This window comes from Gordonia sp. HS-NH1, from assembly GCF_001418765.1.
In the GTDB taxonomy this organism is placed as follows: Bacteria; Actinomycetota; Actinomycetes; order Mycobacteriales; family Mycobacteriaceae; genus Gordonia.
Map to the genome: position 1 here is coordinate 1 of NZ_LIYC01000035.1, position 50449 is coordinate 50449.

Below are 50449 nucleotides of genomic sequence, written 5' to 3' on the forward strand. Positions count from 1 at the left end.
ATTTTGCAACAGCCCGATATATGTCGACGGCCTGGGTCCTGAGGGCGGTTGTCAGGGGCGGATTTCAGGCGCTGCCGCGCACGCTCAGATGACCAGGCCGAGGGCGAGCACCACGATCAGTCCGGACACCGAGAGGACCGTCTCCATCATCGACCAGGTCTTGAAGGTCTGTCCGACGGTCATCCCGAAGTACTCCTTCACCAGCCAGAAACCGGCGTCGTTGACGTGGGACAGGAACACCGAACCGGCGCCGATCGCCAGTACGACCAGTGAGAGCTCTCCCGAACCCATCCCATCGACCAGCCCCAGGATCAACGACGACGCGGTGATGGTCGCAACGGTCGCCGACCCGGTTGCCAGGCGGATCAGTGCCGCGAGGGTCCACGCGAGCAGGAGCACCGAGACGTTCGCGCCGGTCGCCCAGTCCGCCAGCAGTGTGCCGATCCCCGTGTCGACGAGAACCTCTTTGAAGCCGCCGCCCGCGGAGACGATGAGCAGGATTCCCGCGATGGCGGGCAGGGCCGCGCCCGTGCACTTCGAGATCGTCTCGCGGTCCATGCCGGAACCCCGTCCGAGAGTGAACATCGCGACGATGACGGCGATCAGAAGCGCGATGAGCGGCGTGCCGAGGATGTCGAGGACCTTGCGCACGGGCTGATCCTCGTCGGCGATGAATATCTCGGCCAATGCTTTGCCCAGCATCAGCACGACGGGCAGCAGGACGCTGAACATGGTGATCGCGAACGAGGGGCGCTTCGTCGTCGGACCGTCGGCCGGATCGACGTCGAAGGTCGTCGGTGCCTCGACCGTCACCCACCGGCCCGCGAGCACCCCGAACAGGGGCCCGGAGACGATGATGGTCGGAATGGCCACCAGCACACCGAGTCCGAGTGTCGTGCCCAGGTCCGCACCGAGGGCGTCGATCGCCACGAGCGGGCCCGGGTGCGGCGGGACGAAGCCGTGCATCGCCGAGAGACCGGCCAGCGCGGGTATGCCGATCGGGATCAGACCGAGACCCGAGCGCCGGGCCACCAGGTAGATCACCGGCATCAACAGCACGAGACCGATCTCGAAGAACATCGGCAGCCCGATGATGGCGCCGACGAGGGCCATCGCCCACGGCAGCATCCGGGGTGACGCATGACCGACGATCGTGTCGACGATCTCGTCGGCACCGCCCGAATCCGCGAGGAGTTTGGCGAACATGGCGCCGAGTGCGATCAGGATGCCGACACCTGCTGCGGTGGTGCCGAATCCGGCGGTGAACGACTCGAGGACGGTCGGGATGGACTCACCCGCGACGATGCCGACGGTCGCGCCGCCGCCAACCAGCGCGAGGAAGGGGTGGACCTTCGCGATCGTGATCGCGACGACGATGACGGCGATACCGGCCAGCGCCGCGACGATGAGTTGCCAGCCGGGGGCAACGGGTTCGGGTAGATCCGCGCCGGCGGCCAGGATCGTGGTGGTCGGCAACATCGTCAGTTCTCCTCGCCGTCAGGGTGCGGGTCGTTCGAGTTGGGATCGTCCGGGAGGGACGCGACCAGCTCGTCGACGATGGCGTCGACGCTCTGGTCCACGTCGACGGTCAGGCCGCGTTCGTCTCCGGTCAGCTGTTCCAGGGTCTCGAACTGCGACGCGAGGAGCGCCGGCGGCATGAAGTGCCCCGGCCGCGATGCCTGGCGTCGAGCGATGACGTCGACCGAGCCGGCCAGATGCGCGAACAGTGTCGTCGGCGCGTGCTCACGAAGACGGTCACGGTAGTGCCGTTTGAGGGCTGAACAGCTCATGACCCCGCCGTCGCCGTGCTCGGCAAGCCACTCGCCGATCGATTCGAGCCAGGGTCGACGATCGTCGTCGTCGAGCGGCTGTCCCGCCGACATCTTGGCGATGTTCGCTGCGGGGTGGAAGTCGTCGGCGTCGGCGAACGGCACTCTCAGGCGCTGTGCCAGCGCGGCTCCGACCGTCGACTTCCCGGACCCCGACACCCCCATGACGACTACGGGCGATCGCATGTTCACTCCTCACGACACTGTGCTGCTGATCACGTAGGCTGCCTCAATGATCATACTTTTGCAAGCCCGGTCGTCATTAAGTACGCAGATTCAGCAAGACCTCGACGAATGAGAAGATGAAACAGTGAGTCAGGGCACACGGAACGCGGGCGAGCGGCACGATGGGATCCTCGCCGCCATCGGTAGACGCATCGTCTCGGGAGCACAGCCGGCCGGGAGCGTACTGACCCTCGAGTCCATCAGCGCCGAACACGGCGTCTCCCGGACGGTGTCACGCGAGGTGATCCGGGTTCTCGAGTCGATGGGGCTCGTCGAGTCCAGACGTCGCGTCGGCATCACCATCCAGCCGCGGGCCCGCTGGAGCGTGTTCGACCCCCGGCTGATCCGGTGGCGCCTCGACGGCGCCGACCGCGCCGAGTTCCTGGCGACTCTGTCAGAGTTGCGGCGAGGCTTCGAACCGGTGGCGGCGGCACTGGCGGCCGAGCGGGCCGACGAACATCATTGCCGCATTCTCGCGGCGGCGGTGTCGGACATGTCGGTACACGGACGCGATGGTGACCTGGAGTCGTACCTGTTGGCCGACAAAGTCTTCCACCGAACACTGCTCGAGGCGAGCGGCAACGAGATGTTCCGCTCACTCACCGGTGTGGTGAACGAGATCCTGGCCGGACGCACCCATCACGGGATGATGCCGGCGACCCCCAACCCGGCCGCCATCGCGCTGCACGACGACGTGGCCAGAGCAATACGCCTCCGCGACCCGGAGGTCGCGGAGGCGTCGATGCGAGCGATCATCACCGAGGCGGCGGCGGCCGTCTCCGAGGAGCCCCCCTGGCCGCCTGAGGTGCGAGCGTAGCGAGCCACCCCTGTGCTGCCTGAGGTGCGAGCGTAGCGAGCCACGAAGGCCACCCGGCTGAGCTCCTCTAGACGAGCAGTTCGGCGATCTGGATCGTGTTGAGGGCGGCACCCTTTCGGAGGTTGTCCCCTGAGACGAACAGCGCGAGGCCGCGCCCCTCGGGAACGCCCGGGTCCTGCCGGATCCGGCCGACCAGCGAGGCATCCCGGCCCGCGGCCGCGAGCGGCGTCGGCACGTCGGTGAGCTCCACACCGGCTGCCGCAGAGAGGATCTCCTGCGCCCGGGCCACCGACAGCGGGTTCGCGAACTCGGCGTTGATCGACAGGGAGTGACCCGTGAAGACCGGCACGCGCACGCAGGTTCCGCTGACGAGCAACTCGGGGAGACCGAGGATCTTGCGCGACTCGTTGCGCAGCTTCTGATCCTCGTCGGTCTCGCCCGACCCGTCGTCGACGAGCGACCCGGCGAGCGCGATGACGTTGAACGCGATCGGGGCGACGTACTTGTTCGGAGCGGGGAAGTCCACTGCCGAACCGTCGTGGACGAGCTTCTCGGCATCGTCGGCGACCGCCCGCACCTGGCCGGCGAGTTCCTCCACGCCCGCGAGCCCGCTGCCCGAGACCGCCTGGTAGCTGGAGACGATGAGGCGCTGCAGGCCGGCCTCGTCGTGCAGCGGCTTGAGCACCGGCATGGCGGCCATGGTGGTGCAGTTCGGGTTGGCGATGATGCCCTTCGGCGGGTTCTTCGCGAGCTCGCCGTTGACCTCCGAGACCACCAGTGGCACATCGGGGTCCTTACGCCACGCCGAGGAGTTGTCGATGACGGTCACGCCCGCCTCGGCGAACCGGGGTGCCTGCTCGCGCGACATCGTGGCGCCCGCCGAGAAGAGGGCGATGTCGAGCCCTGACGGGTCCGCCGTCGAGGCGTCCTCGACAACGATCTCGCCGTCGCCCCAGGGCAGCTTCTTGCCCGCCGAGCGCGACGATGCGAAGAACCGCACCTCGTCGGCGGGGAAGTTGCGCTCCGCCAACAGGGTTCGCATGACGGCGCCGACCTGACCGGTCGCACCCACGACTCCGATACGTACACCCATCCTCATCGCCCCGTTCCGGCGTAGACGACGGCTTCTTCTTCGCCGCCGAGATCGAAGGCGGCGTGCAGAGCGCGCACCGCGTCGTCGAGTTCGGTGTCGCGGCACAGCACCGAGATGCGGATCTCCGAGGTGGAGATCAGCTCGATGTTGACGCCGGCCTCGCTCAGGGCCTCACAGAACGTGGCCGTGACGCCGGGGTGCGACTTCATGCCCGCGCCGACGAGCGACACCTTGCCGATGTGATCGTCGTAGAGCAGGTCGGTGAAGCCGATCTCCTCCTGGAGCTTGGTGAGCTTCTCCACCCCGAGCGGTCCGAGCTCACGCGGGAGGGTGAAGGTGATGTCGGTCTTGCCGGTGTCGATCTTCGAGACGTTCTGGAGCACCATGTCGATGTTGATCTCGGCGTCGGCGACGGCGCGGAACACCCGCGCCGCGTAACCGGGCTTGTCGTCGAGTCCGACAACGGTGATCTTGGCCTCGCTGCGGTCATGTGCGACGCCGGTGAGAATGGCTTCTTCCACGGGGATGTCCTCCATCGATCCGGTCACCACGGTGCCGGGTTTGGTCGAGTACGACGAGCGCACGTGAACGGGAACGTTGTAGCGGCGGGCGTATTCGACGCAGCGCAGCATCAGCACCTTGGCGCCGCAGGCGGCCAGTTCGAGCATCTCCTCGAAACTGACGGTGTCGAGGCGCCGGGCGTCGGGCACGATCCGCGGGTCCGCCGAGTAGACGCCGTCGACGTCGGTGTAGATCTCGCAGACGTCGGCCTCGAGGGCCGCCGCCAGCGCGACCGCGGTGGTGTCGGAGCCACCACGGCCCAGCGTCGTGACGTCCTTGGTGTCCTGCGAGACGCCCTGGAAGCCGGCGACCAGCACGATCTTGCCCTCGTCGAGGGCGCTGCGGACGCGTCCGGGCGTGACGTCGATGATCTTGGCCTTGCCGTGGCTGCTCGTCGTGATGACGCCGGCCTGGGAACCGGTGAACGACTGCGCCTGCGCGCCCATCGAGCTGATCGCCATGGCCACCAGTGAGTTCGAGATGCGCTCACCGGAGGTCAGCAGCATGTCCATCTCACGGGCCGGTGGCGCCGGATTGACCTGCTGGGCGAGGTCGAGCAGTTCGTCGGTGGTGTCGCCCATCGCCGACACGACCACGACGACGTCGTTGCCCTGCTTCTTGGTCTCGACGATGCGCTCGGCGACGCGACGGATGCGTTCGGCCGTTGCGACCGAGGATCCGCCGTACTTCTGCACCACGAGGGCCACGTCGAGTTACCTCCCGCCGGCCAGAGTGCCGGTCGATAGACGTCAACTTGCCGGGACAACCTTACCGGGGAGTCTGAGGATGCCCTGACCTGGTCTCTGTCTGCCCCGTCCGGGCCGCGGCGATCCGATCCGCTCTAGGATCTCTCGCGTGGCCTCCCCTACCGACGTCGGCGATACCGGAGGCGGCGCCGATGGTCGGACCGGACGCCGCACCGACGACGACGTGGCGACAGCCGGAGGCGTGTCCGCCGGGACGGGTCGTCGGCTGAGGGCGGCGACCACCGCGTTCTTCGGTCCGCTGAGCTCGTCGCCCGCCGGACTCCGTCGGTACCGCTGGTGGCTCGACGCACTCGTCGTCTTCCTCGTCATCCGGGCCGTCGGCATCCTGGTCCTGGCCCGGTTCGCCGACCTCCGGGGCACCACGCTGGGCGATTCCCTGGCGGTGTGGGACGGACAGTGGATGATCGCGATCGCGACCCACGGCTACGACGGCGTGCCCTACGCCCTGACGGACGCGCGGGGTCTGCACACGGCCGACACCGCGTACGCGTTCTTTCCCGGCTACCCGTATCTGGTCGGTCTGATCGCGAAGTTGCCGGGCCTGAGCCCCTTCGGTGCCGCGGTCACGGTGAACCTGGTCCTCGGGTGCGTGGCCGCGGTCGGCGCGGCACGGCTGGGCATGGTGTGCGCGCGGCTCATGGCGCGCCGGTCACCGATCGGCCCGGCGCCCGAGCGCGGAACCGGTTTGTTCCTGGTGGCGCTCTTCGCGGCGACGCCGATGTCGATCGTGCTGAACATGGCCTACACCGAGGCCCTGTTCTGTGCGCTCGCGGTGTGGGCGCTGGTCGGGGTGCTGGAGAAACGCTGGCTCCTCGCCGGCACCGTGGCGGCGATCTGCGGGCTGTGCCGTCCGACGGCAGCGGTCCTGATCGGGGTCGTGATGCTCGCGGCCGTGGTGTTCCTGTGGCAGGCACGCGGGACCGCCGTGCCGAGAGAGGTGCGGGTCCGCGCGATCGTCGCCATCGCGATCAGCCCACTCGGCTACCTCGCCTACCTGAGTGTGGTGTGGGCGCACACCGGATCACCGACCGGGTGGTTCCGGATCCAGACCGACGGTTGGGACACCCAATTCGACTGGGGCGCGGCCGCGTTCCACTTCGTCAACGAGATGCTCGTGCATTCGGCGGAGATCGCACCGGTGGCCACATCGTGGATCGTCCTGAGCACGCTGGTGATGCTGGGCGTCGCGGTGTGGTCTCGGATGCCGTGGCCGGTCCTGCTGTACGGTTCGCTGCTCGTCGCGCAGATCGTGCTGTCGAGCGGGCTGATGATGAGCCGGCCGCGACTGCTCCTACCCGCGTTCGTCTTGCTGATCCCACTGGCGATGGCGCTCGCCCGGATGCGACCGGTTGCCGCGGGCCTAGTCGTCGTGCCCATCGTGGTGGGTAGCTCGTGGTTCGGCGCGCACATGCTGACGGTCTTCCCGCATGCCATGTGACCCCTCAGCTCCCTGACGTGCGAGGAGCGCGCCCCCAGCTCCCTGAGGTGCGAAGCGCGCCCCCCTGCTCCCTGAGGTGCGAAGCGCGCCCCCCTGCTCCCTGAGGTGCGAAGCGCGCCCCCCTGCGCCCTGAGGTGCGAGGAGCGATAGCGACGAGCCTCGAAGGGCCTGGTGAGATGCCTCGCTTCGCGCGCACCCCAGGGGCGGTTGATTCACACCGCCGACGCCGCGAATCCCAGACAGAGATAATCGATTCCGGCGTCGAGCCGCGCGCGGGGATCGAGGAGCCGGCCGGCGTCGCGCCGGCCGGCCAGACGAGCGAGGTGCGACGGGACCTCGACCTCGGACTCGCCCGAGATCACCTCCGCGAGCCCGGCGGACGGCAGCAGCGAATCGTCTTGGAGCAGTTGATCGCTCACCGCGACGAGTGCGACACCGTGGACGAAACTCCAGACGGACAGCGCCATGTCGGTGGCTCGTTCGATGCCGACACCGAGTTCCAGGAACCCGGCCGCGAGCCAGTCGAGGCACGCCAGTGAATCCTCGCCGTAGCTGTGCCGTGGCGACGAGTAGGCCAGGACGACCCATGGGTGCCGGGTGTAGAGCTCCCAGTCGACGTCGACGGCGACCTGCACCCGTGCGCGCCATCCGGGCTGGGTGTCCACGGGATACGGGAACCGGCGTCCCACCTCGGTCGACATCGCCTGCAACAGGGCGTCCTTGTCCGCGACGTGGCGATACAGCGACATCGCCCCGACCCCCAGTTTCTCGGCGACCCGCCGCATCGACAGCGAGCCGATTCCGTCGTCGTCGGCGACGGCGATCGCGGCGTCCACGATCGTCGCGGTCGACAGTTTCGAGGTGTCGGACGTCACTGCGCGGTTCCTCCTGCTCAGAGCGGGAATAAAGCGATTGCGTACAGCGTACCCATCCCCGTACGCTGATCCGCGTACACCGTACGCGTAGGTAGCAGTCGTCTACCGCGAAGGAGGCAATGATGTCCGCCCAGCTCGACCCGTCGACCCGGCTCCACCCGACCACCCCGGGTGCCGCCGACCGACGAACGTGGCTGGGACTGGCCGTGCTGACCCTCCCGGTGTTCCTGGTCTCGATGGACGTCTCGGTGCTGTACCTCGCGATCCCGTCGATCACCGACGCGCTCGCGCCGTCCGCGGCCCAGCAGTTGTGGATTCTCGACATCTACGGGTTCCTCATCGCCGGACTGCTCATCACTATGGGCAATGTCGGTGACCGGATCGGTCGTCGTCGCATCCTGCTCGCCGGCGCCGGCCTGTTCGGCGTCGCCTCGGTCATCGCCGCCTTCGCACCCACGGCCGGGATCCTGATCGCGGCGCGTGCCCTGATGGGCATCGGCGGGGCGACCCTGCTGCCGTCGAGCCTGTCGCTCATCGCCAACATGTTCTCCGACGCCCGTCAGCGCGGTCGCGCGATCGGCGTGTGGACCTCGGCGTTCGCCGGCGGCAGCGCGGTCGGCCCGGTCATCGGAGGCGTTCTGCTGCACGACTTCTGGTGGGGCGTCGTCTTCCTCATCAACGTGCCGGTGCTCGTCCTGCTGTTCGTCTTCGGGCCGCGCCTGATCCCCGAGTACCGGGCCGCGACCAACGATCCCTTCGACGTCGTCGGCGTCGTGCTCTCGATGGCCGGAATCCTCCCGCTCGTCTACGCGATCAAGACGGTGGCGAGCGACGGTGCCACGACAGCCGTGATCCTCGCCGGGGTGGTGGGCGCCGCGCTGCTCATCACGTTCCTGCTCCACCAGCGGCGAATCGCGTCACCGCTGCTCGATCTCACCTTGTTCCGGAACGCGCAGTTCAGCAGCGCGGTCGCCGTCGCACTCATCGGGATGATGGCACTCGGCGGCATGTCGTACCTGACCGGCGTGTACCTCCAGTCGGTCATGGGCCACGACGTCCTGGCCGCGGCGATCGCCGGCCTCCCGATGGCCGTCGCGGTGGCGGTGTTCTCCATCGGCGCGACCAAGGTCGCCTCGTTCCTGGGCACCCGGCTGGCCTTCGTCGGTTCCGTCGGCCTCGCCGCCGCCGGCAACCTCGGCATGCTGACCCTCGGCACCTCGTCGCCGGTCTGGGTGTACGTGCTGTGCACGACGATCGCGGGCGTCGGCTACGGCATCCAGTTCAGCCTCGTGTCGGTCGTGGTCGTCGGCTCGGTGCCACCGGAACGGTCGGGTGCCGCGTCCGGCATCTCGGAGACGAGCTTCGAGCTCGGTACCGCGATGGGGCTGGCCCTGCTCGGATCGCTGGCCACCCTCGTCTTCCGGGACGGCGACCAGGGCTGGGCGTTCGGCGACACCCTCGGCGAGACGCTGCACCGCTCGACCGACATGGGCCCCGCCGGTGAGGCTCTTGCCGCCGCCGCGAAACAGTCGTTCGTCGACGGTATGCACGCCGCGTCGCTCGCGAGCGGTCTCGCACTCCTCGTCCTGGGCGTCATCCTGCTCATCGTCATGCGCGACGAGCCCGCCGATCCGCAGGCCGAGGTCGCCGACGTCCGGCTCCCCGACTCCGAGCTCTCGACGTCGGCACGCGCCGAGTAGGACCACGCGACACCGCTACCCTCGGGCGGATGCACGAACTGATCTCGGGGCGCTGGAGTGCCCGCGGCTACGACCCGTCCGCGACCGTCTCCGTCGAGGACATCACCACGATCGTCGACGCCGGACGCTGGGCGCCCACCTGGGGCCGGGTACAACCGGTGCGATTCATCGTGGGCCTGCGCGACGACCTGACCTTCGCAGCCCTCTGCGGCGTCCTGACCCGGGGGAACTCGGGGTGGGCGCCGCGCTCGGCGGCGCTCGTCCTGGTCTGCACCACCGATGATCCCGACGACGCGAAGGCCCACACCTACGGGGCGGTCGACTGCGGGCTCGCGGTGGCGCAGATGATCCTGCAGGCCGAGGCCCTCGGATTCAACGCGCACCCGATGGCCGGTTTCGACCCCGTGGCCGCCCGCGACAGCTTCGGCATCCCGGCGGACAAGCGGCCGCTGGTGTTGCTCGGCATCGGCGTACTCGCCGCCGACCCGACGTCGCTTCCCGAGGAGATCCGTGCCCGCGACGAGAAGCCCAGGTCACGGCTGCCGCTCGGCGAGGTGGCCTTCGCCGGCCACTGGGGACGTGCAGCGTTTTCCGAACCCCCGAAGGCTTGACCGGGGAATGTGACGAACGAGGCATATGAGGCAGAAGTTACTTGTGGTACTTCTTCTCCATGACTGTCTCACCTCCACGACGAGGATTCTTCCGTCGGCTGGGATCGCACGTCGCTCCCGTCGCCGCCGTCACGGCGCTGTCGGCCGCGGCAGCACTGTCCCTGCCGGCCACCGCCCACGCCGACGAGCCGTTCAGCCTCGAGTTCAACGGCGCGGCCGGCACGTTGCCGTCGGCACTGCAACACGAGACCGGCGCAGGCGGCTGGGGCAACAACGAGGTGCAGAACTACACCGCCGACCGTCTCAACTCGCGCCTGGACGGCAACGGCAACCTGCTCATCGAGGCTCGACGCGCCGCGACGGGCGGCTGGACATCGGCCCGGCTGACCACCAAGGACAGCTTCGAATTCACCTACGGGACGATCTCCGCGCGCATCTCCCTACCGCAAGGCCGCGGGCTGCACCCGGCGTTCTGGTTGCTGGGGAGCGACATCGACTCCGTCGGTTATCCGGCGGCCGGCGAAGTCGACATCGCGGAGACGATCAACACCTCCGACTGGGTGCACGTGGGCGTACACGGGCCGACGGCCCTCGGAACCGCCACCGGGTCCCTCGACATCTCGCTGACCGATCTCCTCCCCGGACTCCCGCTGCCGGGCCCCCTCGCCGGCCGCTGGGAGCGGGGCCACGATCTCACCGGCGTCGACCCCGGCGACTTCCACGAGTACGCGGTGACCAAGACGTCGTCGCAGATCCGCTTCACCATCGACGGCAACGCGGTCTACACGATCAACCGGTCCTCGCTCACCGGCGATGAACGATGGGTCTTCGACAAGCCGATGTACGCACTGCTCAACGTCGCCGTCGGTGGCCTCTGGCCCGGCCCGCCGTCGTCGACGACCCCGAGCCCGGCGACGATGACCGTCGACTGGCTGCGCTACACCCCGTGAGCCGCCGGCGCGCCTGATCCGAAGGGACCGCAGACCCACCGCTCCCTGAGGAGCGCCCGGAGCTTGCGGAGGGCGCGTCACGAAGGGTCCGGCCGCTGCCTCATCACGACTCCGCCCCGAGCCAACCGGCTCGGGGCGGAGTGGTGTGTGGGGTTGTGGGACAGTCGTTTACGCTCGTCGTCGGGAGCCGACGCCCGCATCGTCTTGTCCTTGGTCTCGACGATCATGATCGTGCACACCACGCTGAGTGCCGACAGACCGGCGAGCAGGACACCGACCCAGATCGCACCGGGACCGGCGATCAGCGGGGCGGCGATCAGCGGCGGGATCGCCCCGCCGAGGATGCCGGCCAGGTTGTAGCCCATCCCCGCACCGGTGTAGCGATACCGGGCCTCGAACAGCTCGGGCAGGAGCGCACCGGCGGGTCCGTAGGCGATGCCGAAGATGAGCAGCGTGCCGAGGAGCCCGACGACGAATGCGAGACCGCCGCCGATCTCGAGGATCGGGAACAGCACCAGCGACCACGGGATCGCGACGGCGCACGAGGTGAGGATGACGCGTCGACGACCGACCCGGTCCGACCACACCGCCGACGCCGCGGTCGACAGTCCGAACACCACGGCCGCACCCATGCCCGCGGTCAGCACGAAGGTCCGGGACAGCTCCAGCGACTTCGTGCCGTAGTTCGTGAGGAACGCCGTGCCCATGTAGAACAGCGAGAACAGGCTCGCCAGCGCGCCGCCGGCGACGAGGATCTCGCGCCACTGGTGGCGGAAGGCATCGAGGAACGGCAGGGCGGGGCCGTCGGCCGCGGCGTCGCCGGTCGCCTTGCGCTGCTGAGCCTCCCGGAACACCGGGGTCTCCGCGACCGCGAGTCGGACCCACAGCCCGACCGCGACCAGCGCGAAGGACAGGATGAACGGGATACGCCAGCCGTAATCGAGGAAGGCCGAACTGGTCTCGCCGAGGGTCAGGCTCGCGATGAGGAACGTGAGGCTCGACAGGAAGAAGGCGAAGGCGGGGCCGAGTTGCGGGAACATCGCGTAGAGCCCGCGCTTGCCGGGCGGGGCGTACTCGGCGGTGAGGAGTGTCGCGCCCGCCCACTCGCCGCCGACGGCGAAGCCCTGCAGGAACCGCAGGAACACCAGCGCGATCGGTGCGGCGATGCCGATACCGGATTCGGCGAAGCCGAAGACGCCGGTCTCGTACCCGGGCAGGAGCCCGATCGCGACCGTCGCCAGCCCCATGATCAACAGGGTCCAGACCAGGGTGCGCTTGCGGCCGATCCGGTCGCCGAAATGCCCGAAGAGCATCGCGCCGACCGGCCGTGCGAAGAAGGCCACGGCGAAGGTCGCGAAGGAGGCGATCGTCCCGGTGACCTCGTCGGCGGATGGGAAGAACACCGTCGGGAAGACCAGGGCGGCGGCGGTGCCGTAGATGAAGAAGTCGTAGAACTCGATCGTCGTACCGATGGAACTCGCGGCGGCCACTCGTCGAAGGCTCGTACGCTTGCCCTCTGGCGGATCGGTCACCGGGGGCTCGGCGGGGATGGTCGTCACTGGCGTTCGTCCCTTTCTGCTGACGGCCGCGTCGGGGTGGGCGGCACGTATCCCGGACGGCGAGACCTCCGGGTCGCCCCTGTCGGCCGCCTGGATGAATTGGGTCACTCCGGCTACCGACTGAGAGGCATGTCATAGTCTGGGACGTGGTCGGACGAGGCGGCACCCTCCGAAGAGGGGGAGCCGTTTTCCGTCTTCACCTGCAGCTTTGGCCGCTTCGTCGCCGGGGAGTACAGTCAAGCGCATGCAGCGCGCACTCCTCCTCGGTTGCCGCGGCGGGGTCTGAACCGACCGGCCCTCCGTCGCGGGGCCCGATCACGCGCCGGTCACTTTCCTTCCACACACGGAGAATGACCACCGATGGCACCAGCAGACACCTTCACATCCGGCGCGAGCCGAATCGTCGAGCCCGCGGGCCCGATTCCCGCCGGACAGCCCGTATGGAACCCGCAGCGCAGTTCGGCGATGCCGGTTCACCGTTACCGCCAGTTCGCCGACGAGGTCGAGACGATCTCGGTTCCCGACCGCACCTGGCCCGACAAGGTGATCACCACCGCCCCGATGTGGTGCGCGGTCGACCTGCGAGACGGTAACCAGGCACTGATCGACCCGATGAGCCCGGCTCGCAAGCGCCGCATGTTCGACCTCCTGGTCCGGATGGGCTACAAGGAGATCGAGGTCGGCTTCCCGTCGGCCAGTCAGACCGACTACGACTTCGTCCGCGAGATCATCGAGGACGGCGCCATCCCCGACGACGTGACGATCCAGGTGCTGACCCAGTGCCGCGACGAGCTGATCGAGCGCACCTTCGACGCCTGCCGCGGCGCGGCCAACGTCATCGTGCACTTCTACAACTCGACATCGGTCCTGCAGCGTCGGGTCGTGTTCCGCGCGGACAAGGCGGCCATCACCAAGATCGCCACCGACGCCGCGCACAAGGTCCTCGAGGTCCAGCAGAACTACCCCGACACCAACTGGCGTTACGAGTACTCCCCGGAGTCCTACACGGGCACCGAGCTGAGCTTCGCCAAGGAGGTGTGCGACGCGGTCACCGAGATCATCGCTCCCACACCCGAACGGCCCATGATCCTCAACCTGCCGGCCACCGTCGAGATGGCCACCCCGAACGTCTACGCCGACTCGATCGAGTGGATGCACCGCAACCTGGCCCGCCGCGATTCGGTCATCCTGAGCCTGCATCCCCACAACGATCGCGGAACCGCCGTCGCGGCAGCCGAACTCGGTTATCAGGCGGGCGCCGACCGGATCGAGGGGTGCCTGTTCGGCAACGGCGAGCGCACCGGCAACGTCTGTCTGGTGACCCTGGGCATGAACATGTTCAGCCGCGGCGTCGACCCCCAGATCAGCTTCTCCGACATCGACGAGATCCGGCGCACGGTCGAGTACTGCAACCAGCTCAACGTGCCCGAGCGTCACCCCTACGGCGGCGACCTGGTCTACACGGCGTTCTCGGGCAGCCATCAGGACGCCATCAACAAGGGCCTCGACCAGATGAAGGTCGACGCGGACAGCGCCGATGCCGACGTCGACGACATCACTTGGGCCGTACCGTATCTGCCGATCGATCCCAAGGACGTGGGCCGCAGCTACGAAGCGGTCATCCGGGTGAACAGCCAGTCCGGCAAGGGCGGCGTGGCCTACATCATGAAGGCCGACCACGGCATGAACCTGCCGCGTCGTCTGCAGATCGAGTTCAGTCGCGAGATCCAGAAGATCACCGACGGCGAGGGCGGCGAGGTCAATCCGAAGGAGATGTGGGATGTCTTCGCGGAGAACTACCTGCACCCGATCTGGCCGCTGGAGCGGATTCGCCAGAAGGTCGATGCCGCCGAGGTCGACGGCGGCGACGACCACATCACCGCGGTGGTGAAGGTCGAGGGCACCGAGCGGGAGATCTCCGGTTCGGGCAACGGTCCGCTGGCGGCGTTCGTCGACGCGCTGAGCAACGTCGGTTACGAGGTCCGGGTCCTCGACTACAGCGAGCACGCACTGACCGCGGGCGGCGACGCCAGCGCCGCGGCGTACGTGGAGACCGAGGTCAACGGCGAGACGGTGTGGGGTGTCGGGATCGCCTCGTCGATCACCACCGCAAGCCTGCGCGCGGTCGTGTCGGCGGTCAACCGCGCGTACCGGGTCACCTCGACGCCGGTTGCCGAGGACGAGGCCGCCCCGCGGACCTGGGCTCCGTGAAACGGACCTGACCCGCAACGTCCGAAGCGGCGCCGGGACCGTCCGAGTACCGGACGGTCCCGGCGCCGTTTCCACGTCGGCGTCGACGCCGCGCACGCACCGACCAATGTCGTCACCGATTCCACAGACATGCGAGGAACCTTGCCCGCCAGACGACAGCGACGATTGAGCACCGACCGCGCTCGCGGGCAAGAGATCTCGGGTTCTCATCGAGCAGATCCGGTCGATCATCGCCGACGAGACGTCGTACGCCGACAAGCTGGTGGCCGGCCTGATCGAGCTCGTGGACCGCGGCCGTCGCGATCCGATTCTGCGATCCCTCATCTCCAGCAACACGTGTTGCTGGGGGCGGCCGGATAGTCGGCCGATGCCGCCCATCCCTCGCGGGTGCTGCGCCGACCTTCGGCGCAGCACCCGCGCGTTTCGTGCCTACTGCCTTATTTTACTGTAAATTAAACACTGCGGTGCGCTCGCGCCGCCGATGCGGAGCCACGTCCTGCGTCGATGAGAACCACCTGGACGGTGCGCATGTCAGAACCATCCGTCGGTCGCGGCGACACGATGCCGACGTCATGACTCTCGAATCTCCCACGCGCAAGAGCTTGCGCGTCTCCGACAAGGAGTCGAAGTCCGTCCGGACACGCACCCGAATCCTCGACGCCGCCGCCCGCGTACTCAGCACGAAGGGTTACGCCGGCACCCGCCTGTCCGACGTCGCGAAGGCCGCCGACCTGCGCGCCCCGGCGATCTACTACTACTTCGATTCACGGGAGACCCTGATCGAAGAGGTGATGTGGTCCGGCGTGGCCGACATGCGCCACCGCCTCGAACACGCACTCGACGAGATCTCCCCCGACCTGACGTCCATGGACCGGATCATGCTCGCCGTCGACGTGCACCTGCGGCACGAACTCGAGGTGTCGGATTACACCACGGCATCCATCCGCAATGCCGGTCAGATCCCCGAACGCATCCGCACACGCCGGATCGAAGAGGAGAAACAGTACGGCGAGATCTGGCGACGACTCGTCCAGGCCGCCGCCGACGATGGCGAGATCCGCACCGACCTCGACCTGTTCATCGCGCGGATGATGGTCCTCGGGGCTCTCAACTGGGCTGCGGAATGGTGGACCCCGCGTCGCGGGAGCATCGACAAGGTGGTGGCGACCGCTCAGGCCGCGATCCGGCAGGGCCTGGCTCCACGCGGTCGTGAATGACCCGGTCACGGCCGCCGAATGCCACGATCGTGCGTGGCCTTGGGCACACGTGGCCGTGCCGGTGCTCGCGCGTGTGCAATACAGATTAAAATCCGCAGAATGGCGCCACGTAATCCACGCTCATCGGCAGCGACCAAGAACGGCACGATCCGGGCGGGCGGCGGTGCGCCGAAGTCGGAACGCACCCGCGAGCGCATCCTCGACGCCGCGGCGCAGGTCCTGAGCCGCAAGGGGTACGCCGGACTCCGCCTGACCGATGTCGCCGAGGTCGCCGAACTCCAGGCACCGGCCATCTACTACTACTTCGACTCGCGTGACGCACTCGTCGAAGAAGTGATGTGGTTCGGTCTTGCCGACATGCGTCAGCACCTCGTCGCGGCTCTCGACGCCCTCCCGGACGGCACCGACCCGCTGGAGAAGATCCTCGTCGCCGTCGAGGCACACCTGCGGCACGAGCTCGAGATCTCCGCCTACACCACCGCATCCATCCGCAACGCGGGGCAGCTGCCCGACAAGATCAGCAAGCGCGCATCGGCCGAGGAGGCGAAGTACGGCAAGGTGTGGAAGTCGCTGATCGTCACCGCTCACGAAGAGGGCGCCATCAGGCAGGATCTCGACCTCTACATGATGCAGATGCTCGTTCTCGGATCGCTGAACTGGGCGGCGGAATGGTGGACACCCCGGCGCGGCAACATCGACAAGATCGTCGCCAACGCCCAGGCCTTCGTGCGGGACGCGATCGCGCCCCAGAAGTAGCCCGGACAGCGGTACTACAAACGGAGGCTCTACAGAGCTGCTGCCTTCGCCTTCGTCCTCTTCTTCTCCGCGAACTCGAGCGCGTCGGCCCAACCGGCGCCCTTCCCGATCATCACCCGGTACTTCATGATGACCGCCTGACCGTTGACGGCCAGTGCACCGATCAGACGATCACCCCGTCGATAGAGCGCCACCCATCGATCGACGCTGTTCCCGCCCGTGGGGTCCCCGTCGACGACCACAACCTCGTCCGCATCGGGCGAGCCGACGAACTGGATCCGCACGTCATACCAGTCCGACCAGAAATACGGCACTGTCCCATAGGGTTTCGCGTTCGCAGGGTCGAGCGCATTGCGCGCCGCGGCTGCACCCTGCTCGGCCGCGGCGGTCCAGTTCTCCATGCGTTGCCGCTCGCCGAGTACCGGGTTGAACCAGTTGGCGACGTCGCCGGCGGCGTAGACGCCGGGAACCCCGGTCCACAAGGTCTCGCCACAGACGACACCGTTGTCGAGTTCGACGCCGCTGCCCTCCAGCCACGCGACTGCCGGGACGACCCCGATCCCGACGACGACGAGATCTGCCTCGACCACCGTCCCGTCGGCCAGGACGACTCGTTCAACCCGTCCGTCACCCTCGACGGCCGCCACGCCGGTGCCGCACCGCAGTGCCGTCCCGTTGCGTTCGTGCAGAGACGCGATGGCCTGGCCCATGGCCTCGCCGGTCGCTCGCACCAACGGTGTGGGCAACGCTTCGACAACGGTCACTTCGACGCCGCGCTTCTGAGCTCCCGAGGCCACCTCGGAACCGATGAAGCCGGCCCCGATCACCACGGTGCGGGCACCCCCGCTCAGTGCATCGCGTACGGCGATCGCGTCGTCGAGAGTCCGCAGGGCGTGAACCCCGGCGATCTCCTCGGTGCCCGGAATCGTCCGTGGCGTCGATCCGGTGGCGATGATCAGGGCGTCGTAGGGAACCCGGTCGTCGCCGACGATCACCTCACGACTCTCGATGTCGAGTCCGGTTGCCGGACTCCCGAGTCGGAGCGTCACACCCAGTTCGTCACGAAGCAGTTCTTCGGTCCGGAAGTAGGGCGCCTCGACGGCATCGTCACCGGGTTCGAGAAACGCCTTGGACAGCGGCGGGCGATCGTAGGGCAGGTGGTCCTCCGCCCCGATCAACGTGATCGAACCCGTGAAACCGGCTTTACGTGCGGCTTCGACGGCCCGCAACCCGGCGAGGGAGGCGCCGACGACGACAATTCTTCCAATGGCCATGAGGGACTCAGGATTCCGTTCTGTGGGTCGCGGTCAGTCGTTCACGATGCGCAGCGCCTCGGTCGGGCAGCCGGCGACGGCTTCCTCGACGGCCTGCAGTTCATCGGGGTCGATGTCCTCCTTGAGCAGAACGAGTTCGCCGCTGTCGTTCACCTCGAAGAAGTCCGGAGCGAGGGACTCACAGATCCCGAGGCCGGTGCATTTTCCGAAATCGACGGTGACCTTCATGCCGTCACCCACCTTTCATGTCCGGGACCGTTGCTGGTCCGAGTGTTTGTGTCATGCCCGCGGAAAAGCGGACGCGATCTCGTCGACGACGAGTTGCGCGGTCTCGGCACACGCCGTGGTACCGCCGTTGGCGTACTCCTTCACCGCATCCCCGACATTCCACAATCCGGTGACTTCGGTGGTGTGGGGCAGGTCGAACCCGGCGACGGCACGCTGCGGGGGCCAGCCGTCGCGGGTGATCGTCGTGCTCAGAACGCGGGCCTTCTCGTCGAAGCCGTCGATGTTGTCGCGCAGCTCCTGGAAGAGCAGCGCCGTCTCGGCGGCCTCGTCGAAATCGCCGATCGCCGGTTCCGGTACGGACGTGCCGACGTACAGGTGCCAACCGGGTGGTGCCATCTCCGGGCAGGTCCCGGTGAAGTTCGCGAGATAGGCCAGACGGGAGGTCTGGGCGAAGCTGAGCATGCCCGGCGCCTCGATCAGCGGCTCCTCGCTCGCGAAGTTCACCGCGATCATGGCGCACGGACGATTTCGCTGCTCGACGAGAGCCACGTACTCGTCGTCGAAGGCGTCGCGTCCGGCCAGATCCAGTGTCGCGAACGGGCCGATGTCGCTCACCACGATCGGCGCGGTGACGGTCTGCCGGTTGCCCGCGCGGGTGAGGGTCACCCCCGTGACCGCGCCGCCCTCGACATGAATCTGCTCCACCTCACTCGACAACCACAGATCCCCACCGTGTCCGACGAATGCCTCGGCGAGCGCATTCCACAGGCCGACGGTCCCGTCCGGGTGGAAGCCGAATCGCTTGAAGGCGCTCTTGCGAGTGAAGTAGGTGAGGAACACGCGCGCCGGCAGCTCTTCCGAGCCGACCGCGAACACCGACGCACACATGTTACGGAAGATGCCGTGTACCCCTTCGTTTTTGGTGTACTTGCGCACCCAGTCCGCGGTGGACAGTTCATCTTCGGGCAGTCCCGAATCGTTGCGTGCGGCACCGATGCCCTTGACGAGTTTTGCACCCTGGCGGGTGAGTTTTCCGAGCAGGAAGCCCCAGCCGCCACCCGTGACGTCGACGTCCTTGCCGCCGATGCGGTAGAGGATCGGCGGCGACGGCTCCCGGATCTCGAACTTGGCGCCCACCTCTTCGCACGTCTGCTGGGTGATGCCACCCACTTCGATGACGATGGCGCCGTCGTTCACCTTGAAACCGTCGATCTCGGTGGTGGAGGCGCGCCCGCCCACCTTGTCGAGTCGCTCGACGACGAGGGTCCGATATCCCCTGTGTGCCAGGCGAGCCGCGGTGAACAGACCGCCGGCACCCGCGCCGATGACGATCGCGTCGTAGTCGTGAGTGGTTGTCATTCTGCCTCCGTGATGCGTTGGTGCCGTGGTGGTGTGGGGTGTGGTGCCTGATTCGCCAGCGACCTCAGTACGAGCGCGGCAGGCCGAGCGAGGTCTGGGCGACGAAGTTGAGGACCATCTCCCGGCTGACCGGCGCCGTGCGCATCAAACGCGTGACGAACCACAGGTCCGACAGGCCGTACTCCTCGGAGAGCCCGTTGCCGCCGTGGGTCTGGATGGCCTGGTCGAGCGCCCGCAGAGCGGCCTCGGACGCCGCGAATTTCGCGATGTTGGCGGCCTCGCCGACGGCGTCGGATTCCTGATCGGCGAGTTCGGCCGCATGCTTGGTCGCCAAGCGTGAGACCTCCACGTCGATATGGGACTCGGCCAGTGGGTGGGCGACGCCCTGGTGGCCACCGATGGGTGCCGACCACACGGTGCGCGTGCGCGCGTAGTCGGTGGCGCGGTCCACTGCGTAGCGGCCGATGCCGCCGCAGATGGCGCCGACCAGAATCCGCTCCGGGTTGAGTCCGCTGAAGACCTGCCGCATGCCGCTACCCGCCGTGCCGACCAGGGCTTCGGGTCCGACGCGCACCTCGTCGAGGAACACCATGAACTGCTTGTCGGGCGAGACGATCGACGTCGGGATCTGTGTGAAGGTGAGTCCGGGTGTGTCCGTGGGGATCACGAAGATCGACAACGCCTTGCGGTCGGCTGTCGTGTGGTCGGCGTCCCGCGCGATCAGCAACACGGCGTCACTCTGGTCGATGGCCGAGATGTAGTACTTCTGCCCCGAGATGACCCAGCCGTCGCCATCGCGGCGCGCGGTGGTCTTGATGTCGTGGCTGTTCGACCCGGCATCGGGTTCGGTCAGGCCGAAGGCCATCTTGCGGGAACCGTCGGCGAGGGCCGGGAGCCACTCCCGTTTCATCTCCTCGCTGCCGTGGTCGGCGAGGATGCTGCCACAGATCGCCGGCGAGATGACCCAGATGAGCAGCGGCATCCCGTGGGCGGAGAGCTCCTCGACGACGACGACCGCCTCGGCCATCCCTCCCCCACCGCCGCCGTACTCCTCGGGCAGATGAACACCGAGCAGCCCTGCGTCGCCGAGGTCTCCCCAGAGTTCTTCGATGTGCCCATTGCTGCGAGCTCGGTCGAGGAAGTACTGCCCGCCATAGCGTTTCGCGATCCCGCGGACGCTTTCGCGAACCGCGCGGTGCTCGTCGGAGTCGATGATCAGTCCGGACACGTGTTACCTGCCTTCGAAGGTGGGTCGGGTCCCGGCGCGGAAGGCCGCAACCGCATTCTGTGCGTCATGCGTGGCACCGGTGACGGCGAGTGCGTCGGTCTCCACGCGGAGTTGCTCGGAGAGGGTGGAGTCCCACGAATCGCGGAGCAGCGCACGCTGACGCCCGAACGCCCGGGTGGGGCCGGCGGCGAGCCGGGTGGCTGTCGCGAGCGCCCGTTGACGTACTTCTGCGTCCGGCACCACCTCGGAGACCAGTCCCCAGCTCTCCGCGCGAGCCGCGTCGACCCGCAGGTTCTCCAGGTACATGCGACGAGCGCGCGCCTCGCCGACCAGCCGCGGCAGGTGCCACGTGCCGCCTCCGTCGCCGGACAGTCCGATCCCACTGAAGGCGGTCGTGAACACCGATCCTTGGGCGGCGATCACGATGTCAGCGATGTAGACGAAGCCCAGGCCGCCGCCGGCGACGGCACCATGAGCGGCCGTGACGATCGGGGCGTCGATGCGGTCGAGGATGCGGAACGCCTCGTGGAACGGCTCGGTCATCCGGGCGGTCAGTGCGCCGAGCGCCACCGGCGGCGCGGAGTCGAAGTACGCGATGTCGCCGCCGACGGTCAGGGCGGGCCCGTTTCCGGCGATGAGCACGGCACGGACCCGGGCGTCGGCGGCGATTGCCCGTGCCACCGCCAAGATCTCCTCGGCCAGCCGCAGGTCGATGGCGTTGCGGGCGTCGGGCCGGTCGAGGATGACCTGTGCCACCCCGTCTGCCACCGAGTAGTCGATCGTTTCGAGATCACCGATCGCGGGCCCCGGATACGGTGGCGTCGCGACGCATGATCCGTCGAGCGCCGCCTGCCAGGCTGCGGAATCGGTCAGCTGGTCGAGGCGGGAGATCCGCTCACCGGCGAAGGTGACCGTGTGGATGAACTGCGCATCGACGGTGCGCCCGGTCGCCCGGGCGGTTCCCCGATAACGCCCGTGGACCTGGACCCGGTCGTTGTCGAGCGGGTGAAAGGCGTCCGGTTCCGCGTGAACACGAAAGGCCGAACCGAGCCGCCACCAGAAGTCACGTTGCATCGACTCCGCGCCGACATACTCGCCACCGAGACCCAACGGCATTCCGGGTGTGACCCTGCCGACGAAGGCGGGATCGAGGAGTTCGCCGACGCGGGACGAATCACCCTCCGCCAGAGCGGCGTACAGGGACCTCATGATCCCCGTGCGCGCATCCGCCAGCCCTGAATCCATGGTTTTAATTTAACATAAAATCGAAGCCGCGCAAGATGTCGGCACGTGCTTCACCCGCGCTCCCGGCCGACGATGGAGACGAACGAGACGCACGCTCCGGGCCGGCCGCCGAGGTTGTGGGTGAGGGCGGTGTGCGGGTCGGTCAACTGTCGATCCCCGGCCTCACCGCGCAACTGGAGCCAGGCTTCGAAGAGCATGCGGAGACCGCTGGCACCGACCGGATGACCGAACGACTTGAGCCCGCCGTCGATGTTGACCGGCAGGGTGCCGTCCGCGTCGAACCCCCCGGCCAGCACGTCTTTCCAGGCCTGTCCGGGCGAGGAGAATCCGAGGTCCTCCATCAGGACGATCTCGGTGGGCGTGAAACAGTCGTGCACCTCGGCCAGGGACACGGCGGCGCGCGGGTCGGAGATGCCGGCCTGTGCGTAGGCCTCGCGTGCGGATCGGACGACCTCGGGGAAACTGGTGAAGTCGTATCCGGGGTCCATGGCACCACGGCCGGGGCCTGCCGCCAGCGCCAGCGCCTTCACGAAGACCGGCCGGTCGGTGTATTCGTAGGCGTCCTCGGCCCGGACGATGACGGCGCACGCCGCGCCGTCGGACACACCCGAGCAGTCGAAGACACCCAGCCGCCCCGCGACCTTGGGCGCTTTCGCGATCTTCTCCTTCGACACCTCGGACCGGAACTGTGCGCGCGGGTTCTGGGCACCGTTGACGTGGTTCTTCCAGGCGACGTGCGTCATCGAATCCCGCATGAGACCGGGTTCGACGCCGTACTTGGCGCAATAGGCCGGATCGAGCATGGAGAACGCGGCGGGTGCGGTCACCGACAGCTCCGGCGCGGTGCCGTCGCCGGGCGGGTCCCCTCGCAGGAGGCCGGAGAACCCCGAGTCCTTGAGTTTCTCCACACCTACGGCCATCACCCGGTCGTACGCTCCGGACGCAACCGCGTAACACGCATTGCGGAACGCCTCCGACCCTGACGCACAGTAGTTCTCGACGCGGGTCACGGGCTTGTGGTCGGTGCCGAGAGCACGGCTCAGGGCCAGACCCGACTGCCCCGAGCCCAGGGTGCCCAGCCAGTAGGCGTCGATGTCGGCGATGGCGAGCGACGTGCCGGTGAGTGCCTGTTGCGTCGCGTCGACCAGCATGTCCTCGGTCGAGGTCTCCCACAACTCACCGAAGCGGGTGCAACCCATCGCCACGATCGCGACCTTGTCCGAGATCCCATGCGATGCCATCAGTGGTCCTCCCCCCGGGGTGTGGTGCTCTGGGCCGGCCGGATCTGCCGGGCCTTCCAGAAGTAGTTGTGCACACCGCCGGCGCTGTTCAGACGCCGGAAGGTGAGCTCGACGGGCGCGCCGACCTCGAGGAGATCCGGCTGCGCATCGGCGACCTCGAACGTCGTCCGGCCGCCCCCGGTGAAGTCCGCTCCGCGTCCGGCCTCGAAGTCCACCACCGCGTCGACGACCGGCGGCGAGGGCGAGTAGGCCAGATGGTCCACGGTGTAGGTGGCGATCCGGCCGGTGAGACCGGCAACGGACACCGGACTCGATTCACCGACGGACCCGCACTCCCGGCACACGGAACCGGGCGGGAGATGCAGGAATCCGCAGGCGTCACAGCGCGACCCGGTGAGACCGAACTTCCAGTCGCGGGACCGCGCCGACGGCGGGGCGGCCGCCCGGTCGGGTTCCGGGCGTCGCGGTGGTTCGAACTCCAGGAGTCCTCGCCAGGAGAGGTACCTCGGATAGGGCACCACCTGCCGGTCGGCGAGTTGCTCGACGAGCGGGATCGCCTGGCGACGGGAGGGCAGGGCGCCGGTCGTGCGAACCAGCAGGGCATCGACCCCGTCGGCCGCGGCCAGCAGCAGGATGCTCTCCCCCGGGCCGGCGACATCGAGGACAGCGCCCAGCGCGATCAGTGGGTCGGCCGCACCGGTGAAGCCGACCGGCGAACCCCCGGTGGAGACGGCCCCCTTGACCAGGGTGGCCGCCCGCTTGGTCACGGCCGTGTTCCCGCTGACCACGACGACGTGATCGGCCTGCGCCAGGCCGGCGTCGTCGAGTGTTCGCGCCGCGACCTCGCGGATCATCCGTGCGTAGTGTTCGAAGCCGAAGCGCTCCTCCCAGGTCGACCCCCACGGGGCGGTCGGCGGGCGCCAGCGATCGAGCACCTCCTCGGTCACCGAGGCCTCTGCGAGAACCTCGGCGAGGGCTGGCCTGCGCTCCGTCGGCAGACCCACGAGAATCGCCGCCGCCGCGTCCGCGCCGCCGCGTTCGTCGGCCGAACCCGGTTGTCCGGTGCGGACATCCGCCGCGGTGAGCAGACCGCCGGAACGCAACGCCGATCGCACCGCGGCCATGGTCGATCGGGTGGTGCCGATGGCATCGTGGGCCGCACTCCTCCGGTCGAGTCCGAGCGCCGTGTGGACGATGGTCGCGTTGGTCTTGTCCAGATAGGCGGGGGTGCTCGTGACGAACACCGTCGAGGGCACCTGACGCAGGTCGCCGATGAGTGCCCGGCGACCCGCGGCCACCGCCATGGTGACAGCGTCCTCGTCGAACGAGGCGACGACACGGGCCGCGCGGCCGCTGCCGGCCGGGTCCACCCGCCAGGTCGGGATGTACGTGGCATATCCGAGGATCGAGTGGTTCATGCCCCCGTGGTTCTTGTCTGGTTCGCTCATGAGTGGACTCCCCGGAATGCCGCCGCGATACCCTGGCCGCCGCCGATACACATCGTCTCGACCGCGACGGAACCCTCACGTCGGTTCAGTTCGTGCAGAAGGGTGGTCAGGATCCGGACGCCCGTCGCGCCGATCGGGTGGCCGAGCGAGATTCCCGAACCGTTCACGTTGAGCCGGTCCTCGACCTCGTCGAGCCCGACACCCCAGCCTTTCAGCACCGCGAGCACCTGAACGGCGAAGGCCTCGTTGATCTCGAGGAGGTCGAGGTCGTCGAACGTGAGTCCGGTGCGCTCGAAGAGCCGGCGCACGGCGGCGACCGGCCCGATCCCCATCATCGACGGCTCACACCCGGCGGCCGCCCAGCCCTCGAACCATCCCGCCGGTGTCAGCCCGAGTTCGTCCAGTTTGTCCTCGGCGACGACGAGACAGGCTGCGGCCGCGTCGTTCTGCTGTGCCGCGTTGCCCGCTGTCACTGTTCCGTCGGGCATGATCGGTCGCAGCCGTGCGAGGCTCTCGGCAGTCGAATCACCGCGAATCCCTTCGTCGACGGCGAACTCGAGGGGGTCCCCTCGGCGCTGCGGGACCTCGACCGGGACCACCTCGTCGTCGAAGCGGCCGGACTCCCAGGCGGCCGCCGCACGACGCTGGCTGCGGAGTGCGAACGCATCCGACTCCTCGCGGCCGATACCGTAGTGCTTTGCCAGGTTCTCGGCGGTCTCGATCATCCCGCTGATCGCGCCGAATCGCCATTCCGGTTGGGCCCGTTCGCGACCCCGGTCCAGACGGTCGTAGAGAACCTGGTTCCCGGTGCGCGAACCCCAACGTGCGGTCGTCGTGTAGTGCTCGATGTTGCTCATCGATTCGACGCCGCCGGCCACCACCACATCGGCGGCCCCGGTCTGGACCATCATCGACGCCGTGATCACCCCCTGCAGTCCGCCACCACAACGCCGATCGATCTGGAATCCGGGCACCTCGACCGGTAGCCCGGCATGCAATGCCGCCCAGCGTCCGATGCACGGCGCCTCGGAATTGGCGTACGACTGCGCAATACACACGTCGTCGATGCGGGCCGGGTCGATCGACGCGCGCTCGACCAGCGCTTTCAGGACCCCCGCGGCGAGGTCGTGCGCGTGCACCGGCCGTAGCGTCCCCCCGAAAGTGCCGACGCCCGTGCGTACCGGCGCGACGATGGCCACGCGTCTCATGCGATCTCCTCAGTGTGTGGCACGTCGGGGCACGGAGCAGCCTTCACGTGCCGTCCGACGGGGGAATGTGGTTGCGGGTGCGGTCCTCGAAGAGGACCGCACCGTCTAACTGCGGTCTCGCCAGCGATCCGAGGACGGATCGAGCAGAGTGGTCAGGTGACCGTCGTCGAGCCAGATGATGGTCTCGATCTCGAGCGCGTCGAGATAGCGCACCCGGCCCGTGCGTAGATCCTCGAGTCGCAACCGCTGCGAATTGCCCTGCGAGTCGATGTTGACCGAGACCTCGGCGAACTCACTGCCCACCACCGGTCCGATCCCCGGGATGTCGTGTGGCCCGCGGTCATTCATCTCCATGGACATGGAAACCTCCTCAGTGGGAAAGGCGGCCGGATCGCCGAACATCGGTCAGATCAGAAAGGCCAGGGTGGGGATGGGCTTGTCGTTGTCCACCAGGACGACCTTCTTGTAGGCCAACCGGATCTCGCCGTCGACCCGACGCAACCGGTAGGTGGTGCGGCCACCCCACAGCTGATTTTCTCGTTGCCGTGACTCGTAGGCGATGAAATTGGCGCCTATCTCGAGATCCACACCACCAAAGGGATTCTCGCGGCCTGCGAGGAACTCGATATTGCCGATGATGCGGCGGAGGTCGGACGGCGGCGCCTGCGCGTAGCGTTTGCCGGTCTTCACCTGTTTCATGCGGGTCGAGATCCGGCTGCGGTTGTCATAGATGATCGCGACGTTGGCGCGGGGGTCGAGATCGGCACCTCCGGAGGGAACCCAATAGAGCGCGTCATCGGTCCAGAGCGCTTCCCAGCCGTCGTAGTCGTTCTCATCGGCCAGTCGCGCTTCCCGGTACAGGAACTGAGCGACCTCGTCGTAGGACCAGCCCTCCGGGATCGGACCCGATCGCCCCTCCTCGGCTGCAGGTTCGGGTCTTGTCGCCGGACTCGTCGTCATCTCAAGCCTCCATCAGAGTGCGGTAGTGCTTCCAGAAGCCCCGCATGCCGGTCTCGTCGGTGGCGGCTCCGATCGTGAAGCCGTTCTCGTCGACGCTCTCGCGCTGCAGACCGCGTCGTACATCGAGCCACTCGGGGTCGAGCATCTCGACGCCGCGTTGATTGCGCTCGTACATCTCGGTGTCGTCGGCGAGCAACATGCCGGCCGGACCGACCGATCCGATCGACTGGGAGATCATGCGGCGGTTCAGTTCCTCGCCGCCGCGCAGCTGGACCGCGGTCGCGTACTGGATGCACTCCCCGACGGCCACGGGCTGGATGTTGAACACCTGGATCTCGGCGATGAACAGGTTCGGGAAGATCATGACGTGCGGCGCACCCTCGATCATCCGGCGCTGCGCGTCGTCCCCGTAGGCCTCGTTCATCGCGGCCACGTAGTTCGGCACCCGCTCGGGCGTCGTCCCGAACCACCGCATCGGCTCGGCGAAGTTGCGGAACTCGGGCCGCAGATCGTTCTCGCTGTGCCCGTTGCCCAGCGCGCGGGTCACGGCCGTGGAGGCGTCGCTGTAGAGCGCACCGATCGGACTGCCGGTCACCCCGAAGATCGATCCGTGCACGAACTGCGGGTGGTAGCCGTCGGTCTCGTTCTCCGCGAGAAACTTCCAGTTCGAGCGGGTCTTGTGCGCGAGCCATCCGGCGTCGAGCGCGACCTCGCCGTGCGGCGACAACCCGGCCAGCCGGTCGATCTCACCGGCCGCGGCACCGAGGTGTTCGAGAAGAGTGGGCCCGTCCTCGGCCATCGACCCGAAGACGAATCCCCGGTACGACGCGACACGCGGCACCTTGCCCATGCCGAGTTCGAGCTTTCCCTTGCCGCCGTATCCCTTGTTGTACGGGTAGCCGAGGAGCTCTCCGGTGTTGCGGTACGTCCACCCGTGGTACGGGCAGCGGAAGGAGCTCGAGTTGCCGCTGGAGTCGTCGCAGACCTGGAGCCCGCGGTGCGCACAGCGGTTGATCAGCAGGTGCACCTCGCCCTCGCGGTCGCGGGTCATGATGACGTCCTGGGTCGCGAGTCGCTTGCGGACGTAGTCGTTGGGCTCGGGGACCTCGCTCTCATGCCCGATGAAAACCCATGTGGTGAACCAGATCTTCTTCAGCTCCTCGGCGAAGATCGCAGGATCGGTGTAGATCGAACCATGCACCTTATCAGGGCGGATCAGGCGGTCGACGACACTCTTCATGTCAAGCCCGCTGGGTGCAAGCGAGGTCATGAGGAGCTCCTTTCGTGGTCGGGTTCCGGTGCGGAGGAGGTTCCGGAAATGCTCTTCGAGACCATCTCGACGAGCCGGAACTTCTGGATCTTTCCGGTGGGGGTGGTGGGAAGGGCTGTCACATCGAGGAATTCGACGCGTTTGGGGACCTTGAACCTGGCGAGTCGTTCACGGCAGTGCTCGAGGATCTCGGCCGCGGTGATGTCATGGCCCGGTGCACGCACGACGACGAGGGCACCGATCTCGCCCCACCGGTCGTCTACGACACCGACCGCGAACACCTGGCTGACCGCATCCAATGCACCGACGATGTCCTCGATCTCCTTGGGCATCACCAGTTCTCCGCCGCTCTTGTAGAGCTCCTTGCTACGGCCGGTGACCTCGAGGTAGCCGTCCGGACGGACCCGGCCCAGGTCTCCCGAGCGGAGCAATCCATCGGTGCCGAGCGCCGCCGCCGTCTCCGCGGGCTTGTTCCAGTAGCCGATCATGGTGGTCGGCCCGTGGGACACGAGCTCGCCGACCTCACCGGGAGGCAGCGCCTCGCCGGTCGCGGGATCGATCGTCGAGTAGACGCACAGCTCGTCGGTACCCGGAACTCCCGCGGCGCCGGCCAACTTCGGCCGTCCTACGGTGGTCGAGGTGAGGATCAGTTCGTCCTCCGGTCGGGTGAGCGTCATCGCCCCGCCGCACTCGGTCATCCCGTAACCGGTGACGATCTCGCTGACCCCGAACACGCCTTCGACCTGTTCCCACAACCAGATCGGTGCGGGCGCCGACCCACAGAGGATGGCACTCAGCGAGGACAGGTCGTGGCTGTCACGTGTCGGCGACTCCACCATGGCGACGGCCATCGTCGGCACACAGAGGATGTCGTCGGCCCGGTGACGCTCGATCCCCGCCAGATACCCCTCCGCCGAGAAGGACGTCTGCAGGATCACCGCGCCACCGACGACCATCGCCGACAGTATTCCCTCGACATACCCGAACATGTGATAACACGGCAGCGAGAACAGGATCCGCCGGCCGTCGTCGTAGGCGCGCGTCAGCGCGGAGGCGTACCCGGTGCGCAGCACGGCGTCATGCGTGACAGTCACCCCCTTGGGCGATCCGGTGCTCCCGGAGGTGTAGAGCATGTCGCCGATGTCGGTCGGTTCGTGGACGGCCCCCGACGCGGCGCCGGGGTTCGCCCGGCCGCGCTCGACGAGACCGTCGAGCGTCAGGGCACCGTCGCGGTGCCCGCCTTCGGTGGACAGGGTGATCACGTTCCGCAGATGCTTCCACGTGGCACCCCGGTCCCAATCGGGTGCGATGACATCGAGCATAGCCAGGTAGTCGAGGCCGCCGAAGCCGGTCATCGTCAGCAGGACCGAACATTCCGATTGCTCGAGGACGTAACCCAGTTCGTCTGCGCGATACAGGTAGTTGAACGGGATCGCGATGGCGCCCGTGCGGGCGATCGCGAACTTGAACACGACGAATTCCGGGTAGTTGGCCATGAGCATGCCGACCCGATCGCCCGGGCGGACGCCCAGCGACACCAGGCCGTCGGCCAGGACCCGCGACTGTTTCGCCACCTCCGCGTAGGTGAGGACGACGTCGTCGGTGATGACCAGCGGCCGGTCACCGTAACGTTGGGCGCAGTCATCGAGCCACCCGTCGAGAGTGCGTGGCGTCCAGACCTCGAAACGCTTCCGCAGGTCGTGCCTGCGATCGTCAACGCTTCGCACACCGGTGCTACTCATGCGGTCGCCTCCAACTCGGTCAATCGCCCTGCGGCGATCTGGTCGCGCAACTGGAACTTCCGGATCTTGCCGGTCGGCGTGAGTGGCATCCCGTCGGTGATGAACCACCGTGTGGGGACCTTGTACCTGGCCATCCGCTGTCGGGCGAACTTGGTGAGCTGCGCACCGAGATCCGCTGCGGGCGGGCCGTTCAGGACGAGGACCGCGGCGACGGTCTCCCCCAGCCGTTCATCGGGGATCCCCACGACGGTCACGGACTCGATCGCCGGATGGCCCAGCAACGTCTCCTCGATCGCGGCGGGGGCGATGTTCTCGCCACCGCGGATGATGATCTCTTTCAGCCGGCCGGTGACCTTCAGATAGCCGCGCTCGTCCATGGTCCCGAGGTCACCGGTATGGACAAAGCCCTCGGCGTCGACTGTCGCGGCGGTGGCAGCCGGATCGTGGAGGTAACAGATGAGCTGCTGGTACCCGCGGGCGCAGATCTCGCCCTCGACGCCGACCGGCTGGATCTCGCCGATGAACGGGTCGACGATCTTGCAATCCACCTGCGGTAGTGGACGACCGACGGTGTGCAGCTGGTCCTCGCGACGGTCACCGGGACGGGTGGCGCTGAGCACCGGGGCGAGTTCGGTCTGCCCGAACAGGTTGATGACGCTCGCGCCGAACGTCGACTCCGCAGCCTCGATCATCGCCGCGGGAACATTGGCGGCGCCACCCATCACTATCTCGAACTGCGGGGCGGCGGCGTCCGAGGACGCCTGGGCCGTCAGGAGCGCCCCCAGGATTGCCGGGACGTAGAACAGGATCGACACGTCAGCGGAGCGGGCCACCGCGAGAACCTCACCCGGGGCGAACTTCTCGATCAGGAACTGCGTACCACCGAGCCACAAAGGTCCGAGGGTGCCGATCACACAGGCCGCGGTGTGGAACATGGGCAGCGGATTGATCGCTCCCGCACCCGGCCGGGCCTCGACCGCCTCCATGGTCAGCTTTGCCACGTTGACCATCGAACGATGCGACAGCAGAACCCCTTTGGGATTCCCGGTGGTGCCGGAGGTGTACTGCAACATCGCCGCTGCGGTCGGGTCTGTGGGAGCCGCGGCGATCACGTCCGGGTCGGCGGCCGGTGCGGACCAGCGGTCGGTCTCGCTCAGGCTGATCGTCACGAGGTCGGGGTGGGCACCCGCGACCTCGGCGACGACTGCGGCCACGTCCCGGTCACCTGCTCGGTCAGCATGGATGAGCACTGCACTTCGCGAGTGGGTGAGGGCGTAGTCGAGTTCGTCGCGCTGCAGCGCGGGATTGATCGCCACAAGGACCACACCCGCCAGCGCCGCACCGTATTCGATGATGGGCCATTCGACGACGTTCGGCGCCCAGAGCGCGACGAACGATCCCGGCCGGGTCGAGGCCGCGATCGCCGTGGCGACCCGCGAGGCCTCGTCGAGCAACTCGGCATAGGTGAGCCGAACCCGTTCGCCGGTCCCGTGCCTGGTGCCCACCAACGCCGGGGCATCCGGTCGTTCGGCGGCGCGTTGGGTGAGGAGACCTCCGATGGTGATGTCGATCAGCGGGACCGTGGCGTCCGCCGGTCGCGATGACGTCGTAAGTGCACCCGTGGGCGCGTCGACCGAACTCATGATGCCTCCCGTTATCCGTTCTCGTGGACGATCGATCCGGCTGCCGCGCTGAACACGGGGCGACGCTTCTCGCCGAATGCGCTCACGCCCTCGGCGAAGTCCTCGCTGTCGAACAGCCGAACCTGGTGTGCCACCTCTCGGTCGAGGACGTCCGGGGTCAGCCCACCCGCCTGCGCGAGCATCGACTTGATCGTGGCGTAGGCCTGTCCGGGTCCGGCCGCGAGTGTCGTGGCGTCGGCGAGTGCCTCGTCGAGTGAACGACCGGCCGGGACGAGCCGGTCGATCAGGCCGATCGTCAGCCCGTCGGCGGCCTCGATGACCTGCGGCATGAGCAAGAACTGACGGGCCCGCGGGGCACCGACGCGCGCCGGCAGGCTGGCGAAGATCCCCATGTCACCGGCCAGCCCGACGCCGGTGAAGGCCGTCGAGAAGCGGGTGCCCTCCTCGGCGATCACGCGGTCGCACGCGAGCGCGAGCGATGCACCTGCGCCGTAGGCCGCGCCCGCGACCGCGGCCACGACCGGCTTGCCGGTCGCCCAGATCGCGCGGATCACGCGTTGCGCGGCCTGCGCCCGCGGCCGCGCCTCCTCGGGAGGCATCCGCTTCATGGTCGAGACGTCACCGCCCGAGCAGAAGACACCGCCCGCACCGGTGAGGACGATCGCGCGTACCGATTTGTCGTCGGCGGCCGCCTCGAGTGCTTCGGCCAGTGCGTACCGGAGGGGTAGGTCGATGGCGTTGCGTCGTTCCGGCCTGTTCAGGGTGATGACCCGAACCGCGCCGTGGTCGGCGACCAGCACCGGCTCCGGTGTCGCGTCGATGCTCATGCGCCGATGAACTTCGGTGTCCGGCGTTCGATGACCGCGGCGAGCCCCTCCAGCGAGTCGGCGGTACCCGACAACGCCGACACGACCCGGGCCTCCTCGCCGAGGCGTGACTCGACGGGTGAACCGATCCCGTCCCAGACGAGCCGCTTGGTGGCGGCGACCGCCAGCGGCGGCAGTGTGGTGATCGTCGTCGCCAGTTCTGTGACACGCGTGTCGAGTTCGGCGTCGTCGACGACCTCGTTGACGAGTCCGATCTCGCGGGCCTCGGCCGCGGTCAGGGTCGGGTTGGTCAGCAGGATCTCGAGGGCCTTGCGAACTCCGACGATCTGCGCGAGGGTCACCGTCGCGCCGCCGTCAGGGGCCATCCCGACGCGTACCGCGCCGGAGAAGATGCGCGCTGATCGTGCGGCGATCACGAAGTCAGCCGCACACAGAAGGCCCAGTCCGCCACCGCCGGCGGCGAATCCCTGGACGCCGACGATGACCGGACACTTGAGCCGGAGCAGCGATGCCGTGGCGATCTGCAGCCAGGCCGTGGCCTCGCGCAGATAGTCGGGCAGTGCATCACCCTTGGACGCGAAGGTCTTGACATCGCCACCGGCACAGAAGTTCTTGCCCTCGCCGGTGAGGACGACGACCTTGACCCGCGCGTCGCCGTGACACGTCAGCACCGCGTCGTTGAGCGCGCGCAGCAACTCCGTGTCCATACCGTTCGCCGCGTCGGGCCGGTTCAGCCGAATCCGGCCGATCCCGTCATCGGTGATCGAACACAGCACCACGGGTTGAGCTCCATCTGACATGTCCTACTGCCTCCTCGTAGCGAAGGTCGCGACACCGCTGCTCCCGGCGTCACCACTGATATGACCGACCACCGCGTCCAGCTCCAGGTCGAGGCCGTCGTCGACCGATTTTGACAGCCCCTGGTGGACGAGGCTCTTGATCTTCGTGACCGCCGACCGGTCGCGGCCGGCCAGCTTCGAGACGAAAGCGGCTGCTTCGCTGTCGAATTCCGCCGCGGGCCAGCTGCGGTAGGCCAGCCCGAGGCGCTGCGCGTCCAGCCCGGACAGGCGGTCGCCGCCCAGGAGCAGGCCCAGGGCCTGCTGACGGCCCACGAGTCGCGGGAGACGCTGCGTGCTCCCGCCGCCCGGGATCTGCCCGAACCGGATGTGGTTGTCGGAGATCCGGGCGTCATCGCTGACGAGTACGACGTCGGCCGCCTGCATCAGCTCGAATCCGCCGGCCATCGCGACGCCCTCGACGAGGGCCACGACCGGCACCGGGCAGGTCGACACGGCGCCGCACGCGTCCCGGAAGTTCTCGAACAGCGGACGCAGGGCGTCGGGACCGTCCGCGCGAAGCCGTTCGACCTCGGCGAAATCGCCTCCGGCGCAGAAGTTCCCACCTGCGCCGCGGATGACGATCACGTTGACGTCGGCGTTGTCGCCGAGCGCACCGATCGCCTCGGCGAGTTCCCGACCGAGTTCGGCGGTGACCGCATTCATCTGTTGCGGCCGGTTCAGCGTGGCATACCCGATCCCGTCGGAGACCGCGACGTCGACGACGCTCACATCCCTCGCCCCCCGCCGACCTCGATCACCGATCCGGTGACGTAACTCGACAGGTCCGAGGCAAGGAAGACGACGGCACCGGCGACCTCCTCCGGTTCCCCGGCGCGCTTCATCGGGATCGTGGCCTCCGTGGCGGCGAATGCCTCGGCCGACATCGCGGCGGTCATCGGGGTCTTGATCAGGCCGGGCTGCACAGCGTTCACGCGCACGCCGTGGTGGGCGAGTTCCTTGGCCGCCGCCTTGGTCAGTCCGACGATCCCCGCCTTGGCAGCGCTGTAGTTGGTCTGGCCCGGATTGCCGATCTTGCCCGACATGGAGGAGATGTTGACGATCGAGCCACCGCCGTTGTCGCGCATGATCGCGGAGGCCTCCTTCACCCCGAGCCAGGTGCCGCGCAGATGGACGCCGATGACGAGATCGAAGTCCTCGACGGTCATCCGGCGCAGCGAGGCGTCCCTGGTGACGCCGGCGTTGTTGACCCAGATGTCGACTCCGCCCCACTGCTTCACCACGATCTCGACCGCGCCGCGCACGTCGTCCGGGGACGTCACGTCGCACCGCACCCCGAACGAGTCACCGGGGAGCGCTGCCGCGGCGGTCGCGGCCCGGGCCTCGTCGAGGTCCGCCAGCGCCACCACCGCGCCATGGCGCGACAGTTCCCGGGCGATGGCCAGGCCGATGCCCTGACCTGCGCCGGTGACGACCGCACGGCGGCCGGCCAGCAGGCCGGTGAGCTCTCGCTCCTCACCCTCGACGAGTTCTTCGAGATCACGCACGACTCTCAACACGACTCCGATTCGCTGGACGACTGAGTTGAATTGAAGATAGATTAAAACCGGATGCCGGGCAACCGTTTCTGGCCGGTCACCGAGGGTTCGCGGCAATATCACCGAAACCTTGTTTTTCGAACCAAACATAAATTATTCTGCGTCGCAGCCGGCAGCCGCGGCCGCACGATCGTCGACGCAGCGAGAGGACACACGATGGATCTTGGTCTCGCCGACGCACGCGTACTCGTCACCGGGGGCGCGTCGAACATCGGCCGGGGGATCGTGCACGGATTCGCACGCGAGGGCGCGCGCATCGTCCTGAGCGACATCGACGGCGAGCAGGCCGAGAAGGTCGCGGCCGAGGCCACTGCCGCCGGTGCCGCCGAGGTGCGGCTCGCGATCGCCGACCTGACCGAGCCCGACGCCCCCGAGCAGGCCGTCGCCGCCGCTGTCGACGCCTGGGGCGGGCTGGACTGCCTGGTCAACAACGCGGGGTGGAGCGTCCCGGGCTTCCTGGCCGAGGACACCGACCGCGACCGGTGGCAACGCCTCGTCGAGGTGAACCTGTACGCCTCGATTGCGACCACTCAGGCGGCCATGGAACCGATGTGCGCAAACGGGTGCGGGTCGATCGTCTTCGTCTCCAGCGACGCCGCCTTCGGCCAGATCCGGCAGGCGGTCTACGGTGCCACCAAGGCGGCAGCGGTCGCACTGGCGCGTACAACCGCAAAAGAATTCGGCCGCAGGGGTATCCGATCGAACATCGTGTGCCCGGGACTGGTGGTACCCGACGGCCCGGAAGCCATCGGCGCCCAGAGCCTCTGGGCGGGCGGGACAGGCGCCGTCTTCGACGACAAGCAGACCGAATTCATGACCAAGGGCACTCCGTTACGGCGCCTGACCACTGCGGAGGATGTGGCCAACTCCGTGGTCTGGCTGTCCTCCGAGCGCGCCGCCCGACAGGTGACCGGCCAGATGTTCTCCGTGTCCGGCGGATACACGATGCCATGAGCCCGACACCCACCGAGACCACACCGCCGGCGAAGTCCGCACCGGACGGGGCGGCACCCGGCACCCGCGAACGTATCCTCAGCGCGGCCGCACGGGTCCTGAGTGAACGAGGCTACGCGGCTACCCGACTCTCGGACATCGCCCTACGGGCCGGCGTGCACGCCCCGGGCGTGTACCACTACTTCTCGTCCCGCGACGATCTGGTCATGCAGGTCCTGCGGGAGGGACAGCGCCGCGTTCTCCAACACGTGACCGCGGCGCTCGAGCAGGGCGGCGCGGGGACCTCACCCCGCGACCGCATCATGATTGCGATCGACGCCCATCTGCGCCTCGAGCTGGAGCTGTCCGAGTTCGCCACCGCGGTGACCCGCAATCTCGGCCATGTCCCGGTGACGATCCGCGAGGCCTTGCACCCTGACAGCGAGGCGTATCACTCCCTCTGGCGCGACCTGCTCACCGATGCCGTCGACGACGGCGCCATCAGCCCCTCCGTCGATCTCCGCGTGGCCCGCATGATGGTGATCGGCGCGCTCAACTGGGCACCGGAATGGTGGCACGACGACCTCGCCCCGGTCGGGGTGGTCGTCGCAACGACACAGAGCATCGTCGGCGACGGGCTGTTCGCGTGCACGGCCCCTCGCGATGCGGCTCGACCCGAGACCACCACCGCTCCGACAGCCCTGGCATGACACCTGGTCAGAACGACGTCACCCGTCGACACACGATCGAGCGGTACGCAGATGGGCGGCACACTGCCCGGCACCACGGTGCAGGGCTTTCGATACGGTTGCGGCATGGCAGCCACCGCAACCCGCGACGCGTACCTCGAAACCGGCCTGGTCATCCTGGCGGACGCGGGCTACGGGGCGCTGAAGCTCTCCGAGGTCTGCGGCCGGCTCGGAGTCACCAGCGGCTCGTTCTACCACTTCTTCAAGAACTGGTCGGACTACACGACACAGCTCATCGCGCACTGGTACGCCTCGCGGACCGAGATCGAGATGTCCGCGGCGCGGTTCGAACCCAACGCACAGCAGCGCATCGACGGACTCATCGACTTCGGCCTGAGCCTGCCTCACGGCGCGGAGGCGGCGATCCGTACCTGGGCAGCGATAGATCCGGACGTTCGCAAGGTCCAGGAAGAGGCCGACCGCGCTCGCTACGACGCCGTCTTCGAAGCGGTCCTCGAACTCCTCGACGACCGGGCCGCCGCCCACCGGTACGCGAGCTGGGCGCTCTATCTGCTGACCGGATACGAGCAGACCACGCTCCCCCACGACGTGGAGGCCCTGAAATGGGCTGCTATGCAGCTCACCACGGCCCTGGCCCGCGATGTCCGCCGGCATCGCAGCGAACTACGCAAGTCGACCGCCGAGCGATCGCGCACGTCGAGGAACACCCGCGACTGACGGTGCGCGTCGCCCGTCGGCACGTGACCTGAGGAGCCGACACCCATGACGACCGACACCACCGAACCCGCCATCGGGACCGAAGCCCACGAGTTGCCCGAAATCTTCGAACGTGTGCGCGCCGCACGAGATTCGGTCCTCGACGCCGCTCGTCCCGACGAGGTCGCACGGCAACACGACCGCGGCCGGTCGACCGCGCGGGAGCGCGTGGAGATACTCACCGCCGGAGGATGTTTCACCGAGTTCGGCGCGCTGGCGATCCCCGACACGAGTGAGGGTTCGCGTGCCCCGGCAGACGGAGTGGTGACCGGTGTCGGCGAGATCGACGGTCGTCCGAGCGCGATCGCCGCGTTCGACTTCACCGTTCTCGGCGGCAGCAACGGCACCGTCGGGATGATGAAGATCGAGCGTTGCGTGGATGTCGCGCTGCGCGACCGCATCCCGCTGGTACTGCTGTGCGACGGCGGCGGCCATCGGATCCAGGAGGGCCTCGACTCACGGCTGGCGGCCTTCGGATCACCGATGCTTCAGCGTCTCGTCGACCTGTCCGGACTGGTGCCCACGATCGCCGTGATGCTCGGTCCCGGGTTCGGGCTCGCCACCAACCTCGCGGCGCTGTGTGACTTCGTCGTGATGGTTCGTGAGATCTCGACCATGGGGATGTCGGCGGCCCCGTTCGTGCTGGCCGGAACCGGGGAGCAGCTCACCAACGAGGAGATCGGCGGCGCCGACGTCCAGACCGCCCATGGGATCGCGGACCTCGCGGCCGATGACGAGCACGAGGCACTCGACGCCGTCCGTGCATATCTCAGCTACCTACCTGCACATGCCGACGGAACCGGTCCGCGCGGTTCGGGCCGACGCCCGGTGGACGCCGACCGGATCGACCAGATCGTGCCGGCCTCGATGCGGCGCGCCTATGACGTCCGGGACATGCTCGACGCTCTGGCCGACGAGGATTCGGTGTTCGAGATCCGTGCTGCAGCAGCACCGAACATCGTGACCTCGTTCATCCGCATCGATGGTCACGCGCTGGGTGTGGTCGCCAATCAGTCCACCCATCTCGGCGGCGCCCTGGACAGTCCTGCCTGCGAGAAGGCCGCACACTTCATCGCCGTGTGCGACGCCTTCGGTGTGCCGCTGCTGCTTCTCGTCGACCTACCCGGGTTCCTCATCGGCTCCGCCGCCGAGGCTTCCCAGCTGGGCAGGCGGAGCGGCCGTCTCGCCTACGAGTTGGCGGTGGCCACCGTGCCGAGGTTCGTCGTGGTGATGCGAAAGGCCTATGGCGCCGCGTATGTCGCGATGGGCGGCGGCCGAAGCATCGACGCCGATCTCGTCGTCGCATGGCCGACCGCCGAGATCTGCGCCATGCCGATCGAGAGCGCCGTCGACATCGCGTACCGCCGTGACATCGCCGCCGCCGACGATCCCGAACGGCGCCGGCGCGAGGTCATCTGTTCCTTGCGTACCGCCGTCGATCCGGTGCGCGCTGCGCAGGGTTTCGGAATCGACGACGTGGTGATGCCGAGTGACACCCGTGGTCTGCTGTCGGCGGCCCTGAACCGATCTGCGTCCAACGGCTCCGGGGGCCGCCGCGATGCCCGGGTGCCCGGCAAGCGGCGGTCGATCTCGCCGATCTGATCGGGTTCCCCGACGGGCTCGGCGGGATCGCAACGACCCCGCCGAGCCCTTCGTCGACGTCTCAGCCCGGCAGCAGGTAGCTGGGCAGGTCCGCGACCGAGTTCCCGATCAGGCCCAGCCAGTTGAACGGCAGGTGGTACACGAAGACCAGTGTGACCATGCAGAACCCGAGTACGGCGAAGTTGCGGACCCACTCACGCAGCGCGGGACGCCAGTGCACGAGGCCTGCCTCGATCGGCGACAGACCCTCCGGGTGATCTTGCGCCTCCATCCGCATCCAGGTGAACACACAGCCGACCCCGGCCACGAGAATGGACTCGTAGATGGGGAACTGATGCACTGTTCCGGCCCAGAGAGTCAGCGGTTCATAGGTTTTGGCGAACGAGTAGGCGTGCGTTGTCCGGATCACCACGTTCTCCACGATGAAGTCGAACAGGAACTCGCCGATGAAGATGTAGGTGAACAGCGTCACCTTGCTCATGTGGGGCCAACGACGGCGTGCCTTGTTCGCGTGATGACACGCGACGATCGCGACGCCCGCGCAGAAGTACACGTACATCGGAGGTCCCCAGATCAGGGACTCGGCATATCGACTCGGCGCGTCGGGGTTGTGGAACGGCAAGAACTTCACCCACACACCCATGTTGATGTTCTCGCTGTTCCACGCGAACAGGTACTCCTGCACGTTGAGGAACGCATCGGCGACGAAGCAGATCAAACCGCCGATCACGAATCGTCCGTCGAGGCTGAGCTTTTCGGTACGCCGGATCGGTTGCACGACCGAGAACCAGATGAACGCGGCCAGCACGAGAAGGCTGATCACCTCGAAGACCCGCAGCGCGATGAGCCGCCAGTCGGCCATCTCGTCGGGTCCGATCTTCAGCGCCGGGGAGAACTCGGTGTCGGAGGTGACCCAGCGAGCGATTGTGTTGACACACACCAGGAACCACACGAGCCCAACGGCTGCGAGGAAGGTTGTCGAGCCGCGCCGTGGCAGTGGCGGCACAGCGGTGTCCCCCGCCTGTTTCGCCGCACTGTCGATCGCCATCACATCTCTCCCGTTCTGTTTGTTGTCCGACCCGTTGTCGGACTCTGCCCGCATCACGATTCCGCCGCCACGGATTCGGCCCGTGGCTCGGCGGCCTTGACGAGGATCTCGACCGTCCCGGACGCGCCGTCGACGCGGACCCGGTCACCTGTGGTCAGCGTGGTGGTGCCCGTCCTGGTGTTCATGACACACGGAACACCCATTTCCCGTGCGACGACGGCCGCGTGACTCATCATTCCGCCGATGTCGACGACGAGCGCCTCGGACAGGAACATGAGGGACACCCATGACGGATCAGTGGTGTGCGCGATCAGGATGTCGCCGTCGGAGACCTCGGCGTCGGCAGGTTCGGTCACCACGACGGCCCGGCCCTCGACGGTCCCCGGGGATGCGCCGACCCCGGACAAGATGGTTCCGGCCTGCCCGGACTCGGCGCCGGGTTCTGGCGCGCGCTCGGGTTCGGGGTTGCCGACCCATGCGGCGGGCAGTTTCAGCGACTGGTACTCCAGGCGCCGCGCCCGACGATCGCCGACGATCGACCGGACGCCGTCCGGCAGCGCTTTCGCCAGTTCCTCCGCGGTCAGATAGAAGGCGTCGTCAGGCGTGTCGAGGACGCCGTCGGTGACGGCGTCGGCTCCCAGACGGCGCGCGCAGACCCGGATCACGTCGAGACTCTGCAAGTAACTCACCTTTCCGACCCCGCGCAGCGGGATGAACAGGCGAGCCAGCCGCAGCGTCAGTCGAGTTCTCATCCGCCCCACCCCGCTACCGGCGAACAACGTGCGCTCGGCGGCGGCACCCGCCCGTTCGAGCGCGGCGGCGCGCTCCTGCGGGCTCTCGCTGTCCGGCATGCCGGCGAATGAGGTGATCAGTCGTTCGACGGGCGCCGGGTCCTCGCGCCAGCTGGTCGATGCCGTCTCGCCCTCGCCCGCACAGTGATACCCGTGCCGGACGAGGAATTCCGCGAGCGAGATCTCACCTCGCGACACGTTCCACATGTCGGCGAGAACGACCGACTCCTCGTGCGAACCGTGTCCGCGGAGCAGGTCGGTGATGTCCACGCCCGCCCTCTCGGCCAGCGTGGTGATCTGCTCCTGGACGGGTTGGATGGCGCCGGCACTCACGATCGCCTGCAGCTCCAGTGCGTGGGTGAACCGTTCGACCGCTTCGGTGAGAAGGGACCTGACCTGGTCCTGGCCGAGGGTGCCGATCGTGGCGATCGATCGCCGCCACCAGGCGTCGATGTCGGTTCGATCCTGCCGCATTCGCCGCACGATCGTGCCCAGCATCCGCGGATAGCTGACCGCGATGGCGGGCAGGCGACGCATCGACGGCGAACTCACGAAGTCATCGGGAACAAAGCCGAAGAAGTCCCGGGCCAACGCGTCACCCGACTGGCCAGGGATGAGATCCCCCATCCGACAGAGGAAGTCGACACGCACCGCCATCCGGCCGAAGAAGGCGCCGGTGATCCGCTCCAGCGGATCACCGGGAATCCCGGCATCGCTCGCCTTCAGCACGCCGATGGCATGGAAGGGCGACCGGAGACCCATCTCGCTGGCAGGTACCCACACGCTGGCGGTCAGAGGGGTCATCACGCCGGGCACCGCCTCGGCGAGGTTGATCGAGCTCCAGGAGGCCCCTGGCGGGGACTGCGCGTTGAGGACGTCCATTCATCCACTCCTTGTGGCCGGAGGCGCGGCGAGTGTGCCGTGGGCCACACTATAAACCAACTTATGGTACTTTTCTAACACAAAATAAATCTTCTGGTCCGAGGAGAACACCATGACCGCCCCCGTGACGACCGACGGAATCGACTCTCCCGTAAGTGAGGTCGGGCAGTGGCTGGCAACCGGCCTCACCTTCGCGCTCGCCCTCGCGGCCATCGCCTACGTGGTGCGCATCTGCGTGCGCGACAGAATCGTCTGGCCCGCCATCCTGCTCGCAAGCGGCGGACTGACCTGCCTGATGGAGCCCCTCTTCGATCACCTGTACGGGTTGTGGTTCTACGAAGAAGGGCAGTGGCACCTGTACACGACGTTCGGGAGCAACCAGCCGATATGGGTACCGGCGGCGTACATCGCCTTCTACGGCGGCGCGACGGTGTTGATCTCCCGCACACTCGCCCGACGCCCCCAGATGCGGACGGTGTGGTCGCTGTACGCGTCGATCGTCGCCATGGCCGTGATCGCCGAGATCACCTACATCAGCATCCTCGAGGTGTACTGCTACCAGGACCGCCAGCCGTTCGTCGTGCTCGGCTATCCGATCTTCCTCGGTTTCACCAACGCCATGAGTGCCGTGGTCAGCGGGATCGTCGCCTATCGACTCGTACCGCTCCTCCGCGGAGCGGCTCAGTTGTACCTGATCACCCTGGTTCCCGGCGCATTCGCCATGGGCCTGTTCGGGACCGGCATCCTTTATCTTTCGGTGCGCCACTCCGAGAACCCGTCGATGATCCTCGTATCCCTTGCCGCACTGACCGTCGCGGGCGGGATCGCCTGGACGATCCGGATGCTGGGACGGCACCTGGTGGACGGCCGGAACCCGGCAGATCCGGCCTTGCGGCCGGCGACGCACACCGCCGATGACGAGCGCCGCACGCCGGTCGCCTAGGCGCCCCGCCGGGACACCCGGACCCGGCACGATTTTCCACCCGTACAAGTTTTGATTCTATGTTAGATTATGTCGGCAGGCATGGGTGAGAGATCGATCCGCTCCACGCGCCCCCAACCGGGGCGCCCACGTGCCCCAGTGATGCGCCGATGCCGCTGAGCATCGATCAAGACCAAGGAGAACAGATGGCCGAGGCATATATCGTCGACGCGACCCGTACGGCGGTCGGCAAACGAGGAGGCGGGTTCGCCGACCGGCACCCCGCGGACATGGCGGCCCACGTCATCGCCACCATCACCGGTCGGCACGAGTTCGACCCGGCCGCGATCGACGACGTCATCCTCGGCTGCCTGGACAACCTCGGTTCGCAGGCCGGCGACATCGCCCGCACCTCCGCACTCGCCGCGGGCCTGCCCGAGTCCGTTCCGGGCGTCACCATCGACCGTCAGTGCGGTTCGGCGCAGCAGGCGGTCCACTTCGCCGCGCAGGCCGTGATGAGCGGCACCAGCGACGTGATCATCGCCGGTGGCGTACAGAAGATGAGCCAGTACCCGATCCTCTGCGCCTTCGGGGCGGGTGAGCCGTACGGCTCGTCCGACCCCTGGGCCGATTGCGAGGGATGGGAGAAACGCTATGGGACGCAAGAGGTCTCGCAGTTCCGCGCCGCCGAGATGATCGCGGACAAGTGGGGCATCAGCCGCGAGGAGTGCGAGGAGTACGCATTCCGCAGCCACCAGCGCGCACTGGCCGCGATCGACGCGGGCCACTTCACCCGTGAGATCACCGAGTACGCCGGCATCGCCACCGACGAGGGCCCGCGCCGCGACACCAACCTGGAGAAGCTCGCCGGGTTGAAGCCGCTCTCCGAGGGCGGCAAGGTCACCGCCGGTGTCGCCAGCCAGATCTCCGACGCCTCTGCCGCGCTGCTCATCGCCTCCGAGGACGCCGTCAACCGCTTCGGATTCACCCCGCGTGCCCGAATCCATCACATGTCGGTGCGTGGTGCAGACCCGATCATGATGCTCACCGCCCCCATCCCGGCCACCGAACACGCGCTCAAGCGCACCGGGCTGAGCATCGACGACATCGACACCTTCGAGGTCAACGAGGCCTTCGCGCCGGTCGCACTCGCCTGGATCGCGGACACCGGCGCCGACCCCGCGAAGGTCAACCCCAACGGCGGTGCCATCGCTCTCGGCCACCCCATCGGTTGCACCGGCGCGCGGCTCATGACCACGATGCTCCACGAACTCGAACGCACCGGCGGCCGCTACGGCCTGCAGACCATGTGCGAGGGCGGCGGCCAGGCCAACGTCACCATCATCGAACGGCTGGGATCATGAAACGCACCCTGTACACCGCGGACCACGAGGCGTACCGCGAGACCGTCCGCGAGTTCCTGAGGCGAGAGGTCGAACCCCACAAAGAGCAGTGGGACCGCGACCGCTGGATCGACCGCGGCGTGTTCGCACGCGCGGCCAAGGCCGGCATCTATGCGTTGCAGATCGGCGAGGAGTATGGCGGTGCCGCCGAATCCGATTACCGCTACCGCATGGTCGTGTGCGAGGAAACCGCGCGCATCAATGCGCTCTCGTTCAACACGACGATCAGTCTGCAGGACGACCTGGTTCTGCACTACCTCCTCGATCTCACCGACGACGAGCAGAAGAGGCGGTGGCTCCCGGGGTTCGCGGCCGGGGACATCATCGGCGCGCTGGCCATGACCGAACCGGGTGCCGGTAGCGATCTGCGCGGCATCAAGACCTCGGCGCGGCGCGACGGCGACAATTGGATCCTGAACGGCCAGAAGACGTTCATCTCCAGCGGCATCATGGCCGACCTGGTCGTGGTGGCTGCCCAGACCGATCCGGAGGCGGGTTCCCGCGGGTTCAGCCTGTTCGTCGTCGAGGCCGACACCCCCGGCTTCGAGCGCGGCCGCAAGCTCGACAAGATCGGCCTGCCCGCCCAGGACACCGCCGAGCTCTTCTTCAGTGATGCGATTGTGCCCCACTCAAATCTGCTGGGTGAGGAGGGCAAAGGCCTGCCGTACCTCATGAGCCACCTGCCGCGTGAGCGTCTCGGTGTGACCGCGAAGGCCTTCGCGGTCACACGTGCGATCCATGAGAAGACCGTCGAGTACTGCCGCGACCGCAAGGCCTTCGGCGGTTCGCTGACCGACCTGCAGCATGTCCGGTTCGAGCTCGCCGAGATGAAGACCGAGATCGACATCGTCGAGGCCTATGTCGACAAGTCGGTACACGCCTACAACGCAGGCGAGCTGACACCGATCGATGCCGCCGAGGGCAAATGGTTCGTCAGTGAACTGCAGAAGCGGGTCATCGACCGCTGCCTCCAGCTCCACGGCGGCTACGGCTACATGACCGAGTACGACGTGGGCCGCGCCTACGTGGACACCCGCGTCCAGACGATCTACGGCGGTACCACCGAGATCATGAAGGAGATCATCGGGCGCGATCTGGTCGCGCCTCGAGGATGAGAGTCCCCCCTGATCCTCACCGGACAGGGGGGCTCGCGGCTCCGCGTCACGGCGGACCGCATTCCGGCAGTGGGAGGACGAGCATGCGAGAACAATTGGCCATGGCTTCCGCGGTGATGCGGGTCGCGATGACCTCGGCCGGCGAGCGGCTGCACGGTCGCGAGCCGGTCACCACCGCAGACGAGGTCCCTGCCGGCGTCGATCAGCTCACGCCCGAATGGTTGTCCGCGGTGCTGGGCCGCGCTGAGCCCACCGCCCGGGTCACCGGCCTCGAGCTCGGTTCCGGCTCGGACGGGACCAGCTCGCGCCGAGCGCTGACCGTCGAGTGGAACGACGCCGGAGTCGCAGCGGGACTGCCCACAGCCATCTACTCGAAGTCGACCCCCTCCCTGCTCAACAGGCTGCTGGTGGGGGTGACGGGTGCCGCCGGGGCAGAAGCGCTCTTCTACGGCAGTATCCGGCCCGAGCTCGACATCGGCGCCCCGGCCGGGTACCACGGCGCCTGGGATCCCGGTACCTGCCGCTCGATGGTCTTGACCGAGGACATCGCGGTCGCGCGCGGTGCGACGTTCGCCGACGCGACGTCGTTGCGGGTCGATCGCGCGGCGGCCGAGTCCATGGTCACCGAGTTGGCCTGCTATCACGGAGCCATGTGGGAGGACCCGCGCCTGGACGGCACCTGGGGTCTGTTGCGCTCCGACGACTGGCAACGGATGTTCAATGCGCGCATCGGATTCGATCGCGGTGCGGTGGTGGCGATGCGCCTCCTGCCCGATGAGATCCCGGCGGAACTCCGGGGCCGGGGACAGGAGATCCGCCGCGGCCTCATGCGGTCGCTCGAACTCAACGCGGGTGGCCCGCTCACACTTCTCCATCAGGATGTTCACCCCGGCAACTGGTTCACGTTGCCCGACGGATCACTCAACCTCTACGACTGGCAGGGAATCGGCCGCGGCGGTTGGTCACTCGACGTCAGCTATGCACTCAGCGCTGCACTCGACATCGAGGACCGCCGCAACTGGGAGCGTGAGCTCATCGAGCTGTACGTGGACCGGCTCAGAGAGTTCGGCGGGCGGCCGCCATCGGTGGACCAGGCCTTCCTCGCCTACCGCCAGCAGATGTTCCGCGGCTTCATCTTCTGGACCTACACCTACCTGGTCGGCCGGGTCTCGAAGCTGCAGACCGACGATCACGTGCGCCGCGTGGTCCGGCGGACCGGCCAGGCGATCGTCGACCTGGAGTCGCTCGACAGCCTCGATCGCGCACCTCGCTGGTAGCCGGATGAACCTCGATGCCACGCATTCCAGCTGCCACGGCAGTTCCACCTGAGTACGGAGAGTGATCCGGTTGTCGGTCGAAGCGAAGTTGAGTCTGGTGGGCCAGGCCACCCGCGTAGTGCTCCACCGCGGCGCGGAGGTGGTCGCACGATCCCGCCCCGCCCGTGTCGGCGAAGTGCCGATCCGTGTCGAGAACCTGACTGCCGAATGGTTGTCCGCGGCATTGTGTTCGCGGGTTCCGGGCGCCGCGGTGACCGGCTTCGAACTCGGGGCAGGATCGAGCGGTACCAGTGACCGTCGGGGTCTGACGGTGGAATACAACAACGTCGGCACCGCCGCGGGCTGCCGCGTGAGCTGTTCACCAAGACCACCCCGGACATCAAGACCCGGTTGTTCACCGGCCTGACCAACCTGTTCGTCGGCGAATCGCAGTTCTACAACCGATTGCGCCCCGAACTGGACATCGAGAGTCCGCACGGATACTTCGCCTCCTACGACCTCCGATCGTGCCGATCCATCATCATCATGGAGGACATCTCCCGCACTCGTGGTGCCGAATTCGGTTCTCCCCAAACGCTTCGTGTCACCCGAGCGCAGGCACACGACATGGTGGCCCTGATGGCGTCGTGTCATGCCGCCTTCTGGGACGATCCTCGTCTGGACCGCGAGTTCGGGTTCCTGCAGACGAGTTCGGATTGGCAACGTCATCTCGACGCGATGATCAACACCGAGGCGATGGTGCGCCGTGGCCTGGCGAGGGCAGCGGAGGTGTTACCGGAGTCGCTTCTCCGGGAGCGGGATCGCATCTGGCCGGCCTTCGTGGCATCGCTCGAGCTCAAGGCCCGCCGGCCGCTCACCCTCCTGCACCACGACGTCCATTCGAAGAACTGGTACGTGGACCGGGACGGCCGGATGGGCCTCTACGACTGGCAGACGGTGGTCAAGGGGACGTGGGCGATCGACTTCGGCTACGCCCTCAACTGCGGGCTCGACATCACCGATCGTCGGACGTGGCTCGACGAACTGCTCACCCACTATCTGGAGGCACTCGCTGACGGGGGCGCGACTCCCCCGTCGAGATCTGACGCTGTACGCGCCTATCGGGAGCAGTCCATCCATGGCCTGATCTTCTGGCTGGCGACGATCGGCGCCGGGCGAATGCAGCCGGACCTCCACGACGAGAAGGACTGCCTGATCAATATCGAGCGACTGGCGCAGGCAGTGGTCGACGCCGACACCCTGACCGCTTTGCCCTGACCGCTCTCCGGTGGCCTCAATGAGGGTGGCCGTAGAGTGCGCCGCTCCACAGCGCCACCAGCGGTTCGACGGCCGCATCCTCGTCGGGGAGGTCGGGGTCCATGCCGAGTCCGGCGATGTGCAGCACCCTCTCGGTACCCCAGAACAGTGTTGCCGCAAGCTGGCGACTCGGGACCGTCGAGACCATGACGCCGGTCTCCCGCTCGCGTTCGATCTCGGTGGCTCCGGCCTCGATGAAACGGCCGGTGATCTCCAACCACAGTTCCTGCAACGATGGTTCGGTCGGCCAGTGGTGGTTCACGGCCTGCAGGACGGTGCGGTGTCGGCGCCACGTCCTGGTGACCTCTGCGATACTCCGCTCGAGCGCGGCCTCGGGCGGGTCCTCGGCGCTGCGCCGAAGGAAAGGCGACACCGTCTGGAAGATGTCGTCCATCGCCTGCTCCAACAGTCCGCGCAGTACTGCGAACCGCGACGAGAAGTAGGCATAGAACGTCGCGCGGGACACCTGCGCCTCGGTCAGTATCTGGGCGACGCTGATCTCGGCGAAGGTCTTGTGCCGCATGAGTTCTCTTGTTGCCGCGTAGATCTCGGCCGGGATCTCGCCGTCGTCGTCGGCGGTCCGTTGCCGCCCGCGGGTCCGCACCACATCTGCCACGTGGCCGACACTACCCCGACGGGCAGGCCCGTCGGCCCGACACATCCCGCGGCGACCACCATGTTTTACGTCAGTTTCAAAAATAGGTATACAACGCGTCTGGCTTTTGTTAGTGTGACCGAGTACACAGCGCCCCGGTCGGGGACGAAGCCCATCACAGGAAGGCGTTCGCCGTGAGTTCTGTTCTGAATCTGGCCAGTAGCTGGCCACTCGTGACCGAGGAGGGTTGGCCTCCGAACATGGCACCGAGCCCCGGCGACTTCTCTGCCGGCGCGACGTCTGAGATCACGTTCTTCTTCATCGCGGGCGCGGCGGTCGTCATCTTCGCCCTGCCCTGGGCCATCGGCGCAGCCGTCCGCAGCCGGAACTTCGTCCCCTTGCTGGTCATGGGCAGCGGACTGATCTGCAGCCTCCTCGAGCCGATGCTCGACCTGCTGGGCCACCTGCACTGGGCAGAGGATCTGGTGCCCGCGTTCACCAACTTCGGCATCACGGTGCCGGCGTTGATCCCGCTGTGTTACGTCGCGTTCCTCGGTCTCGAGGCGTACTTCTGCTACTTCGTGATCCGTAACGGCGCGCACAAGTGGCACTTCGTGATGCTGCTCGGCATGGGCATCATGACCGACGCGGTCATGGAGACCATCGGCATCAACCTGAATGTCTACGAGTACTACGGCGTCCAGCCGTTCGAGTTCCTCGGCTTCCCGTACTGGTGGGGCTTCATCAACGGCGGCTCGTTCGTCACGGTGGGTGCGATCCTCGCCTACGCGGTGCCGCGCCTAAAGGGTGCGCAGCAGTTGCTGCTGCTGCTCGCGGCCCCGGCCGGCATGATGGTCGCCTACTTCGGCGTCGGCTGGGTTCACATCCTCGCCCACAACTCCGAGCTCCCGACCTGGGCACGCTACATCGCGACCATCACCATGATGGCGATGATGGTGGGCTGGATGTTCATCCTGCATCACCTGGTGGGCCGCAAGGAGTCCGAGCCGGCGCCGCGCTGGACCCTCCCGCGGATGTTCATGTACTCGTGGGTCCTGTTCACCCACGCCAGCCGTCAGCGCCTGTGGGACCGCATGGTCGAGGAGGGCGGCGCGGGTGCACGCGAGGCCCTCGCGACAAACCCGGAGGACCCTGCCCAGGCGGTCTTCGGACCGCCCGCCAAGCGGGTTCCAGAGACGGTCTGACCGACACCGCCCTTTCACGAGAACAGCACCCGGCCGATTGGCCGGGTGCTGTTCTCGTGGGATACGTTTTGAAAATGAATTCGACTTCTCTCGCCGACGAGTCCGTGAACGGCCTGCGCCTTCCCGTCTTCGACGCGGACAACTCCACCGCTGCGATGGGCGTGCGACTCGAATCGATCCATGACACCTATGCGGAATTCACCCAACGCATCCAGGACTGGCAGCGGGGACCCGACGGCGCGATCTCGCTTGCGGCCATCGGTCCCATGCTCGACGCGGCCGTCGGGTCCGGCGCCTACCTCGCCACCGGTGGCAAACGGAACTTCGTGATGTCGACGCTGTCGGCGACCTTCGTCGCGGGGATCGCCGACCGGGACACCGTGCATGCACGGTCACGCTGTGTGGAGTCCGATCGGCGCACCGACACCGTGGCCTCGGTGGGCGAGATCCGCGGCGATGCCGGCCTCATCGCCGTCGTGACCTGTCGCGCCGTACCCGTGGAACGTGTCCTTCGGGAGCCGGCCGCTGCGGCAGCTCGCGACGCGTCGACCCTGGGGCTTCCACTGATCCCCGCACACATCGAGGATGCGAACGGAGTCGAGTTCGCATCTGTTCTCGGGCTTGATGTCTCGCAATCGACCGGGAAATCGCTCTCCGGCATATGGACCACAGCGACGTGGATGCTGAATCCGTTCGACACCGTGCAAGGCGGAATCGTCTTCGCGGTGGTCACCGAGGCCGCGCATCTCGCCCTGGCCCACATCTCGAATCCGGACGAGAGCATCGGGCTGACGGAGATCTCGGTCGATCTGCTGCGTTCACCCGCGGCCGCGACGAGCTACGAGTGGACCGTGTCGTATCTCCGAATCGGACGCCGCATGGTCAACATGGTCGTGACCGTCACCGGCACCGACGGCCGTGAACAGGCACGGGCCACATGCACAGCATTCCGGGTGCGCCGCGACTGATCGCGACACACCCGGAACGTGTTGGGGCACAACCTCGGCGCTGTCCCGCGCCAGGACGACCGGTAGACGGGGGCCAGAGAAACGGCTCCGCGCGCTAAACCCCGGACGCGAATTCGACCCGCGCCAGGTCCTCCTCGTGGAGGCTGCGGCGAATCGTCTCCTGCGCCCGGGGCGGCAAGGTCGGTAACAGCTCCAGCACCCGCTGACGATGCCGGGCCACCGCCTTGCGCTCGGGCATACCCGGATTCGGCTGCACCTGCGGGATGATC

General features: G+C 67.5%; 45 protein-coding genes and 1 pseudogene. 19 read left to right on the plus strand and 27 right to left on the minus strand.

The features are described from left to right. Window positions 1–84: 84 nt before the first annotated feature. Window positions 85–1479 carry a GntP family permease gene (locus tag AMD30_RS19030; RefSeq protein ID WP_010844107.1) on the minus strand — a complete coding sequence of 465 codons (1395 nt, stop codon included), beginning with the start codon at window positions 1477–1479 and terminating at the stop codon, window positions 85–87. A gap of 2 nt (window positions 1480–1481) precedes the next feature. Beyond that, the gene (locus AMD30_RS19035; protein ID WP_055476726.1) at window positions 1482–2015 is read right to left on the minus strand and encodes a gluconokinase; all 534 of its coding nucleotides are present in this window, start codon (window positions 2013–2015) and stop codon (window positions 1482–1484) included. A gap of 124 nt (window positions 2016–2139) precedes the next feature. On the opposite strand from AMD30_RS19035, the gene AMD30_RS19040 reads away from it, so the two are divergent. Further along, the gene (locus AMD30_RS19040; protein WP_055476696.1) at window positions 2140–2871 is read left to right on the plus strand and encodes a FadR/GntR family transcriptional regulator; all 732 of its coding nucleotides are present in this window, start codon (window positions 2140–2142) and stop codon (window positions 2869–2871) included. A gap of 67 nt (window positions 2872–2938) precedes the next feature. On the opposite strand, the gene AMD30_RS19045 is transcribed toward AMD30_RS19040, so the two are convergent. After that, on the minus strand, window positions 2939–3964 hold the full coding sequence (locus AMD30_RS19045) for an aspartate-semialdehyde dehydrogenase (RefSeq protein WP_010844104.1): 1026 nt from the start codon (window positions 3962–3964) through the stop codon (window positions 2939–2941). Between the two features lie 2 nt (window positions 3965–3966). Next, entirely contained in the window at window positions 3967–5232 is a 1266-nt protein-coding gene (locus AMD30_RS19050; protein ID WP_055476697.1) for an aspartate kinase, read from the minus strand. A gap of 148 nt (window positions 5233–5380) precedes the next feature. Between AMD30_RS19050 and AMD30_RS19055 the strand changes: the two genes are divergently transcribed. Continuing rightward, window positions 5381–6730, plus strand: a complete 1350-nt coding sequence (locus tag AMD30_RS19055; RefSeq protein WP_055476698.1) for a hypothetical protein — start codon at window positions 5381–5383, stop codon at window positions 6728–6730. Window positions 6731–6942: 212 nt separating this feature from the next. Here the strand turns inward: AMD30_RS19055 and AMD30_RS19060 are convergent, their stop codons facing one another. Further along, the gene (locus AMD30_RS19060; RefSeq protein WP_055476699.1) at window positions 6943–7605 is read right to left on the minus strand and encodes a TetR/AcrR family transcriptional regulator; all 663 of its coding nucleotides are present in this window, start codon (window positions 7603–7605) and stop codon (window positions 6943–6945) included. A gap of 122 nt (window positions 7606–7727) precedes the next feature. On the opposite strand from AMD30_RS19060, the gene AMD30_RS19065 reads away from it, so the two are divergent. Genes AMD30_RS19065 through AMD30_RS19075 form a run of 3 tightly spaced genes read left to right on the plus strand, consistent with a single transcriptional unit; the run spans window position 7728 to window position 10866 of the window. Continuing rightward, entirely contained in the window at window positions 7728–9305 is a 1578-nt protein-coding gene (locus AMD30_RS19065) for an MFS transporter (protein ID WP_055476727.1), read from the plus strand. A gap of 29 nt (window positions 9306–9334) precedes the next feature. Further along, window positions 9335–9916 (plus strand): nitroreductase family protein, encoded by a 582-nt coding sequence (locus tag AMD30_RS19070; RefSeq protein ID WP_055476700.1) that lies wholly within the window; start codon window positions 9335–9337, stop codon window positions 9914–9916. A 59-nt stretch (window positions 9917–9975) separates the two neighbouring features. Then, window positions 9976–10866, plus strand: a complete 891-nt coding sequence (locus tag AMD30_RS19075; protein ID WP_014925111.1) for a glycoside hydrolase family 16 protein — start codon at window positions 9976–9978, stop codon at window positions 10864–10866. 77 nt (window positions 10867–10943) lie between these two features. Here the strand turns inward: AMD30_RS19075 and AMD30_RS19080 are convergent, their stop codons facing one another. After that, window positions 10944–12425, minus strand: a complete 1482-nt coding sequence (locus tag AMD30_RS19080; protein ID WP_231632791.1) for an MFS transporter — start codon at window positions 12423–12425, stop codon at window positions 10944–10946. A gap of 360 nt (window positions 12426–12785) precedes the next feature. Between AMD30_RS19080 and leuA the strand changes: the two genes are divergently transcribed. From leuA to AMD30_RS19095, 3 genes are all read left to right on the plus strand, one after another. Further along, window positions 12786–14636, plus strand: a complete 1851-nt coding sequence (leuA, locus tag AMD30_RS19085; RefSeq protein WP_055476701.1) for a 2-isopropylmalate synthase — start codon at window positions 12786–12788, stop codon at window positions 14634–14636. A 572-nt stretch (window positions 14637–15208) separates the two neighbouring features. Then, window positions 15209–15853 carry a TetR/AcrR family transcriptional regulator gene (locus tag AMD30_RS19090; RefSeq protein WP_055476702.1) on the plus strand — a complete coding sequence of 215 codons (645 nt, stop codon included), beginning with the start codon at window positions 15209–15211 and terminating at the stop codon, window positions 15851–15853. A gap of 99 nt (window positions 15854–15952) precedes the next feature. Next, window positions 15953–16609: a TetR/AcrR family transcriptional regulator gene (locus AMD30_RS19095; RefSeq protein ID WP_084817317.1), complete on the plus strand. Its 657-nt coding sequence runs from the start codon at window positions 15953–15955 to the stop codon at window positions 16607–16609. A gap of 29 nt (window positions 16610–16638) precedes the next feature. On the opposite strand, the gene AMD30_RS19100 is transcribed toward AMD30_RS19095, so the two are convergent. From AMD30_RS19100 to fabG, 17 genes are all read right to left on the minus strand, one after another. Continuing rightward, window positions 16639–17883, minus strand: a complete 1245-nt coding sequence (locus AMD30_RS19100) for an NAD(P)/FAD-dependent oxidoreductase (RefSeq protein ID WP_055476703.1) — start codon at window positions 17881–17883, stop codon at window positions 16639–16641. Between the two features lie 33 nt (window positions 17884–17916). Next, the gene (locus AMD30_RS19105; RefSeq protein WP_055476729.1) at window positions 17917–18111 is read right to left on the minus strand and encodes a ferredoxin; all 195 of its coding nucleotides are present in this window, start codon (window positions 18109–18111) and stop codon (window positions 17917–17919) included. A 51-nt stretch (window positions 18112–18162) separates the two neighbouring features. Then, window positions 18163–19470: a phytoene desaturase family protein gene (locus AMD30_RS19110; RefSeq protein ID WP_055476704.1), complete on the minus strand. Its 1308-nt coding sequence runs from the start codon at window positions 19468–19470 to the stop codon at window positions 18163–18165. Window positions 19471–19534: 64 nt separating this feature from the next. Beyond that, the gene (locus AMD30_RS19115) at window positions 19535–20698 is read right to left on the minus strand and encodes an acyl-CoA dehydrogenase family protein (protein WP_055476705.1); all 1164 of its coding nucleotides are present in this window, start codon (window positions 20696–20698) and stop codon (window positions 19535–19537) included. Between the two features lie 3 nt (window positions 20699–20701). Beyond that, entirely contained in the window at window positions 20702–21943 is a 1242-nt protein-coding gene (locus AMD30_RS19120; RefSeq protein WP_055476706.1) for an enoyl-CoA hydratase-related protein, read from the minus strand. A 50-nt stretch (window positions 21944–21993) separates the two neighbouring features. Then, window positions 21994–23184 carry an acetyl-CoA acetyltransferase gene (locus tag AMD30_RS19125; protein WP_055476707.1) on the minus strand — a complete coding sequence of 397 codons (1191 nt, stop codon included), beginning with the start codon at window positions 23182–23184 and terminating at the stop codon, window positions 21994–21996. Continuing rightward, complete coding sequence (locus AMD30_RS19130) at window positions 23184–24602, minus strand: zinc ribbon domain-containing protein (protein WP_055476708.1); 1419 nt, start codon at window positions 24600–24602, stop codon at window positions 23184–23186. The genes AMD30_RS19125 and AMD30_RS19130 overlap by 1 nt, the downstream gene beginning before the upstream one ends. 26 nt (window positions 24603–24628) lie before the next feature. Continuing rightward, the gene (locus AMD30_RS19135; protein ID WP_055476709.1) at window positions 24629–25840 is read right to left on the minus strand and encodes an acetyl-CoA C-acetyltransferase; all 1212 of its coding nucleotides are present in this window, start codon (window positions 25838–25840) and stop codon (window positions 24629–24631) included. Window positions 25841–25945: 105 nt separating this feature from the next. After that, complete coding sequence (locus AMD30_RS19140; protein WP_331456856.1) at window positions 25946–26146, minus strand: hypothetical protein; 201 nt, start codon at window positions 26144–26146, stop codon at window positions 25946–25948. Window positions 26147–26245: 99 nt separating this feature from the next. Further along, entirely contained in the window at window positions 26246–26800 is a 555-nt protein-coding gene (locus AMD30_RS19145) for an aromatic-ring-hydroxylating dioxygenase subunit beta (protein WP_055476710.1), read from the minus strand. Between the two features lies 1 nt (window position 26801). Further along, the gene (locus AMD30_RS19150) at window positions 26802–28070 is read right to left on the minus strand and encodes an aromatic ring-hydroxylating oxygenase subunit alpha (RefSeq protein ID WP_055476711.1); all 1269 of its coding nucleotides are present in this window, start codon (window positions 28068–28070) and stop codon (window positions 26802–26804) included. After that, window positions 28067–29812: a class I adenylate-forming enzyme family protein gene (locus AMD30_RS19155; RefSeq protein ID WP_055476712.1), complete on the minus strand. Its 1746-nt coding sequence runs from the start codon at window positions 29810–29812 to the stop codon at window positions 28067–28069. Before AMD30_RS19155 ends, AMD30_RS19150 begins: the two co-directional genes overlap by 4 nt. Then, window positions 29809–31455: a class I adenylate-forming enzyme family protein gene (locus AMD30_RS19160; protein ID WP_055476713.1), complete on the minus strand. Its 1647-nt coding sequence runs from the start codon at window positions 31453–31455 to the stop codon at window positions 29809–29811. The genes AMD30_RS19155 and AMD30_RS19160 overlap by 4 nt, the downstream gene beginning before the upstream one ends. Window positions 31456–31466: 11 nt before the next feature. Next, the gene (locus AMD30_RS19165) at window positions 31467–32282 is read right to left on the minus strand and encodes an enoyl-CoA hydratase-related protein (RefSeq protein WP_055476714.1); all 816 of its coding nucleotides are present in this window, start codon (window positions 32280–32282) and stop codon (window positions 31467–31469) included. Further along, window positions 32279–33082: an enoyl-CoA hydratase/isomerase family protein gene (locus AMD30_RS19170; protein WP_055476715.1), complete on the minus strand. Its 804-nt coding sequence runs from the start codon at window positions 33080–33082 to the stop codon at window positions 32279–32281. Before AMD30_RS19170 ends, AMD30_RS19165 begins: the two co-directional genes overlap by 4 nt. Window positions 33083–33085: 3 nt before the next feature. Further along, window positions 33086–33850: an enoyl-CoA hydratase/isomerase family protein gene (locus AMD30_RS19175; protein ID WP_055476716.1), complete on the minus strand. Its 765-nt coding sequence runs from the start codon at window positions 33848–33850 to the stop codon at window positions 33086–33088. Beyond that, entirely contained in the window at window positions 33847–34626 is a 780-nt protein-coding gene (fabG, locus tag AMD30_RS19180) for a 3-oxoacyl-ACP reductase FabG (RefSeq protein ID WP_231632788.1), read from the minus strand. Before fabG ends, AMD30_RS19175 begins: the two co-directional genes overlap by 4 nt. 207 nt (window positions 34627–34833) lie before the next feature. Between fabG and AMD30_RS19185 the strand changes: the two genes are divergently transcribed. The 4 genes from AMD30_RS19185 to AMD30_RS19200 all read left to right on the plus strand — a co-directional run bounded on the left by AMD30_RS19185 (window position 34834) and on the right by AMD30_RS19200 (window position 38678). Then, window positions 34834–35631: an SDR family NAD(P)-dependent oxidoreductase gene (locus AMD30_RS19185; protein ID WP_055476717.1), complete on the plus strand. Its 798-nt coding sequence runs from the start codon at window positions 34834–34836 to the stop codon at window positions 35629–35631. Beyond that, a complete protein-coding gene (locus tag AMD30_RS19190) occupies window positions 35628–36320 on the plus strand; it encodes a TetR/AcrR family transcriptional regulator (RefSeq protein ID WP_084817319.1) in 693 nt (230 codons plus the stop codon). The genes AMD30_RS19185 and AMD30_RS19190 overlap by 4 nt, the downstream gene beginning before the upstream one ends. A 105-nt stretch (window positions 36321–36425) precedes the next feature. Continuing rightward, window positions 36426–37037, plus strand: a complete 612-nt coding sequence (locus tag AMD30_RS19195; protein ID WP_055476732.1) for a TetR/AcrR family transcriptional regulator — start codon at window positions 36426–36428, stop codon at window positions 37035–37037. Window positions 37038–37082: 45 nt separating this feature from the next. After that, window positions 37083–38678 carry an acyl-CoA carboxylase subunit beta gene (locus AMD30_RS19200; protein WP_055476718.1) on the plus strand — a complete coding sequence of 532 codons (1596 nt, stop codon included), beginning with the start codon at window positions 37083–37085 and terminating at the stop codon, window positions 38676–38678. Window positions 38679–38739: 61 nt separating this feature from the next. On the opposite strand, the gene AMD30_RS19205 is transcribed toward AMD30_RS19200, so the two are convergent. Together AMD30_RS19205 and AMD30_RS19210 are read right to left on the minus strand one after the other, a co-directional pair. Then, window positions 38740–39726, minus strand: a complete 987-nt coding sequence (locus AMD30_RS19205; protein ID WP_055476733.1) for a spirocyclase AveC family protein — start codon at window positions 39724–39726, stop codon at window positions 38740–38742. 53 nt (window positions 39727–39779) lie between these two features. Continuing rightward, window positions 39780–41321, minus strand: a complete 1542-nt coding sequence (locus AMD30_RS19210) for a PEP-utilizing enzyme (RefSeq protein ID WP_055476734.1) — start codon at window positions 41319–41321, stop codon at window positions 39780–39782. 190 nt (window positions 41322–41511) lie between these two features. Here AMD30_RS19210 and AMD30_RS19215 point away from each other — a divergent pair, with 190 nt between their 5' ends. The 5 genes from AMD30_RS19215 (at window position 41512) to AMD30_RS19235 (ending at window position 47373) form a co-directional block, all read left to right on the plus strand. Beyond that, complete coding sequence (locus tag AMD30_RS19215) at window positions 41512–42342, plus strand: hypothetical protein (RefSeq protein WP_055476719.1); 831 nt, start codon at window positions 41512–41514, stop codon at window positions 42340–42342. A 185-nt stretch (window positions 42343–42527) separates the two neighbouring features. Beyond that, entirely contained in the window at window positions 42528–43685 is a 1158-nt protein-coding gene (locus tag AMD30_RS19220) for an acetyl-CoA C-acetyltransferase (RefSeq protein WP_055476720.1), read from the plus strand. Next, the gene (locus AMD30_RS19225) at window positions 43682–44839 is read left to right on the plus strand and encodes an acyl-CoA dehydrogenase family protein (protein ID WP_055476721.1); all 1158 of its coding nucleotides are present in this window, start codon (window positions 43682–43684) and stop codon (window positions 44837–44839) included. Before AMD30_RS19220 ends, AMD30_RS19225 begins: the two co-directional genes overlap by 4 nt. A gap of 83 nt (window positions 44840–44922) precedes the next feature. After that, window positions 44923–46116, plus strand: a complete 1194-nt coding sequence (locus AMD30_RS19230) for a phosphotransferase (RefSeq protein WP_055476722.1) — start codon at window positions 44923–44925, stop codon at window positions 46114–46116. 354 nt (window positions 46117–46470) lie between these two features. After that, a complete protein-coding gene (locus AMD30_RS19235) occupies window positions 46471–47373 on the plus strand; it encodes a phosphotransferase (protein ID WP_269432841.1) in 903 nt (300 codons plus the stop codon). 16 nt (window positions 47374–47389) lie between these two features. Here the strand turns inward: AMD30_RS19235 and AMD30_RS19240 are convergent, their stop codons facing one another. Next, a complete protein-coding gene (locus AMD30_RS19240; RefSeq protein WP_442902726.1) occupies window positions 47390–48019 on the minus strand; it encodes a TetR/AcrR family transcriptional regulator in 630 nt (209 codons plus the stop codon). 248 nt (window positions 48020–48267) lie between these two features. Here AMD30_RS19240 and AMD30_RS19245 point away from each other — a divergent pair, with 248 nt between their 5' ends. Continuing rightward, window positions 48268–49212 (plus strand): hypothetical protein, encoded by a 945-nt coding sequence (locus AMD30_RS19245; RefSeq protein WP_231632789.1) that lies wholly within the window; start codon window positions 48268–48270, stop codon window positions 49210–49212. 74 nt (window positions 49213–49286) lie between these two features. Continuing rightward, window positions 49287–50180 (plus strand): PaaI family thioesterase, encoded by an 894-nt coding sequence (locus AMD30_RS19250; protein WP_055476725.1) that lies wholly within the window; start codon window positions 49287–49289, stop codon window positions 50178–50180. Between the two features lie 94 nt (window positions 50181–50274). On the opposite strand, the pseudogene AMD30_RS25105 reads toward AMD30_RS19250, so the two are convergent. Then, a pseudogene (locus tag AMD30_RS25105) lies at window positions 50275–50449 on the minus strand (ABC transporter ATP-binding protein); the annotation flags it as partial.

What these genes read in the sequence shown, in the direction of transcription:
- AMD30_RS19030 (WP_010844107.1), bottom strand. Translation starts at nt 1,479, where the DNA reads ATGTTGCCGACCACCACGATCCTGGCCGCCGGCGCGGATCTACCCGAA.
- AMD30_RS19035 (WP_055476726.1), bottom strand. Translation starts at nt 2,015, where the DNA reads ATGCGATCGCCCGTAGTCGTCATGGGGGTGTCGGGGTCCGGGAAGTCG.
- AMD30_RS19045 (WP_010844104.1), bottom strand. Translation starts at nt 3,964, where the DNA reads ATGGGTGTACGTATCGGAGTCGTGGGTGCGACCGGTCAGGTCGGCGCC.
- AMD30_RS19065 (WP_055476727.1), top strand. Translation starts at nt 7,728, where the DNA reads ATGTCCGCCCAGCTCGACCCGTCGACCCGGCTCCACCCGACCACCCCG.
- AMD30_RS19070 (WP_055476700.1), top strand. Translation starts at nt 9,335, where the DNA reads ATGCACGAACTGATCTCGGGGCGCTGGAGTGCCCGCGGCTACGACCCG.
- AMD30_RS19075 (WP_014925111.1), top strand. Translation starts at nt 9,976, where the DNA reads ATGACTGTCTCACCTCCACGACGAGGATTCTTCCGTCGGCTGGGATCG.
- leuA (WP_055476701.1), top strand. Translation starts at nt 12,786, where the DNA reads ATGGCACCAGCAGACACCTTCACATCCGGCGCGAGCCGAATCGTCGAG.
- AMD30_RS19090 (WP_055476702.1), top strand. Translation starts at nt 15,209, where the DNA reads ATGACTCTCGAATCTCCCACGCGCAAGAGCTTGCGCGTCTCCGACAAG.
- AMD30_RS19095 (WP_084817317.1), top strand. Translation starts at nt 15,953, where the DNA reads ATGGCGCCACGTAATCCACGCTCATCGGCAGCGACCAAGAACGGCACG.
- AMD30_RS19100 (WP_055476703.1), bottom strand. Translation starts at nt 17,883, where the DNA reads ATGGCCATTGGAAGAATTGTCGTCGTCGGCGCCTCCCTCGCCGGGTTG.
- AMD30_RS19105 (WP_055476729.1), bottom strand. Translation starts at nt 18,111, where the DNA reads ATGAAGGTCACCGTCGATTTCGGAAAATGCACCGGCCTCGGGATCTGT.
- AMD30_RS19110 (WP_055476704.1), bottom strand. Translation starts at nt 19,470, where the DNA reads ATGACAACCACTCACGACTACGACGCGATCGTCATCGGCGCGGGTGCC.
- AMD30_RS19120 (WP_055476706.1), bottom strand. Translation starts at nt 21,943, where the DNA reads ATGGATTCAGGGCTGGCGGATGCGCGCACGGGGATCATGAGGTCCCTG.
- AMD30_RS19125 (WP_055476707.1), bottom strand. Translation starts at nt 23,184, where the DNA reads ATGGCATCGCATGGGATCTCGGACAAGGTCGCGATCGTGGCGATGGGT.
- AMD30_RS19130 (WP_055476708.1), bottom strand. Translation starts at nt 24,602, where the DNA reads ATGAACCACTCGATCCTCGGATATGCCACGTACATCCCGACCTGGCGG.
- AMD30_RS19135 (WP_055476709.1), bottom strand. Translation starts at nt 25,840, where the DNA reads ATGAGACGCGTGGCCATCGTCGCGCCGGTACGCACGGGCGTCGGCACT.
- AMD30_RS19145 (WP_055476710.1), bottom strand. Translation starts at nt 26,800, where the DNA reads ATGACGACGAGTCCGGCGACAAGACCCGAACCTGCAGCCGAGGAGGGG.
- AMD30_RS19150 (WP_055476711.1), bottom strand. Translation starts at nt 28,070, where the DNA reads ATGACCTCGCTTGCACCCAGCGGGCTTGACATGAAGAGTGTCGTCGAC.
- AMD30_RS19155 (WP_055476712.1), bottom strand. Translation starts at nt 29,812, where the DNA reads ATGAGTAGCACCGGTGTGCGAAGCGTTGACGATCGCAGGCACGACCTG.
- AMD30_RS19160 (WP_055476713.1), bottom strand. Translation starts at nt 31,455, where the DNA reads ATGAGTTCGGTCGACGCGCCCACGGGTGCACTTACGACGTCATCGCGA.
- AMD30_RS19165 (WP_055476714.1), bottom strand. Translation starts at nt 32,282, where the DNA reads ATGAGCATCGACGCGACACCGGAGCCGGTGCTGGTCGCCGACCACGGC.
- AMD30_RS19170 (WP_055476715.1), bottom strand. Translation starts at nt 33,082, where the DNA reads ATGTCAGATGGAGCTCAACCCGTGGTGCTGTGTTCGATCACCGATGAC.
- AMD30_RS19185 (WP_055476717.1), top strand. Translation starts at nt 34,834, where the DNA reads ATGGATCTTGGTCTCGCCGACGCACGCGTACTCGTCACCGGGGGCGCG.
- AMD30_RS19190 (WP_084817319.1), top strand. Translation starts at nt 35,628, where the DNA reads ATGAGCCCGACACCCACCGAGACCACACCGCCGGCGAAGTCCGCACCG.
- AMD30_RS19195 (WP_055476732.1), top strand. Translation starts at nt 36,426, where the DNA reads ATGGCAGCCACCGCAACCCGCGACGCGTACCTCGAAACCGGCCTGGTC.
- AMD30_RS19200 (WP_055476718.1), top strand. Translation starts at nt 37,083, where the DNA reads ATGACGACCGACACCACCGAACCCGCCATCGGGACCGAAGCCCACGAG.
- AMD30_RS19205 (WP_055476733.1), bottom strand. Translation starts at nt 39,726, where the DNA reads ATGGCGATCGACAGTGCGGCGAAACAGGCGGGGGACACCGCTGTGCCG.
- AMD30_RS19210 (WP_055476734.1), bottom strand. Translation starts at nt 41,321, where the DNA reads ATGACCCCTCTGACCGCCAGCGTGTGGGTACCTGCCAGCGAGATGGGT.
- AMD30_RS19215 (WP_055476719.1), top strand. Translation starts at nt 41,512, where the DNA reads ATGACCGCCCCCGTGACGACCGACGGAATCGACTCTCCCGTAAGTGAG.
- AMD30_RS19220 (WP_055476720.1), top strand. Translation starts at nt 42,528, where the DNA reads ATGGCCGAGGCATATATCGTCGACGCGACCCGTACGGCGGTCGGCAAA.
- AMD30_RS19225 (WP_055476721.1), top strand. Translation starts at nt 43,682, where the DNA reads ATGAAACGCACCCTGTACACCGCGGACCACGAGGCGTACCGCGAGACC.
- AMD30_RS19230 (WP_055476722.1), top strand. Translation starts at nt 44,923, where the DNA reads ATGCGAGAACAATTGGCCATGGCTTCCGCGGTGATGCGGGTCGCGATG.
- AMD30_RS19245 (WP_231632789.1), top strand. Translation starts at nt 48,268, where the DNA reads ATGGCACCGAGCCCCGGCGACTTCTCTGCCGGCGCGACGTCTGAGATC.
- AMD30_RS19250 (WP_055476725.1), top strand. Translation starts at nt 49,287, where the DNA reads ATGAATTCGACTTCTCTCGCCGACGAGTCCGTGAACGGCCTGCGCCTT.